53 protein-coding genes, 1 pseudogene and 1 riboswitch (1 of these 55 cut by a window edge) are annotated in these 56151 nt (G+C 72.9%); of the genes and pseudogenes, 22 read left to right on the forward strand and 32 right to left on the reverse strand.

Features of this window, described 5'->3' with window-relative positions; all coding sequences use genetic code 11:
* Positions 1-101: 101 nt before the first annotated feature.
* Complete coding sequence (locus tag ACFYOB_RS03920; RefSeq protein ID WP_388554135.1) at positions 102-377, reverse strand: GlsB/YeaQ/YmgE family stress response membrane protein; 276 nt, start codon at positions 375-377, stop codon at positions 102-104.
* A gap of 240 nt (positions 378-617) precedes the next feature.
* Here ACFYOB_RS03920 and ACFYOB_RS03925 point away from each other — a divergent pair, with 240 nt between their 5' ends.
* On the forward strand, positions 618-896 hold the full coding sequence (locus ACFYOB_RS03925) for a DUF3099 domain-containing protein (RefSeq protein WP_388555534.1): 279 nt from the start codon (positions 618-620) through the stop codon (positions 894-896).
* Positions 897-1029: 133 nt separating this feature from the next.
* Positions 1030-1269 carry a hypothetical protein gene (locus tag ACFYOB_RS03930; protein ID WP_388554137.1) on the forward strand — a complete coding sequence of 80 codons (240 nt, stop codon included), beginning with the start codon at positions 1030-1032 and terminating at the stop codon, positions 1267-1269.
* A 53-nt stretch (positions 1270-1322) separates the two neighbouring features.
* Here ACFYOB_RS03930 and moaA read toward each other — a convergent pair whose 3' ends face one another.
* The 3 genes from moaA to ACFYOB_RS03945 form a co-directional block, all read right to left on the reverse strand.
* Positions 1323-2312, reverse strand: a complete 990-nt coding sequence (moaA, locus tag ACFYOB_RS03935; protein ID WP_388554140.1) for a GTP 3',8-cyclase MoaA — start codon at positions 2310-2312, stop codon at positions 1323-1325.
* Positions 2313-2489: 177 nt separating this feature from the next.
* Complete coding sequence (locus ACFYOB_RS03940; protein WP_388554142.1) at positions 2490-4118, reverse strand: cation acetate symporter; 1629 nt, start codon at positions 4116-4118, stop codon at positions 2490-2492.
* Positions 4115-4480, reverse strand: coding sequence for a DUF485 domain-containing protein (locus ACFYOB_RS03945; RefSeq protein ID WP_388554144.1), 366 nt, complete (start codon positions 4478-4480; stop codon positions 4115-4117). The genes ACFYOB_RS03940 and ACFYOB_RS03945 overlap by 4 nt, the downstream gene beginning before the upstream one ends.
* A 257-nt stretch (positions 4481-4737) precedes the next feature.
* On the opposite strand from ACFYOB_RS03945, the gene ACFYOB_RS03950 reads away from it, so the two are divergent.
* A complete protein-coding gene (locus ACFYOB_RS03950; protein ID WP_388554147.1) occupies positions 4738-6282 on the forward strand; it encodes a S8 family serine peptidase in 1545 nt (514 codons plus the stop codon).
* Between the two features lie 68 nt (positions 6283-6350).
* Here ACFYOB_RS03950 and ACFYOB_RS03955 read toward each other — a convergent pair whose 3' ends face one another.
* The 3 genes from ACFYOB_RS03955 to ACFYOB_RS03965 all read right to left on the reverse strand — a co-directional run bounded on the left by ACFYOB_RS03955 (position 6351) and on the right by ACFYOB_RS03965 (position 9018).
* Positions 6351-7394, reverse strand: coding sequence for a zinc-dependent alcohol dehydrogenase family protein (locus tag ACFYOB_RS03955; protein WP_388554149.1), 1044 nt, complete (start codon positions 7392-7394; stop codon positions 6351-6353).
* A gap of 74 nt (positions 7395-7468) precedes the next feature.
* Complete coding sequence (locus ACFYOB_RS03960) at positions 7469-8140, reverse strand: lysoplasmalogenase (RefSeq protein ID WP_388554152.1); 672 nt, start codon at positions 8138-8140, stop codon at positions 7469-7471.
* Entirely contained in the window at positions 8137-9018 is an 882-nt protein-coding gene (locus ACFYOB_RS03965; protein WP_388554155.1) for a sterol desaturase family protein, read from the reverse strand. The genes ACFYOB_RS03960 and ACFYOB_RS03965 overlap by 4 nt, the downstream gene beginning before the upstream one ends.
* Positions 9019-9132: 114 nt before the next feature.
* Between ACFYOB_RS03965 and ACFYOB_RS03970 the strand changes: the two genes are divergently transcribed.
* Positions 9133-12237 carry an NACHT domain-containing protein gene (locus ACFYOB_RS03970; protein WP_388554158.1) on the forward strand — a complete coding sequence of 1035 codons (3105 nt, stop codon included), beginning with the start codon at positions 9133-9135 and terminating at the stop codon, positions 12235-12237.
* Positions 12238-12262: 25 nt separating this feature from the next.
* Here ACFYOB_RS03970 and ACFYOB_RS03975 read toward each other — a convergent pair whose 3' ends face one another.
* From ACFYOB_RS03975 to ACFYOB_RS03990, 4 genes are read right to left on the reverse strand one after another with little or no spacing between them, the layout of a single operon-like run.
* Entirely contained in the window at positions 12263-13486 is a 1224-nt protein-coding gene (locus tag ACFYOB_RS03975; RefSeq protein ID WP_388554161.1) for an amidohydrolase family protein, read from the reverse strand.
* Positions 13483-14808, reverse strand: coding sequence for an amidohydrolase family protein (locus tag ACFYOB_RS03980; RefSeq protein WP_388554164.1), 1326 nt, complete (start codon positions 14806-14808; stop codon positions 13483-13485). Before ACFYOB_RS03980 ends, ACFYOB_RS03975 begins: the two co-directional genes overlap by 4 nt.
* Positions 14809-14820: 12 nt before the next feature.
* Positions 14821-15705: an SDR family NAD(P)-dependent oxidoreductase gene (locus tag ACFYOB_RS03985; RefSeq protein ID WP_388554166.1), complete on the reverse strand. Its 885-nt coding sequence runs from the start codon at positions 15703-15705 to the stop codon at positions 14821-14823.
* A 1-nt stretch (position 15706) separates the two neighbouring features.
* The gene (locus ACFYOB_RS03990) at positions 15707-16504 is read right to left on the reverse strand and encodes an acetoacetate decarboxylase family protein (protein WP_388554168.1); all 798 of its coding nucleotides are present in this window, start codon (positions 16502-16504) and stop codon (positions 15707-15709) included.
* A gap of 126 nt (positions 16505-16630) precedes the next feature.
* Here ACFYOB_RS03990 and ACFYOB_RS03995 point away from each other — a divergent pair, with 126 nt between their 5' ends.
* The 6 genes from ACFYOB_RS03995 (at position 16631) to ACFYOB_RS04020 (ending at position 23116) form a co-directional block, all read left to right on the forward strand.
* On the forward strand, positions 16631-17254 hold the full coding sequence (locus ACFYOB_RS03995) for a TetR/AcrR family transcriptional regulator (RefSeq protein WP_388554170.1): 624 nt from the start codon (positions 16631-16633) through the stop codon (positions 17252-17254).
* A gap of 145 nt (positions 17255-17399) precedes the next feature.
* Entirely contained in the window at positions 17400-20045 is a 2646-nt protein-coding gene (locus ACFYOB_RS04000) for an MXAN_6230/SCO0854 family RING domain-containing protein (RefSeq protein ID WP_388554172.1), read from the forward strand.
* Between the two features lie 44 nt (positions 20046-20089).
* The gene (locus tag ACFYOB_RS04005) at positions 20090-21067 is read left to right on the forward strand and encodes a DEDDh family exonuclease (RefSeq protein ID WP_388554174.1); all 978 of its coding nucleotides are present in this window, start codon (positions 20090-20092) and stop codon (positions 21065-21067) included.
* Between the two features lie 96 nt (positions 21068-21163).
* Complete coding sequence (locus ACFYOB_RS04010; RefSeq protein WP_328925016.1) at positions 21164-21397, forward strand: hypothetical protein; 234 nt, start codon at positions 21164-21166, stop codon at positions 21395-21397.
* 153 nt (positions 21398-21550) lie between these two features.
* The gene (locus tag ACFYOB_RS04015; protein ID WP_388554176.1) at positions 21551-22351 is read left to right on the forward strand and encodes an SURF1 family protein; all 801 of its coding nucleotides are present in this window, start codon (positions 21551-21553) and stop codon (positions 22349-22351) included.
* Positions 22352-22360: 9 nt separating this feature from the next.
* A complete protein-coding gene (locus ACFYOB_RS04020) occupies positions 22361-23116 on the forward strand; it encodes an SDR family oxidoreductase (RefSeq protein WP_388554178.1) in 756 nt (251 codons plus the stop codon).
* Positions 23117-23136: 20 nt separating this feature from the next.
* Here ACFYOB_RS04020 and amaP read toward each other — a convergent pair whose 3' ends face one another.
* The 8 genes from amaP to ACFYOB_RS04060 all read right to left on the reverse strand — a co-directional run bounded on the left by amaP (position 23137) and on the right by ACFYOB_RS04060 (position 28555).
* Positions 23137-23694, reverse strand: a complete 558-nt coding sequence (gene amaP / locus ACFYOB_RS04025) for an alkaline shock response membrane anchor protein AmaP (RefSeq protein ID WP_388555537.1) — start codon at positions 23692-23694, stop codon at positions 23137-23139.
* A gap of 5 nt (positions 23695-23699) precedes the next feature.
* A complete protein-coding gene (locus ACFYOB_RS04030) occupies positions 23700-24275 on the reverse strand; it encodes a DUF6286 domain-containing protein (RefSeq protein ID WP_388554181.1) in 576 nt (191 codons plus the stop codon).
* The gene (locus ACFYOB_RS04035; protein ID WP_388554184.1) at positions 24272-24673 is read right to left on the reverse strand and encodes an Asp23/Gls24 family envelope stress response protein; all 402 of its coding nucleotides are present in this window, start codon (positions 24671-24673) and stop codon (positions 24272-24274) included. Before ACFYOB_RS04035 ends, ACFYOB_RS04030 begins: the two co-directional genes overlap by 4 nt.
* Positions 24674-24680: 7 nt before the next feature.
* Positions 24681-24866, reverse strand: coding sequence for a hypothetical protein (locus tag ACFYOB_RS04040; RefSeq protein WP_328925022.1), 186 nt, complete (start codon positions 24864-24866; stop codon positions 24681-24683).
* An 18-nt stretch (positions 24867-24884) separates the two neighbouring features.
* Positions 24885-25316, reverse strand: coding sequence for an Asp23/Gls24 family envelope stress response protein (locus ACFYOB_RS04045; protein WP_388554187.1), 432 nt, complete (start codon positions 25314-25316; stop codon positions 24885-24887).
* A 137-nt stretch (positions 25317-25453) separates the two neighbouring features.
* Positions 25454-26233 carry an enoyl-CoA hydratase/isomerase family protein gene (locus ACFYOB_RS04050; RefSeq protein WP_388554190.1) on the reverse strand — a complete coding sequence of 260 codons (780 nt, stop codon included), beginning with the start codon at positions 26231-26233 and terminating at the stop codon, positions 25454-25456.
* Positions 26234-26399: 166 nt separating this feature from the next.
* Positions 26400-26621, reverse strand: a complete 222-nt coding sequence (locus ACFYOB_RS04055; RefSeq protein ID WP_030010789.1) for a helix-turn-helix domain-containing protein — start codon at positions 26619-26621, stop codon at positions 26400-26402.
* Positions 26622-26956: 335 nt separating this feature from the next.
* Complete coding sequence (locus ACFYOB_RS04060; RefSeq protein ID WP_388554193.1) at positions 26957-28555, reverse strand: ABC-F family ATP-binding cassette domain-containing protein; 1599 nt, start codon at positions 28553-28555, stop codon at positions 26957-26959.
* A 259-nt stretch (positions 28556-28814) separates the two neighbouring features.
* On the opposite strand from ACFYOB_RS04060, the pseudogene ACFYOB_RS04065 reads away from it, so the two are divergent.
* Together ACFYOB_RS04065 and ACFYOB_RS04070 are read left to right on the forward strand one after the other, a co-directional pair.
* Positions 28815-29550: pseudogene (locus tag ACFYOB_RS04065) on the forward strand (neutral zinc metallopeptidase).
* A gap of 60 nt (positions 29551-29610) precedes the next feature.
* A complete protein-coding gene (locus ACFYOB_RS04070; RefSeq protein ID WP_388554195.1) occupies positions 29611-30006 on the forward strand; it encodes a VOC family protein in 396 nt (131 codons plus the stop codon).
* A gap of 34 nt (positions 30007-30040) precedes the next feature.
* Here the strand turns inward: ACFYOB_RS04070 and ACFYOB_RS04075 are convergent, their stop codons facing one another.
* Entirely contained in the window at positions 30041-31489 is a 1449-nt protein-coding gene (locus ACFYOB_RS04075) for a hypothetical protein (RefSeq protein ID WP_388554198.1), read from the reverse strand.
* 161 nt (positions 31490-31650) lie between these two features.
* The gene (locus ACFYOB_RS04080) at positions 31651-32781 is read right to left on the reverse strand and encodes an alpha/beta hydrolase family protein (protein ID WP_388554201.1); all 1131 of its coding nucleotides are present in this window, start codon (positions 32779-32781) and stop codon (positions 31651-31653) included.
* 310 nt (positions 32782-33091) lie between these two features.
* Here ACFYOB_RS04080 and ACFYOB_RS04085 point away from each other — a divergent pair, with 310 nt between their 5' ends.
* The 7 genes from ACFYOB_RS04085 (at position 33092) to ACFYOB_RS04115 (ending at position 41578) form a co-directional block, all read left to right on the forward strand.
* Entirely contained in the window at positions 33092-34372 is a 1281-nt protein-coding gene (locus tag ACFYOB_RS04085; RefSeq protein WP_388554203.1) for an anion permease, read from the forward strand.
* Between the two features lie 25 nt (positions 34373-34397).
* Entirely contained in the window at positions 34398-34619 is a 222-nt protein-coding gene (locus tag ACFYOB_RS04090) for a hypothetical protein (RefSeq protein WP_388554206.1), read from the forward strand.
* Between the two features lie 137 nt (positions 34620-34756).
* Positions 34757-34841: riboswitch (cobalamin riboswitch) on the forward strand.
* A gap of 58 nt (positions 34842-34899) precedes the next feature.
* Entirely contained in the window at positions 34900-35859 is a 960-nt protein-coding gene (locus ACFYOB_RS04095) for a cobalamin biosynthesis protein (RefSeq protein WP_388554208.1), read from the forward strand.
* Positions 35856-37376 (forward strand): cobyric acid synthase, encoded by a 1521-nt coding sequence (locus tag ACFYOB_RS04100; RefSeq protein ID WP_388554211.1) that lies wholly within the window; start codon positions 35856-35858, stop codon positions 37374-37376. Before ACFYOB_RS04095 ends, ACFYOB_RS04100 begins: the two co-directional genes overlap by 4 nt.
* An 85-nt stretch (positions 37377-37461) precedes the next feature.
* Positions 37462-39603 carry a putative cobaltochelatase gene (locus ACFYOB_RS04105; protein ID WP_388554213.1) on the forward strand — a complete coding sequence of 714 codons (2142 nt, stop codon included), beginning with the start codon at positions 37462-37464 and terminating at the stop codon, positions 39601-39603.
* Positions 39603-40202, forward strand: a complete 600-nt coding sequence (gene cobO, locus ACFYOB_RS04110; RefSeq protein WP_388554216.1) for a cob(I)yrinic acid a,c-diamide adenosyltransferase — start codon at positions 39603-39605, stop codon at positions 40200-40202. The genes ACFYOB_RS04105 and cobO overlap by 1 nt, the downstream gene beginning before the upstream one ends.
* On the forward strand, positions 40196-41578 hold the full coding sequence (locus ACFYOB_RS04115) for a cobyrinate a,c-diamide synthase (protein ID WP_388554219.1): 1383 nt from the start codon (positions 40196-40198) through the stop codon (positions 41576-41578). The genes cobO and ACFYOB_RS04115 overlap by 7 nt, the downstream gene beginning before the upstream one ends.
* A gap of 2 nt (positions 41579-41580) precedes the next feature.
* On the opposite strand, the gene ACFYOB_RS04120 is transcribed toward ACFYOB_RS04115, so the two are convergent.
* On the reverse strand, positions 41581-42306 hold the full coding sequence (locus tag ACFYOB_RS04120) for a ZIP family metal transporter (RefSeq protein ID WP_388554221.1): 726 nt from the start codon (positions 42304-42306) through the stop codon (positions 41581-41583).
* A gap of 103 nt (positions 42307-42409) precedes the next feature.
* Between ACFYOB_RS04120 and cobC the strand changes: the two genes are divergently transcribed.
* Both cobC and ACFYOB_RS04130 read left to right on the forward strand, forming a co-directional pair.
* Positions 42410-43858 (forward strand): Rv2231c family pyridoxal phosphate-dependent protein CobC, encoded by a 1449-nt coding sequence (cobC, locus tag ACFYOB_RS04125; RefSeq protein ID WP_388554224.1) that lies wholly within the window; start codon positions 42410-42412, stop codon positions 43856-43858.
* A 116-nt stretch (positions 43859-43974) separates the two neighbouring features.
* Positions 43975-45219: a CapA family protein gene (locus ACFYOB_RS04130; RefSeq protein ID WP_388554227.1), complete on the forward strand. Its 1245-nt coding sequence runs from the start codon at positions 43975-43977 to the stop codon at positions 45217-45219.
* A gap of 99 nt (positions 45220-45318) precedes the next feature.
* On the opposite strand, the gene ACFYOB_RS04135 is transcribed toward ACFYOB_RS04130, so the two are convergent.
* From ACFYOB_RS04135 to ACFYOB_RS04180, 10 genes are all read right to left on the reverse strand, one after another.
* Positions 45319-46227 carry an SCO1860 family LAETG-anchored protein gene (locus tag ACFYOB_RS04135; RefSeq protein WP_388554230.1) on the reverse strand — a complete coding sequence of 303 codons (909 nt, stop codon included), beginning with the start codon at positions 46225-46227 and terminating at the stop codon, positions 45319-45321.
* Between the two features lie 272 nt (positions 46228-46499).
* Positions 46500-47585 carry an amidohydrolase family protein gene (locus tag ACFYOB_RS04140; RefSeq protein WP_388554233.1) on the reverse strand — a complete coding sequence of 362 codons (1086 nt, stop codon included), beginning with the start codon at positions 47583-47585 and terminating at the stop codon, positions 46500-46502.
* 133 nt (positions 47586-47718) lie between these two features.
* A complete protein-coding gene (locus ACFYOB_RS04145) occupies positions 47719-48771 on the reverse strand; it encodes an aminotransferase class V-fold PLP-dependent enzyme (RefSeq protein WP_388554236.1) in 1053 nt (350 codons plus the stop codon).
* Positions 48772-48840: 69 nt separating this feature from the next.
* Entirely contained in the window at positions 48841-49548 is a 708-nt protein-coding gene (locus tag ACFYOB_RS04150) for a DsbA family oxidoreductase (protein ID WP_388554238.1), read from the reverse strand.
* An 84-nt stretch (positions 49549-49632) separates the two neighbouring features.
* Positions 49633-50124 carry a GNAT family N-acetyltransferase gene (locus ACFYOB_RS04155; RefSeq protein WP_388554240.1) on the reverse strand — a complete coding sequence of 164 codons (492 nt, stop codon included), beginning with the start codon at positions 50122-50124 and terminating at the stop codon, positions 49633-49635.
* Between the two features lie 63 nt (positions 50125-50187).
* Positions 50188-51636 carry a peptidoglycan D,D-transpeptidase FtsI family protein gene (locus tag ACFYOB_RS04160; protein WP_388554242.1) on the reverse strand — a complete coding sequence of 483 codons (1449 nt, stop codon included), beginning with the start codon at positions 51634-51636 and terminating at the stop codon, positions 50188-50190.
* A gap of 62 nt (positions 51637-51698) precedes the next feature.
* Entirely contained in the window at positions 51699-52466 is a 768-nt protein-coding gene (locus ACFYOB_RS04165; protein WP_388554245.1) for a response regulator, read from the reverse strand.
* The gene (locus ACFYOB_RS04170; RefSeq protein ID WP_388554248.1) at positions 52463-53749 is read right to left on the reverse strand and encodes a sensor histidine kinase; all 1287 of its coding nucleotides are present in this window, start codon (positions 53747-53749) and stop codon (positions 52463-52465) included. The genes ACFYOB_RS04165 and ACFYOB_RS04170 overlap by 4 nt, the downstream gene beginning before the upstream one ends.
* A complete protein-coding gene (locus ACFYOB_RS04175; protein ID WP_388554251.1) occupies positions 53749-54735 on the reverse strand; it encodes a hypothetical protein in 987 nt (328 codons plus the stop codon). Before ACFYOB_RS04175 ends, ACFYOB_RS04170 begins: the two co-directional genes overlap by 1 nt.
* Positions 54736-54842: 107 nt before the next feature.
* Positions 54843-55625, reverse strand: a complete 783-nt coding sequence (locus tag ACFYOB_RS04180; protein WP_388554254.1) for an IclR family transcriptional regulator — start codon at positions 55623-55625, stop codon at positions 54843-54845.
* A gap of 127 nt (positions 55626-55752) precedes the next feature.
* Here ACFYOB_RS04180 and ACFYOB_RS04185 point away from each other — a divergent pair, with 127 nt between their 5' ends.
* Positions 55753-56151 carry the start of an aldehyde dehydrogenase (NADP(+)) gene (locus ACFYOB_RS04185; protein ID WP_388554257.1) on the forward strand. Its footprint extends 1134 nt past the window's final position, so 399 of the gene's 1533 nt are visible here — the first part of the coding sequence; it begins with the start codon at positions 55753-55755; its stop codon lies beyond the right edge, outside the window.

A 56151-nucleotide genomic window follows, 5' to 3' on the forward strand; every position in this document is an offset into this window, starting at 1 on the left:
GGCGGGGGCGGCGGCGGCGGCCCCCGGGGGCCCGGCCCCGCGGGGGGGGGGGGCCGCCTCCGTGGGGGGGGGGGCCCCCCCCGGGGTGCGCCGGGGGCCGGCTAGGTCGTCTGCCGCTTGCCCCGGACCGCCCCGTACGCCATGTCACCTAGACCGACGATCAGGACCGCACCGGCAAGCTGCAGCAAGTGCCGGGTCCAGTCGATGCCCCTGGTTTCCGCGACACCGATCCAGGCGGCGACGGCATTGCCGATGACGGCGCCGATGATGCCGAAGAGGGTGGTCAGCCAGAGGGGCTGGTGCTGCTTGCCCGGCAGGATGGCCCGGGCTATCAGGCCCAGCACGAAACCGACGATGATCGCCCACAACCAAGACATGTCGAGCCTCCTCCCGGCGCGTTGTGCGCACGTGCGCCCAGTCTCGACCCGTGCGGCGTAACACGCATTTCGGACACCCCATTCGAGCGACACCCCCTCTCCTCGCGCTCCGGGCGGCCGCGTACGGTGGGAGGGTCCGGGCCGGGGAGTGTCCGGCGGGTGATCGGGTGGTGGAGTGTGGAGCGGACGAAGCGACAGAAGCGGAACGGGGCCGAGGTCTTCCGGATCACCGGCGCGCGGATGGGGCTCGCCGAGGACGTGCGGGGCCGCCAGCGGCGCTATGTGATCTCGATGGCCATCAGGACCCTGTCGGTCATCGCGACCGTGCTCTTGTGGAACGTGCAGCGCCCGGTGGCGATCGTGACGCTGGTCGCGGGTGCCCTGCTGCCCTACGTCGCCGTGGTCATCGCCAACGCGGGGCGCGAGTCGGCCCCCTCGCTGCCCTCACAGTTCGTCCCGGCGCCCGTGAGGCCTGCTCTGGAGGCGGGAAACCTCAAGAAAAGCTCAGATCAATCATGAAGTTCCAGTGCACCGTACCGGGTCCTGCGTGACATACTGCCTACGCGCTCCGCATCCCCCGTCGGAGCGACGGACCGACGCCGGGCAGCTCCCCCCGTGGCTGCTCGGCGTCGCCTTTCCGTAGGGTTGAGGCGTGACCACCCCTGATACCGAAACCCCCACTTGCTCCGCCAAGGGCTGCCGTGACGCGGCCGTCTGGGTGCTGGCGTGGAACAACCCGAAGCTGCACACGCCGGAGCGGCGCAAGACCTGGCTGGCATGCGAGGAACACCGCGAACACCTCTCCCAGTTCCTGGGGGTCCGCGGTTTCCTCAAGGACGTCGTGAAGCTCGGCGAGTGGGTGCAGCCGGAGGGCTCGGAGCGCGAGCGCTGAAGGCTGGGCGCTGAAGGCTGGGCGCTGGGCGCCGTCCGCCGGAGCGGAGGCCGTTAGCCGCCGATCGCCGACATCGGGCGGTCGGGCTGCAGGAAGGACGGGTCGTCGAGACCGGACCCGGCCTTCTTGCCCCACATCGCCACCTTCCACAGCCGGGCGATCTCCTCGTCCGGGGCGCCCGAGCGCAGGGCGGCGCGCAGGTCCGACTCCTCGGTGGCGAACAGGCACGTACGCACCTGGCCGTCGGCCGTGAGCCGCGTACGGTCGCAGGCGCCGCAGAACGGGCGGGTGACGGAGGCGATGACACCGACGGTGGCCGGGCCGCCGTCGACCATCCAGCGCTCGGCCGGGGCGGAGCCGCGCTCGTCGGCACCCTCCTCGGTGAGCGTGAAGCGGGTGCGCAGGGACTGCAGGATGTCCCCGGCGGTGATCATGCCGTCGCGCTTCCAGCCGTGCTGGGCGTCGAGCGGCATCTGCTCGATGAAACGCAGCTCGTACTCGTTCTCCACGGCCCAGGCGAGCAGGTCGGGGGCCTCGTCGTCGTTGAGTCCCGGCATGAGGACCGCGTTGACCTTGACGGGGGTGAGGCCGGCCTCGCGGGCCGCGGCCATGCCGTCTATGACGTCCTTGTGACGGTCGCGGCGGGTGAGGGTCTTGAAGACCTCGGGCCGCAGGGTGTCCAGGGAAACGTTCACCCTGTCCAGGCCGGCGGCCTTCAGGGCCTGCGCGGTGCGCTTGAGCCCGATGCCGTTGGTGGTCAGGGACATCTTGGGGCGGGGCTCCAGGGCCGCGCACTGCTCGACGATCCCGACCAGGCCGGGGCGGAGCAGCGGCTCGCCGCCGGTGAAGCGGACCTCGGTGATCCCGAGCTGGGTGACCGCGATGCGGATCAGCCGCACGATCTCCTCGTCGCTCAGCAGGTCGGACTTGCCGAGCCACTGCAGGCCCTCCTCGGGCATGCAGTAGGTGCAGCGCAGATTGCACCGGTCGGTGAGCGAGACGCGCAGGTCAGTTGCGACGCGGCCGTACGTGTCGAGAAGCACTGTGGGCCCCCTCCCCTGTCCGGAGCTGTAGAGATTCGATAAATCGAGCCTACGCGACGCCTGTGTCATGGAGGGGTCCCCGAATGAACGAGACGTAACGCGGCCGTGTCGTAGGGAAACACGACACGGCCACGCACGGTGTTCGGTCGAACTCACAGAGCATGCTCGGCGAGCCCCTCAGTGAGCCCCGGTTCCCGTGAGGGAGCGGACCTCCAGCTCGGCGAACTTCTCGGGGTCCGCCTCCTCCTTGGACAGGACGGTTCCGAGCCAGCCCAGCAGGAAGCCGAGCGGGATGGAGATGATGCCCGGGTTCTCCAGCGGGAACCAGTAGAAGTCGGCGTCCTTGAACATGGAGGTGGGCTTCCCGGACACCACCGGGGAGAACAGCACCAGGCCGACGGCGGCGATCAGGCCGCCGTAGATGGACCACAGCGCTCCCTGGGTGGTGAAGCGCTTCCAGAAGAGGCTGTAGAGGATCGTCGGCAGGTTGGCCGAGGCGGCGACCGCGAAGGCGAGGGCGACCAGGCCGGCGACGTTCAGGTCGCGGGCGAGGGCGCCCAGGCCGATGGCGACGGCCCCGATGACCACCGTCGACCAGCGGGCGGCACGTACTTCCTCCTGCTCGGTGGCCTTGCCCTTGCGGATGACGTTGACGTACAGGTCGTGCGCGAAGGAAGAGGAGGAGGCGAGGGTGAGGCCCGCGACCACCGCGAGGATGGTGGCGAAGGCGACCGCGGAGATCACGGCGAGCAGGATGGCGCCGCCCGTGGAGCCCGCGCCGCCGCCGATCTCCTGGGCGAGCAGCGGGGCCGCGGTGTTGCCGGCCTTGTTGGACTTGATGATGTCGGCCCGGTTGAGCAGGGCGGCGGCTCCGAAGCCGAGGGCGATCGTCATCAGGTAGAACCCGCCGATGATGCCGATGGCCCAGTTCACGGACTTGCGGGCGGCCTTGGCGGTGGGGACCGTGTAGAAGCGGATCAGGATGTGCGGCAGGCCGGCGGTGCCCAGGACCAGGGCGAGGCCGAGCGAGATGAAGTCCAGCTTGGTCAGCGAGTCCTTGCCGTACTTCATCCCGGGTTCCAGGAACTTGGCGCCCTGTCCGCTGTTCTCGGCGGCCCTGCCCAGCAGGTCGGAGATGTTGAAGTTGAACTTCAGCAGCACCAGGAAGGTGATCAGCAGGGCGCCCGCGATCAGCAGGACGGCCTTGATCATCTGGACCCAGGTGGTGCCCTTCATGCCACCGATGGTCACGTAGAGGATCATCAGGACGCCGACGAGGGCGACGACGGCGACCTTGCCGCCGTCGCTGGTGATCCCCAGGAGCAGCGAGACGAGCACGCCGGCACCGGCCATCTGGGCGAGCAGGTAGAAGATCGAGACCACGATGGTGGAAGTGCCGGCGGCGGTGCGGACGGGCCGCTGGCGCATCCGGTACGCCAGGACGTCGCCCATCGTGTAGCGGCCGGAGTTGCGCAGCGGCTCGGCGACGAGCAGCAGGGCGACCAGCCAGGCGACGAGGAAGCCGATGGAGTAGAGGAAGCCGTCGTAGCCGAAGAGGGCGATGGCGCCGGCGATGCCGAGGAAGGACGCGGCGGACATGTAGTCGCCGGAGATGGCCAGGCCGTTCTGGAAGCCGGTGAACTGGCGGCCGCCGGCATAGAAGTCGGCGGCGTCCTTGGTCTGACGGCCGGCCCAGATCGTGATGATCAGGGTGGCGACGACGAACAGGCCGAAGAGGGTGATGATCAGCGGGCGGTGCTCGGTGGCACCGGCCGCGACCGTCGTCAGGTGGAGCGAGCCGCTCATTCGCCGGCCTCCATCCTCGCCTTGATGGCGGCCGCCTTGGGGTCGAGCTTGGTGGCGGCGTGCCGCGAGTACAGCCAGGCGATCAGGAAGGTCGTCGCGAACTGGGCGAGGCCGAGCACGAGGGCGACGTTGATGTTGCCGAAGAGCTTGGTCCCCATGAAGTCGCCCGCGTAGCTGGACAGCAGTACGTAGAGCAGGTACCAGGCGATGAAGGCCACGGTCAGCGGGAAGGCGAAGGAGCGGTAGGAGCTGCGCAGTTCGGCGAACTCGGCGCTCTGCTGGACGTGTCCGAAATCTTCGGCCGTGGGGACCGCCGGGGGCGTTCCCGCGCTGCCCGGAGGCGGCGCTGCTTCGGTGGTCACGGGGGGCTCTCCTTGCGGTGCGGGCGCGGTGGGGAAGGCGGACAAAACAACCTCCGTGTGGGGGACGGTGGTGCTGAGCCCCCCTGTCAACGGCACGGCCGGCGCGTCGGGACGGTTCAACACCCGCGGTTTCTTTAGAGACTGATTTCTCGAACTGATGGCGCAGAGGCGAACACCGGCACTAGGTTCCACATGTCATGAACCCGTCCGCCGTGACCACGGCCGGACGGTTTTTTCAAGGATGATGTGGAGAACCCATGGCTCATCTGGGATCCGGCCGCCGGCGTGCTCTCGCCGTTCCGGTCGGCCTGGCGCTCACCGCCTCGCTCGCCTTCCTGCCCTCGGTCGCGGCCTCCGCCGCTCCGCTGGGCAACACGGCGGACGCGGCCACGGCCTCCAAGGCCGAGACCACCGGGCCCAAGCTGTCGTACGTGGCGAACCTGAACACGTACGCCACGGTGACGGCGGCGGAGAAGGCCATCGAGCGTGCCGGTGGCACGGTGGTGACGGCGCATGAGCAGATAGGCGTCATCGTCGCGCACTCCCAGAACCCGGAGTTCGCCAAGCAGCTGCGGGCCCAGCGCGGACTGTTCGTGTCCGTGGGCGCCACCCGTACGGCCCCTCTGAAGACGGTGCAGACCACCGAGGAGGGCACCACGCAGAAGCTCAGCGCGGCGGACGCCGCCAAGGCGGCGGCGGACGCGGCGCCGGGGCAGGAGCCGCTGGAGTCCAACCAGTGGGACCTGCGGGCGATCAAGGCCGACCAGGCTCACAAGATCAACGATGGCAGCCCGGACGTCACGGTGGGCATCATCGACACGGGTGTCGACGACACCCACCCCGATCTCGCCGCGAACTTCTCCAAGGAGCAGTCGGCCAACTGCGTCGGCGGCGTCCCGGACACCTCCGAGGGCGCCTGGCGTCCGTACGTGGACGGCAGCGACCACGGCACGCACGTGGCCGGCACCATCGGCGCACCGCGCAACGGCGTGGGCGTCAGCGGTGTCGCGCCCGGTGTGAAGCTCGCCGCGATCAAGGTGAGCGAGCCCGGGACCAGCCTCTTCTACACCGAGGCGGTCGTCTGCGGCTTCATGTTCGCCGCCGAGAAGGGGATCGAGGTGACCAACAACAGCTACTACGTCGACCCCTGGTACTTCAACTGCAAGACGGACGACGACCAGAAGGCGCTGGTGGAGGCCCTCACCCGGGCGAGCAACTACGCCCAGCGCAAGGGCGTGCTGAACGTCGCCGCGGCCGGCAACGAGAACTTCGACCTGGCGTCCGACTCGATCGTCGACGACACCAGCCCGAACGACACGACCCCGACGCCGCGCACGATCGACCCGCGCGTCTGCCTGGACGTGCCGACCCAGCTGCCGGGTGTGGTCACCGTGACCGCGACCGGTGACAAGGGCTTCAAGTCGTACTACTCCAGCTTCGGCCTGGGCGTGGCGGACGTAGCGGCCCCCGGCGGCGACAAGTGGCAGATCCCGGCCACCCCGGACGCCAACGGCCGCGTGCTGTCCACCCTCCCGGGCGGCGGCTACGGCTACAAGCAGGGCACCTCGATGGCCACCCCGCACGTCGCGGGCGTCGCGGCCCTGCTCAAGAGCGCGCACCCGTCGGCCACCCCGTCGCAGCTCCAGGCGATGCTCAAGGGCCAGGCCACCAAGACGGCCTGCCCGGCCCAGGTCTACGACGCGACCGGCGCTCTGATAAACGCCACCACCTGCGTGAGCAAGTGGGGCCAGACCGGCTACTACGGCTACGGCGTGGTCGACGCGCTCAAGGCCGTGAACTAAGACCTGGTAGGCGTAGTACGCGAGAGGGCCGGGCGGGGGTCATCCCCAGCCCGGCCCTCATCGCTCGTTCAGGGCTTGATCAGCACCTTGAGCGCGCTGCGGTCGTCCATCGCGCGGTAGCCGTCCGGGACCTCTTCGAGGGACACGGCCCGGTCGAAGACCGGCGCCGGGTCGATGGCGCCGCTGAGGATGTCCTCCAGCAGCTCCGGGATGTACGCGCGCACCGGCGCCACGCCGCCGCGCAGGGTGATGTTGCGGTCGAACATCACGCCGAGGTCGAGGCCGGTGCCGCTGCCGTGCGGGACGCCGACGTAGCCGATGGCCCCGCCGTCGCGGGTGATGTTCACGGCGGTGCGCATGGACTGCTCGGTGCCGACCGCCTCGATGACCGCGTGCGCGCCCTGGCCGCCGGTGAGTTCACGGACCGCTGCCTCGGCGGCCTCCCCTCGCTCGGCGACGACGTCGGTGGCCCCGAAGAGCTTGGCCGTGTCCGTACGGACGGTGTGGCGGCCCAGTGCGATGATCCGCTCGGCGCCCAGGCGCTTGGCGGCGAGGACGCCGCACAGGCCGACCGCACCGTCGCCGACGACGGCGACCGTGGAGCCCTTGCGCACGCCCGCGCCCAGCGCCGCGTGGTGGCCGGTGCCCATGACGTCGGAGAGCGCGAGCAGCCCGGTCAGCAGGTGGTCGTCGGAGACGGCCGCGGCGGGCAGCTTCACCAGGGTGCCGTCGGCGTGCGGCACGCGGACGGCCTCGCCCTGGCCGCCGTCGTGGCCGACCGAGCCCCAGAAGCCGCCGTGCACGCAGGAGGTGTACAGGCCCTCGGAGCAGTAGTCGCAGATGCCGTCGGACCACATGAAGGGGGCGACGACGAGGTCCCCGGCGCGCAGGCCGGAGACGGCGGAGCCGGTCTCCTCGACGACGCCGAGGAACTCGTGGCCGATGCGCTGGCCGGGCTGGCGCTCGGCCTCACCGCGGTAGGCCCACAGGTCGCTGCCGCAGATACAGGCGCGCAGGACGCGGACGACGGCGTCCTCGGGTCGCCGTATCGCGGCGTCGGGCACCTCCTCCACGCGTATGTCGTGCGGGGCGTGGATGACGGTGGCGCGCATGGTGGTGCTTCCCTCGTGTCGGCTGACCGGGTCGGTCGGACTTGACTGTGCTGCCCTTGTGGGGCCGGCCTACCCTACGCCTGTTCGCGGGCCGAGCCGCCCGTGGCCAGCAGGTACTGGGCGGCCACGTAGGTGGCCATGATCCAGAAGTCCGGGCGGGGCAGCTGGGGCCATTCGGCGACGCCGGTGGCGATGAGCGTGTCGGACAGCAGGAACAGCGCGCCGCCGATGCCGGCCCGCAGGCCGAGGGCGCTGGAGCGGTAGGCCATGGCGGCGAGGAGCAGGCTGTAGCCGGCCACGGGGATGCGCAGGTCGGCCGGGAGGTCTCCCCAGAGCAGCGCGACGGTCCCCAGGAGCGCGAGCGCGTACCCGCCGCCGAGCAGGGCGTTGGTGCCGCGCCGGCCGAAGAGCACGAGGTAGCAGACGTGCCCGGCGGCGAAGGAGCCCATGCCGATCAGGAAGGCGGGCTCGGCGTCGAAGAGCAGGGCGAGGTCCCCGCCCCAGCCGAAGAGCAGGGCGGCGACCAGCAGGCGGGGGGCGCCGCGGGTGATCACGTACGCCACCAGCAGCGGCATCAGCAGCGGCTTGGCGAGGACGTGCCCGAGGTGCCAGCCGGCGAGCAGCGAGCCGAGGTCGGCGGCGGTGGCCGCGGCGAAGGCGCCGAGCAGCACCCGGCCGGCGAGGCCGCCGCCGGCGGTCGCGGTGCGGGCCGCCCACGTCGGCGTACGGGACTCGGTGGCGCTCACGCGGCGCGCTCCGGGGCGGCGGCCGGCTGGGACGCCTGGGCCGGGACCGGGGCGGGCTGCCAGCCGGGGCCGCCGAAGACCCGTCCGGCGCGCTCGCGCCAGCTCGTGGCGGCCCGGACGTCGCGGGCGATGGCGGCGTACTCGTGGGTGGCCACGCGCAGCGGGTTGTAGGTGTCGATGTTCTTCGTCAGACCGAAGACGGGCTTGTCGGTCTCCCCCACCCAGGAGCCGAACATCCGGTCCCAGATGATCAGGATCCCGGCGAAGTTGCGGTCCAGGTAGCCGCCCTGGGAGGCGTGGTGGACGCGGTGGTGGGAGGGGGTGTTGAAGACGTACTCGACGGGCCGCGGCAGCTTGTCGATCCGCTCGGTGTGGATCCAGAACTGGTAGACGAGGTTGACCGAGTAGCAGAAGGCGACGGCGGCGGGGTGCACGCCGAGGGCGATCATCGGCAGGTAGAACGGCCAGGAGGTGGCGCTGGTCCACGGCTGGCGCAGGGCGGTGGTGAGGTTGAACTTGCGGCTGCTGTGGTGAACGACGTGGCAGGCCCACAGGACGCGGATGACGTGGTGGCCGCGGTGCTGCCAGTAGTAGAGGAAGTCCTGCGCGAGCAGCATCAGCAGGACGGTCCACCACAGGACGGGCACGCGCAGGGGCGTCAGCTCGTAGACGGCGGTGTAGATCGCGACGACGGGGATCTTCCAGAGGAAGTCGAAGACGAGGCTGCCGATTCCCATGCCGAGGCTGGTGACGGCGTCCTTGGTCTCGTACCCGGCGGCGTCCTCGTCGGGATGGATGCGGTAGCTCACCATCTCCAGGACGGTGAGCAGTACGAAGGCCGGTATGGACCACAGCACGACATCGGGCAGGTTCGGCATGCCCGCACCATAGAGGCGGCTCCGGGGGCGCCGCTAGAGGTTGTTACCGATCGGTATCCATCTGGGTTACCGCGGGTTCGCGAGATGATGTCCGGGCCAAGGGGAGGGTGGGGGATGACGGGTTTCGAGACGGTTCTCTTACGGGTGGCGGGCACGGCGGCGGGCGCGCTGGTCAAGTCCCTCCTGGCCCGGGCCCCGGGCGCGGGCCTGGTGTCCGATCCGGCCGGCCCGGCGGGGCGCTGGCGCAAGCCGCCGACGGAGCTGGGCGGGGCGGAGATCCGCCGCCTGGCGGAGGTTCTGGCCGCCCGGCTGGGCCCGGCCTGCGCGGGGCTCCCGGAGCACGAACGCCTGGCGGCGGTGACGGCGGTCGGCGACACCTTCGCGGCGCTCGGTGACCTGGACGCGCAGACCCTGTTCGCCGCGGACCTCGACCCGGCGGCCCTGGCGGCGGCCCTGCCGGCTCCCCCACCGGGGCTGGGCGAGGCCGCCGACGCCCTCTACCGGCGACTGGTCGCCCTGTGCTGCGCGCACGTGATGGAGTACGCGACGACCCTGCCGGGCTTCGGGGCCCGGACGGACGTGGAACTGGTCCGCCGGACGGGGGAGTTGACGCGTTCCCTGGACCGCCTGCACCAAGCGGGAGACGGTTCGGCCCACGCCTTCGAGGAGCGCTACGCCGAGTACATCGCCCGCACCCACGGCCGCCTCCAGCTCTTCGGCCTCACCCTCAGCCGGTCCCGGCCGGAGTGGCCGCTGGACCTGGCCTACATCAGCCTCGCCGTGAGCGGCGCCCGGTCACCGGGGGAAGCACCGGAAGCGCACCGGACCTCGGCCGACGTGAAGCAGGCGCTGCGCGGAACGGACCGGGTGCTGCTGCGCGGCCCGGCGGGGTCGGGCAAGAGCACTTTGATCCAGTGGCTGGCGCTGAACGCGGCCCGGCGCAGCTTCGGTCCGGAGTTGAGCGAGTTGAACGCCTGCGTGCCGTTCGTCCTGCAGCTGCGCTCCCTGCGTTCCAGGGAAGCGGCGCCGATGCCGGAGGAGTTCCTGCGCACGGCGGGTGTTCCCCTGCACGGCGAGGCACCGGCGGGCTGGGCCTCCACCCTCATGCGGAGCGGTCGGGCACTGGTCCTGGTCGACGGGGTGGACGAAGTGCCCCAGCACCTGCGCAACCAGACCGAGGCCTGGCTGTGGTCCCTGCTCGCGGCATACCCGCAGGCCCGGTACATCGTGACGACCCGGCCGTCGGCGGTCCCGGAGGACTGGCTTTCGGGCCACGGATTCTCGCGCACCACGCTGCTTCCGATGGAGCGCAAGGAGGTCCGGACGTTCGTGAGCCACTGGCACGACGCGGCGCGCGCCGACTGCCACTCCCCGGACGAACTGGCCCAGCTGGACCGGTACGAGGAGTCACTCGGCCAGGCGGTGGATTCCCGCCGCGACCTCGGCCGACTGGCCACCAACCCCCTGATGTGCGCGCTGCTGTGCGCACTTAACCGGGACCGGCACACGCACCTGCCCCGCGCACGGAAGGAACTGTACGACGCGGCCCTCGACATGCTGCTGGTCCGACGCGACAACGAGCGTGAGATCAGCGGCGTGGAGGGGGTGGATCTCACCCGGGACGAGCAGACCCTGCTGCTCCAGCGGCTCGCCTACTGGCTGATCCGCAACGAACACCTCGAAGCGGACCGTGACGAAGCCGTGGCGATGGTCGCAGCATGGCTCGACTCGATGCCGCGCGTACGGGCGCAAGGCAGCGCCCAACAGGTGTTCAACCACCTCCTGATCCGCAGCGGCCTGCTGATCGAGCCCGTCCCCGGAGCCGTGCAGTTCGTGCACCGGACCTTCCGGGACTACCTCGGCGCCAAGGCCGCGGTGGAGGCCCGGGACTTCGGCGTCCTGGTCCGCCACGCGCACGAGGACACCTGGGACGACGTGGTCCGCATGGCCGTGGGCCACGCCCGACCCGACGAACGGGCGCGACTGCTGCGCCAGTTGCTGCGTCGTGCCGACAAGGTCACGAGCCGTCGCAATCGGCTGGTGCTACTGGCCGCCGCCTGCCTGGAGCACGCGCCGGAGCTGGACCCGGAGGTCTGGAACGAGGTCCGGGCGCGCACCGCGGAGCTGCTGCCGCCGCGCGGTCCCGACCAGGCCGAGGAGCTGGCCAAGGCGGGCGAGATGGTACTGGAACTGCTGCCCCAACCCGCGGGCCTGAGCGAAGCCCAGGCGCAGGCGACCGTCCGCACGGCCGCACTCGTCGGCGGGGACCGGGCACTCCAGGTCATCGCCGCGTTCCGGGGGGACGACCGGTACGAGGTGGGCCATGAACTGTCCGACGCCTGGGGACGGTTCCCCACGGCCGACTACGCGGACGCGGTGCTGGCCGACGCCCCGATGCGTACGACGCACCTGCACATCCGCACCCCCGGGCAGCTGGCGGCGTTCGCCGGGCTCCCGCACATCCGCCGTGTCTACCTCACCTCGGACAACGGCATCCCCCGGGAGATCACCGAGCGGCGGGACCTGGAGTGGCTGGTCGTGGACCACAATCCAGGCCTGGCCGACCTCTCGGTGCTGTCGGGGCACCGCGCGCTGCGCCACCTCGGAGTCTTCGACTGCCCGGGGGTGACCAGCATCGAGCCGGTCGCCGAGCTCACTCCCGACAGCCTCGCCTTCGGGTACGTACAGGACGGGCTGTCGCTGGCGCCACTGGCCGGCATACCAGGGCTGCGGTCGCTGGTCATCGGCTTCGAGCCGAAGGAGCGGCGCATCGGGGACGTCCCGGCAGCGGAGGGTCTGACCAAGCTGACCCTGTGGCAGGGTGCGCGGGGACTCTCCCTCGACGGGTTGGAGCGCTGGCCCGCGCTGACCTCCCTCGCCATCGCCGGGGACTGGCAGTACGGGCAGTTCGTGGGACGGTGGCCACTCGCCGGACTGACCTCGCTGCAGATCCGGTACACCTCGCCGGTGGAGGTGGCCCACCTGCTCCCGTACCGGCGGCTCACCGAGCTGTTGCTGCTGCGCTGCGGGCTCGGCGGCGGTCTGGAGCGGTTGCGGGAACTGCCGGGACTGACCCGGCTGCGGATCGCCGAATGCGCGGGGACCGTGGACGTCGCTCCCCTGGCAGGGCTGGACCACCTGCGCCTCGAACTCGACCGGCGCACCGCCTTCACCGGGACGGAGCGGATCGCGCCGGAGCGGCTCACCTTCTTCTCGTGAGCCGCTCCGGCGGACGGCCGGGGTGTCACCAGACGCGGACCGAGCCGCCGCGGGCGAAGGCGGGGCTCGTGGCCTGTGGCGGGATCGCCGTCAGGGGCTCGGCGATCTCCGAGACCAGGGGGCCGTGCTTGGAGGCCACCGCGTCCAGGAGCGGGAGGTCGAAGCCGTAGACGCGGGCCGCGTTGCCGCCGACCATCGCGGCGACCTCCTCCCTCGGGAGGCCCGCGTAGGCGATGCGGAGGCCTTCGCGGGAGAAGGGGGTGGTGCCCTCGTCGTGGGGGTAGTCGCTGCCCCACATGATCTTGTCCAGGCCGATCCGCTCCCGCAGCGGGACCTCGTGGGGACGCATGAAGCTCGCTCCCACGAAGCAGTTGTCCCGCCAGACCTCGCTCGGGCCCTTGCCCATGGATTCGGCGAGGCCCGCCCCGAACTTCGACTCGGCCGTGGCCGAGGCCGCGACCAGGCGGCCGTGGTAGTAGTCCAGCATCTCCATCACGCCCGGGATCCAGCCGGAGCCCTGCTCCGTCAGGACCAGCTTGAGGCCCGGGTGGCGGCGGAAGGCGCCGCCGAAGATGAGGTGCCACAGGGCACGGTGCGAGAACCAGGTGGTTTCGACCATGAAGACGGCGCGGGCGGCGGGTTCATCGCCCAGTGGCGGGGACGCGGAGCCGCCGTGGTGGTTGACCGGGACGTCCAGCTCGTCGCACACCGCCCAGATGGGGTCGTAGGCGGCGGAGTACAGCTCCGGGATTCCGGAGCCCGGCGGCGCGCCCGGCAGGAGGATGCCTCCCGTGAGGCCCGCCTCCTTCGTGCGGCGGATCTCCCGCACCGCCTCGTCGACGTCGTTGAGGAGGATCTGGACCACGCCGGCGCGCCGGCCCGGCGCGTCCGCGCAGAAGTCCGCCAGCCAACGGTTGTGCGCCCGCAGACCCGCCCAGCGGAGCTGGAACTCCGCCGCCGTCGGGGCCGGGGCCATCAGGGAGGCGGACGGGAAGAAGGGCGGGATGGTGTTCGGGAAGAGGACTTCCGCGACGATGCCGTCCGCTTCGAGCTCGGCAAGGCGGCGCGCCGAGTTCCAGTTGCGGTCCGCCGTGTCCGCGAGGAGGTCCTCGTACGGGTTCACGTACGAGGCGGCCCAGGCGTCGAACTCCTCGTGGTACCGCTTCTCCAGGTACGGCTTGTAGTCCAGCAGGTCGGCGCCCGCGTGGCAGTCCGCCGAGATGACCGTGTAGCGGTCCTCCGACGTCATGGGTTCACCCCCAGTACGGGGAAGTCGTTGTCCGTCAGCCAGTGCCGGCCCACCTCGCGGGAGCGCGCCCAGGACGCCTCCACCGCCGCCTGGTCCGGGGACTGGCCCAGCTCGGCCGGGGTGGGGCCGATCCGACGGGCGATCGGGGCGAGCTTCTCGGTGTCGAAGCCGAAGACCTCGGCCGCCGCCAGGCCCAGCATCCGGCGGGTCTCGGTGACCGGGATGTCGTGGAAGGTCTTCTTCAGCCAGTCGCGGGTGGCCGGCCAGGTGCCCTCGGGGTGCGGGAAGTCCGAGCCCCAAAGGATGTTGTCGACGCCGATCTCGTAGCGCTGGGCCAGTTCCCGGCGCTTGGTGTTCGTCGCGCAGATGAAGACCTGCCGGTCCAGGTATTCGCTCGGCGGCCGCTTCAGCTCCTCGAACGGGGACAGCTTCTTGCCGCCGTGCGCGCCGAGGTAGAGCCGGTCCATGAACCACAGCTGGTTCGGGAGCCACCAGCAGCCCGATTCCGCCACGCCGAACCTGAGGCCCGGGTGCCGCTCGAAGACCCCGGACCAGAGCAGGAACCACAGCGGGCGGGCCGGCCACCAGGTGACCTCGGAGACGAAGATGCCGAGGTGGTCCCCGTACTCGTGGCGCGGCGAGGAACCGGAGTGGGTGACGATCGGCATCGCGGTCTCGGCCGCCGCCGCCCAGACGGGGTCGTAGCGGCGGTCGTGGTAGGGCGCCTTGTCCACCCACATCGCGGGGATCATCAGGGCGCCCAGCCCGGACTCCTTGGCCCGGTGGATCTCGGCGACCACCTTCGACGGCTCGCCGGTGATGGGGAGCAGGGCGACCCCGCAGTGGCGCGCTGCGTTCTCGGCATTCCCGTCGGCGACGAACTCCGCGAGCCACCGGTTGTGCGCCTGCGCGCCCGCCATGCCGAGCTCGGGGTCCTGGTCGCCGGAGAGGCCGAGGCCCACTCCGAAGGGGGCCGCGGTCTGGCTGTCGACGGCGTCCGCGTCGGGGAAGACGACCTCGGCGGCCACGCCGTCGCCGTCGAGCTCCTTCAGCCGCTGCGCCGTGTCCCAGCCGCCCTTGAGGCCTTCCTCGTGGTCGTGGAACCACTTCTCGGCGAACGCCTCGTTGCGGACGCCCAGTCGGGTGGCCTCCGCGCGCCGGGCGTCGCGCTCCCCGAGGAACTCGTCGAACTGGGGGTGGAACGCGCTGTCCAGGTAGGGACGGTACTGCTCGGTCGGCAGGCCCGCGTGGCAGTCGGAGGAGATGATGAGGTACGGGTCTTCGTAGCGGTCTTCGTACCGGTCTTCGTGCGTGTCGCTCACTGCAGACGCCCCTCAGTCGAGGATGAAGCTTTCCAGGTAGGCGGGGTTGGCCCGGTCGAGCATCGACTGCGACCGGGCGCGGATCTGCCGGTCGCTGTGCTCGCTGGCCGGGAGCATCCAGAAGCGGTCGGCGCGGATGCCGTCGACGACGTGCTCGGCGACCTCCTCGACGGGGGTGAAGTTCACCTCGTGGCCGGCCTGCTTCATGGCTGCTTCGTACTGGTCCAGGCTGCGGTACGGGGACTTGCGCGGCCGCTCCTTCGCGTACCGCTCGGGTCGGTTGCGGTGCGACTCCCACAGGCCGGTGCGCAGCATGTGCGGTCCGGGGAAGAGGACGGAGGCGCCGACGGCCGCGCCCTCCGCCTTGAGGTGCGCGTAGAGGGACTCGGTCATCGTCACCACGGCGGCCTTGGTGACGGCGTACACGGAGGCGGTGGGCAGCGGGGCGATGCCGCCGTCGCCGGAGGAGGTGTTGACGACGTGGCCTGGGGCGCCTGACGCGATCATGCGGGGGACGAAGGCCTGGATGCCGTGGAAGACGCCCCACACGTTGACGGAGAACGCCCATTTCCAGTCGTTGGGCTCGTGCTCCCACATGCGGCCCTCCGCGCCGGAGCCCACGCCCGCGTTGTTGCACAGCACGTGCACGGCGCCGAAGCCCTCGTACGCGGCGTCGGCCAGCGAGAGCACCGAGTCGCGGTCGCTGACGTCCACGGTCCGGGCGAGGACGTCCGCGCCGTCGGCGGCGAGTTCCCCGGCGGCCTTGCGCAGGGCGCCCTCCTCCACGTCGGCGAGGACGACCTTCAGCCCCTCGGCGGCGAAACGGCGGGCCATCGCGAGGCCGATGCCGCTGGCGGCGCCGGTGACGACCGCCACCTGTCCTGGTTCGAGTCGCATGTCACACGCTCCCCTCGGGCGGCCCGTCCAGGATCTGCATCGGGTCGTCGTAGCGCTGGTGGATGTACGGGAGCAGGGCCTGGGCGCTGACCCGCTCGACGACCTTGCCCTTCTGGTCGGTGGTCTTCTCGCCGATGGTGATCTCCACGATCCGGCGTACGGGCAGGTCGGCCACGGGGTCGAACATCGACTCGCGGAGCACCACGTCACCGGTGATGCGCTCCAGCTTGCGGACCTTCTCGTTGCGCGTGCAGTGGACGAGCACCGGGTCGGCGTCGAAGCCCGAACCGTCCACCGCCGGCAGGAATTTGAAGTAGAAGTCGGTTTTCAAGGCGGGCTCCGGCAGCGGCAGTTCGCGGTCCACCGCCCCGCGCACCTCCACGAAGGCGATCCCGTGCCGGGCGAGGGCGGCCCGTACGACGAGGCCCTCGCGCTCGACGGTGATCTCGCCCAGCTTCTTCGGCTCGCCGAACACCTCACGGCCGCCGGTCAGGGCGCGTTCGAGGCTCATCGGCATGACCAGCGGGTACCAGCCCTCGACCCCGCCGTGCTGCGCGGCGACGGCCACCGAACCGGCCCCGAGCGGGTAACCGGGCAGGTCGACCTTGCTGATGTTGGCCCGTACGAGGGGCCGTTCGGCCGGCTTGAGCGGTGGCGGCAGGACCGCCGCCACCACGTCCGGGTCGGTCTCCCAGACGGCCACCACACCGGTGGACCAGATGTCGGGGAGTCTGGAGCTCTTCTCGCGCGACGCCGCGATCTCGGCCTCGGTCCGCGCTCCGTACCGTACGCGTGCCATGTATCGCACCATCCCTCGTCTTGAGCGGAGTCGGTTCTGTAACACAGTTACACCGCCACCGATGAAGGGTAAAGACCCCTGCACGCACGAGAACTGACGAACCAACAGATTGGTGGGCCGGATCAAATGGCCAGAAGCACGCTGACCCGTCCGGAGGTGCTCGCCGCCGCCGCGACCCTGGTCAAGCAGCACGGTCCGGCCGCCCTGACCATGCGCAAGCTCGCCGCCGAGCTGGGCACCGCGGTGACCTCCATCTACTGGCACGTCGGCAACCGCGAGCAGCTGCTCGACGCTCTCGTGGAGCGGACCGTGGAGGAGATGGGTGCGATAGAGCCCGTCGGCCGCACCCCCGGCGACCGGATCCTGTCGGTGGCCCGGACCCTGCGCCGCGAGCTGCGCGAGCGCCCGCACCTGATCGCGATGGTCCACGAACGCGGTCTCACCGACCGGATGTTCCTGCCCGCGCAGCGGGCCCTCGTGCACGAGGTGCACGCCGCGGGACTGCGCGGCACCCGGGCGGCCGACGCGGTGCGCGCGATCCAGTTCCAGATCGTCGGCTTCCTGCTCGTCGAGCGCAACCGCGAACGCTCACCCGCCCAGTCCCCCGCCGAGAGCGACCTCTGGGATCCGGCCGCGGCCCCGAACGACCCGGCGCTCGCCCGCGCGCTGGGCCGGCCGGCGGATCCGGAGCGGCTGTTCCTGCTGTCCGTGCAGGCCCTGACGGCCGCACTGCTGAAACCGCGCAGCTAATCGGATTGCCCCGGCGCGCGGGCCCGTGATGGGATCGGTCGTGCGGGGGCGGCTCCCCGGCGTGCATCCTTCTCAACCTTCCTGAAAAGACACCGCGCGCCCACTCTCCGTCCCCGCTTCGTCGTGTCCGGAGGGGAATCCGCCAGTGTCTGCCATCGAGTCCGTCCTGCTGCGCCGGCTCGGAACCGTCTACGTCGACCTGCCGCCGGCCGCCGCGTCGCCCGGCAGCGAAGGGGTGCGGCCCCTGGAGGGCGAACTCCTCGAACGCGGCCACGCGCTGAGCGCGGAGCTGCACGCTGCCCTGTCGGTGCTCGCGCCGACCGACCTCGCCCAGGAGCGGCTGCGGCTGCTCGCGCTGGTGGACGAGCTGATGGGCGCCGACCGGGTGCACAAGCCGCTCTTCCGCCGCTTCCCCTTCTCCATCCCGCACGACACCGAGCGCTGGTACGTCGGCCGGGTCTTCGCGCTGCTCCTCCAGGAGCCCGAGCAGCCGTGCGTGCTGTGCGGCGCGGCCGGCACGGTCCACCCCGTCGCCCCTTGCGCCCACCTGGTGTGCCGCACCTGCTGGGACGGCGCCGACCACACCGGCTGCCCGGTCTGCCACCGGCGCGTCGACCCCGCCGACCCCTTCCTGCGCCGGGACCGCGACGAGCGGGCCGGCCGCGCGGCCCGGGCCAACCGGGCGGCCCGCAAGGGCAAGGGTCTGCCGTCGGGCCCGCTGCGGCTGCTCCGGCTCGGCACCGGTCTGCCGCAGGACTGCGCCCGGGTGGTCGCCTCGCTGCTCGCCCGGCAGACCCCGCTGTCCCCCCAGGACCGCGACGACCTGGCCTGCCTGCTCCCCACCGCCCCGGCGGACCTCGGCTGGCTCCCCGGGGCGATCCCCGTACGGGAGACCAAGGCGCTGGTCCTCGGCCGGCTGCTGGGCGATCGGCGGACCGAGGCTGCGGCGCGGCCGCTGCTCGCCGAGCGGCTCACCACCGCCACCGACGTACTGCGGCTGCTCGCGGTGCTCTCCGGCGGGGATGCGGGCCTGCTGCCGCTGCCCCGGTTCGCCAACCCCGGCCGGCCGCTGCGCCGGGAGCTCCTCTCCGTGCTCGACGCGTTGAACCCGGAGTACCTGGTCGAGGACCTGCTGCGGCATCCCACTGCCTGGAAGCGGGCCGCCGAGCGCCTGCACCCCTTCGAGCAGCACGCCCGGCACCCGCGCGCCGCGCTGGCCTTCGCCGTGCTGCGGGGCACCACCGCGTCCGCCGCCACACCGCTCGGTGCGGCGCTGCTGGAGACCGCCGCCGCGCACCCGGACGCCGTCCGCGTGGACGGGGACCGGATCCGGCCCGCCACCTGGGCCGGCCGGGTCGAGGAGGCCCTCGCCCAGGGGGACACGGGGGCGGCCGCCGCGCTGGCCGGGCAGCGGCCGGGTGAACTCGTCCGCCGTCTCGACCATCTGCTGCGCCTGCATCCCGGCGAGGAGCTCGTTCCCGAGCTGGAGAAGGCACTCGCGCGAGGGCTGCCCTCCGTCGGCGCCGGCCCGCTGCTGTCCGCGCTGGGCGCGCTGCGGGTACGCGCCGAGGACCGCACCGGCGGCCGGCGGGTGTTCTTCCCGCGCGGACAGGTGGCCTCCGCGCAGTCCGCGACCGATTGGCGGCTGCCGCTGCCCGCGCCGCTCGTCGCGGCGGTGGTGTCCCGGCTGGAGGAGGAGGTGCTGCGGCGGTTCGCCGCCGCCGGGGACGAGCCGTACGAACTGTCCGTCCTCGACTCCGGGCTGGCCGACCTGACCGTGCCCTTCGGCGAGCGCACGGCCGCCAAGGCACTGGTGGCCGTCCCCCGGGGCAGTACGCAGACCCTGCCCGAGGGCGAGGTGCTGCGGCTGTTCCTGCACTGGACGGAGCCCGCGGGCGACCGCACCGACCTGGACCTGTCCGTCGCGTTCTTCGACGCCGACTGGAAGTTCACCGGTCTGTGCGACTACACCAACCTGCGGCACGGGCCGCGCGGGGCCGCCACCCACTCGGGCGACCTCACCTCGGCGCCCGCGCCGGACGGGGCCACCGAGTACGTGGACCTGGACCTGGCCGCTCTCGCATCGAGCGGCGACGTGTACGCGGTCCCGCTGGTCTTCAGCTTCAACAACGTGCCCTTCGACGAGCTGCCGGACGCCTTCGCGGGCTTCATGGCCCTGCCGGCCAAGGGCCCGCGCGACTCCTCGTACGATCCGCGCACCGTGCGCCAGCGCTTCGACCTGGCGGGCGCGTCGCGGGTCTGCATGCCGATGGTCGTGGACCTGGCCGCCCGCAGGACCCTGTGGGCGGACGTCCACCTGCCGCCGTCGGGCGGCTACCAGAGCGTGGCCTCGCACGGGGACCGGCTGGCCGCCGTGGCCCGCGACGTGTGGGAGCACTTCGGCTCCGGCGTCCGTACGACCCTGTGGGACCTGGCGGTGTGGCGGGCCGCGGCACGCTCCCACGAGGTGACCGTCGTACGCCGGGCCGCGCATCCGGCGCTGCCGGACGAGCTGTGGCTGTACCGGGCCGGGGACGGCGAGCCGGTGGCCGCCTTCGCCGCCCGGATCTCGGCCATGGAGGCGCCGCAGGAGCGGCGCGAGGCGGCTGACGCCGACGCGGCCGCCGCCGAAGTGGCAGCGGGCAAGCGGGTGTTCCTGGCCCTGGTACACGCGAGCGTGGCCCCGCCCGGGGCTTCGGGGACGGCGTACCGGCTGTTTCCGGGGCCGGCCGAACTGCCCGGGGCCTTCGACCGGGTGAGTGCCGGGGACCTCGTGGCGGAGCTGGGCTGATCGGGCATCGCGGCCACGGCTGTCAGTCGGGGCCGATATCCTCTGTGACCATGCTCGACGACCGTACGACCGCAGAGACGACGTGGCCGACCGCGTACCCACAGGGGTACGCGGTCGTCGACGTGGAGACCACCGGGCTCGCTCGCGACGACCGGATAGTCTCCGCCGCCGTCTACCGGCTCGACGCGCAGGGCAATGTGGAGGACCACTGGTACACCCTGGTCAACCCGCAGCGGGATCCGGGGCCGGTGTGGATCCACGGTCTGACGAGTGAGGTGCTCGCCGGCGCGCCGCTGTTCAAGGACATCGCCGAGGAGTTCGCCGGCCGGCTCGCGGACCGGGTGCTGGTCGCGCACAACGCCATCTTCGACTGGCAGATGATCGCCCGCGAGTACGCGCGGGCCGCCGAGACCGCGCCGGTCCGTCAGCGGCTGTGCACCATCGCCCTGTCGAAGGAACTGAACCTCCCGCTGCCCAACCACAAGCTGGAGTCGCTCGCCGCGCACTTCGGCGTGGTCCAGCAGCGCGCGCACCACGCGCTCGACGACGCCCGGGTGCTGGCGGAGGCGTTCCGCCCGTCCCTGCACGCGGCCGCGCAGGGGGGCGTACGGCTGCCGCTGCTGGAGTGCCGGCCCCTGACGGAGTGGTCGGACTCCCCCGTCACCCCGCGCGTCGGCTACCAGGCCTCGTACGGGAGCGGCAGCTGGCGGCCCTCGCGCAAGCGGCCGCCGTGCCCGCACCCGAACCCGGGCCGGTTCGAGGACGGCAAGCCGCTGAAGCAGGGGATGCGGATCGCCTTCTCCGGCGACACCTCGGTGGACCGGGAGCTGCTGGAGGACCGCGCGGTGGAGGCGGGCCTGCACGTCGCGACGAGCGTGTCGCGCCTCACCAGCCTGCTGGTGACGAACGATCCCGACTCGGCGACCTCGAAGACTCTCAAGGCGAAGTCCTTCGGCACGCCCGTCGTCGACGAGGCGGCCTTCACCCAGCTGCTGCGGGACGTGGCGGCGGCCGAGGACTGAGCGGACGGCCCGGACGTTGCGCCGGGTGGGTGCCGGCGCCGCGACTCACCCCGGTGGATCTTGTTCCGGTCCGCCGCCGTGCGGAGCATGCGGCCCATGGCACGTTGTGAGGTCTGCGGAAACGATTACGGCATGTCGTTCGAGGTGCACGCGCAGGGCGCCGTGCACGTCTTCGACTGCTTCTCCTGCGCCATTCACCGCATGGCGCCCATCTGCGAGCACTGCCGGGTCCAGATCATCGGGCAGGGCGTCGAGGTCGAGGGGCAGTGGTTCTGCGGGGCGCACTGCGCCCGCGCGGAAGGGAAGGTGGGCATCAAGGACCACGCCTGACGACCACGCCCGACCACACGCCCGACGACCACGTCCGACCACACGTCCGACACCGAGTCCGACGTCACGTCCGACACCCCGTCCCGTACCCCGTGACCCCGGACGGCCACCCGGCCGTCCGGGGCCGACCCCGCTGGGGGTACCGTCGTGGGCGTGTACCGCTTTGTGCTGACCCGGCAGTGGGTGTGCCTCACCCTCATCGCCCTCGTCCTCATCCCCGCGATGATCAAGCTGGGGTTCTGGCAGTTCCACCGCCATGAGCACCGGGTAGCCCAGAACGAGCTGATCGCCGCGAACCTGACGGCGAAGCCGGCACCCGTGACCGAGGTCACCTCCCCGGGCCATCAGGTGCCCCGCTCGGACTTCTGGCGGACGGTCACCGCGACCGGCACGTACGACACCGCGCACGAGGTCGTCGTGCGGATGCGGACCTCGGCCGACGACAAGGTCGGCTTCCACGTCGTGACCCCGCTCGTCCTGGCCGACGGCCGGGTGGTGCTGGTGAACCGCGGCTGGGTGCCGGGCGGCGACGACCCCCGCGCGTACCCGCCGGTGCCGGCCGCGCCATCGGGCGAGGTCACCGTGACCGGCCGGCTGAAGGCCGACGAGACCAGCGGCGGCAGCGGCATCAAGGACCGCAAGGGTCTGCCGGACCGTCAGGTGATGCTGATCAACAGCGCGCAGCAGGCGGAGTACCTGGGCAGGCCCGTCCTCGGCGGCTACCTGGAACTGGACGGCCCGGCTCCCTCCGGCGGCAGCCCGGAGGCCATCCCCGATCCCGACCACGACTCGATCGGCCCCCACATGGCGTACGCCGTCCAGTGGTGGCTGTTCGCGGCCGCGGTGCCGGTGGGCTGGCTGGTCCTCGTACGGCGTGAGAAGCGCGAGCGCGAGGAGGAGGCCGCGGCCGGTGAACCTGGATCCGGCGCGGAGCGGGAGCCGGCGACGGCGTAGCGTGTCGGCATGGATCTTGGACTGAAGGACCGTGTCTACATCGTCACCGGGGCCACGCGCGGCCTCGGCCTCGCCTCCGCCCGGGAACTGACCGCCGACGGCGCGAAGGTCGTCCTGACGGGCCGGGACGAGAAGCGGGCGGCCGACGCCGCCGCCTCGCTCGGCCCGAACGCGGTCGGTGTGGCGGCCGACAACTCCGACCCGGAAGCGGCCGGACGCCTCGTCGAGACCGCGCGCGAGCGCTTCGGACGCTTCGACGGCGTCCTCATCAGCGTCGGCGGCCCGGCCCCGGGCCTCGCGGCGGACAACACGGACGAGCAGTGGTCGGCCGCCTTCGAGTCGGTCTTCCTCGGCGCGGTCCGCCTCGCGCGGGCGGCCGCCGCCGAGCTGGGCGAGGGCGGGGTCATCGGCTTCGTCCTGTCGGGCTCGGTCCACGAGCCGATCCCCGGCCTGACCATCTCCAACGGCCTGCGCCCGGGCCTGGCCGGCTTCGCCAAGTCCCTCTCGGTGGACCTCGGCCCGCGCGGGATCCGGGTCGTGGGCCTGCTCCCGGCACGGATCGACACCGACCGCGTACGCGAGCTGGACTCGCTGTCCGGCGACGCGGCGGCGGCGCGGGCCGGGAACGAGTCCCGCATCCCGCTGCGGCGTTACGGCACCCCGGAGGAGTTCGGCCGCACGGCGGCGTTCCTGCTCTCCCCCGCGGCCTCGTACCTGACGGGCGTCATGGTGCCGGTCGACGGCGGCTCGCGGCACGGTTTCTGAGCCACCGTCTGCGACAGGGCCTACGTCACCCGCTGGGCCCGGTGCGACGTCACCTTGAGGCGGGCCTCCGTCGGCAGTCCGGCGAGGCCCGCCGAGGTGCGGGCGTGGGTCAGGACCGGGCCCGCGAGGGCGGCCAGGGCGTCGGCCGGGACCGCGTGGGGTTCGAGTTCCAGTGCGACCCGCAGCGAAGGCGCCCCCCGCCTGCCGCGCAGCGCGACCCGGCAGCGGGCGACCCCGTCCAGGGCGCCGGCCTCCGCGGCCACCGCCTCCTCCAGGGCCGGCCCCCGCAGCATGGCGAACGCCCCGTCCCCGGTGTCGACGACCACGGCCCGCAGCCGTGAGCGCCTCAGCTGGGACAGCAGCCACCACAGCGCCAGCAGCACGCCCAGCACGAGGCCCGCGAGCACCACCCACCACCACCAGCCCTCGGCGTGCCCGTACCGGCGCCGGGCCTCCTGCGTCAGCAGTGGGGCGTGCCGGCCGCCCAGGGGCCAGGACGCCGTGAGCACCACGGCCCCGGCCGCCAGCAGGGCCAGGCCGGCCACCGCCAGCAGGATCCGGTTCACCACCCCGAGCATCCCGCTCACCGCCTGACCCGTACGCGCGGCTGCGGCGGATGTGCGAGGCCCAGTTCCCCGATGCCGACGGCCAGCACCGCGTCCAGGTCGGCCCGTACGTCGTCCAGCTCGCGGAAGTGCGAGGTGGCGCGCACCCCGATGTGGGAGCGGCCCACCTTGACCCGGACCGACCGCACCCCCGGCACCTCCATCGCCCGGTCCCGCAGTACCTGCGCGGCGTCCTTGCGGCCGAGCCCGGCGCGTACCCCGGCGGCCGGATCCGGGGTGCGCATCGGGAGGATCCCGCGCCGCCCGGGAGTGAGCGCCAGCAGCAGGAGCACCGCCCCGGCGACGGCGAGGACTCCGCCGACCAGCAGTACGCCCAGGTCGGCCGGGGTGTGCCGGTCCAGCTGGTCGCCGAGCTCGCGGCGCCACTCCATCCCTGGCCGGCCGGCCCGTACGGCGGCCAGGTCGTACAGGAACAGCCCCGCCACTGCCAGTACGGCGAGGGCGGTGAGCGCGGCCGGGACGCGGCGGGCGGAGCGGAACCGGTGCGCCCGGGGAGCGCGGGCGGCTTCGGGGGCCTCGTCGGAGTCCGTCACCGCAGCCGCCGGTCCCGCCCGGCGCCGGGCCGGGTGTGCGTGGAGTGCAGGTGCTCGATGTCGATGTCCACCTCGGGTACGGACATCGCCGCGTACTCCTCGACCCGCAGGGCGACCTGACGGCGTACGGCCGCGCACTGGGCGGCCAGGTCGGCGGGGTAGTCGAGCTCCAGGCTCACCCGTACCCGGGCGATGTCGTGGTGCACGGTGACGATGGCGTGCGGGGGCGCCGACTGTCCGGGCCGCGCGACGAGCGCCTCCCGGGCCGCCTGGGCGGCGATCTTGGCGACGACCCGGTCGGCGATCCGGGTCGCCCCCCGGTCGGCGGGCGCCACCCGGGGCGGGGTGGCCCGGGGCGGGGTGGCCCGGGGCGGGGTGGCCCGGGGCGGGATGCTCATCGGCGCCTCACCCGCGCCGGTCGTCGCGGCGGCGGAACAGGTCTCCGGGTTCCAGGTCCCCGTCGAGGAACCGGCCGGCGACGAAGCCGATGGCGCCGAGCGCCGCCACCAGCAGGAAGGCTCCGAAGCCGCCGAAATACCCGGCGAACGCCAGGGCCATGCCGGCGAACAGGCCGGCGACCGCCATGCTCATTGCGGGGCCTCCTTTTCGCTAGTGGAGCCGCGGCTCCGGCTCCTCGTCGGGCTCATCGGGCAGTTTGACGTCGCTGACCGCGATGTTGACCTCGACGACCTCCAGGCTGGTCATCCGCTCGACCGCCGAGATGACGTTCTCACGGACCGCCCGTGCCACGTCCCGGATCGACACGCCGTAGTCGACGACGATCTCCAGGTCGAGGGCCGTCTGGACCTCGCCGACCTCCGCCTTCACGCCGCGGCTGACGGAGGCCTTCGCGCCGCCGGGGACCCGTTCGCGGACGGCGCCGAAGGTACGGGAGAGACCGCTGCCGCTGCCCATGGCGTGGACGCCGACCACCTCGCGGGCGGCCAGCCCGGCGATCTTCTCGACCACTCCGTCGGCGATGCTCGTGCGCCCCCGGTCGGCGGGCGCCTTGCCGGGGCTGCCCGATGCGGATTCGGTCATCGCATGTCCCTTCGCGCGTGCGGACTCCACTCCACACCACGGTAAGCGCGCGAAGCCGCCGCCGCCCCGGGACTACGCCGGTCGGCCTGAACCGGTGCCCGGGCTCCGCCCGGGCACCTTTCCGCGGTGGTGGGGAGTCAGTCGGACAGGCCCGCCAGGTCGCGCAGGCGACGGGCCTGGGCGGCGCGTTCGGCGGCGCGCTGGTCGTCGTACGGGCGCGACTGCGCGTCGCGCAGCAGCGCCTTGGTCTCGACGACGGCGTCCCGCGGCGGGGCGAGCAGCGCGGTGGTGAGGTCCTGGACGGCGGCGTCGAGCTCGTCCGCGGGCACCACGAGGTTGGCGAGGCCGACCCGCTCCGCCTCCTCGGCATGCACGAAGCGGCCCGTGGCGCAGATCTCCAGCGCGCGGGCGTAGCCGACCAGCGAGGTGAGGGGCTGGGTGCCCGCCAGGTCCGGGACCAGGCCCAGGCTGGTCTCGCGCATGGCGAACTGCACGTCGTCCGCGACCACGCGCAGGTCGCACGCGAGCGCGAGCTGGAAGCCGGCGCCGATCGCGTGCCCCTGCACGGCGGCGACGGAGATGATGTCGTTACGCCGCCACCAGGTGAATGCCTCCTGGTACTCGGCGATGGTGGAATCGAGCAGTTCGTCCGAACCGCGTGCCAGATCGAGGAAGGACGGCTCGCCCTCGAAACCCTCGGGGGTGAACGCCTGCCGGTCGAGCCCGGCGGAGAAGGACTTGCCCTCACCGCGCAGCACGACGACCCGGACGGTGCCCGGCAACGACCTTCCGGCCTCCGCCAAAGCCCGCCAGAGCGCGGGGGATTGGGCGTTTCGCTTGGCCGGATTGGTCAGCGTCACCGTGGCGAGCGAGCCGTCGACGGTGAGTCGTACGCCGTCCTTGTCGAGCAGAGTCATCTGTATGCCTCCGGTGTGCAGTCGGCCGCGATCCGGCCTAAGTGACTGCACAGTAACCACCCAGTCGACCGGAAAGCCGACCGGGGGTCACCGAAGGATCCGTTTGACCATACTGAAACCTTTGAAGCCTTGAAGCATTCAAACGTCGGAACCGATGCGCCCAGGGTCAGGCCGTAGCCGCCTTCTTGCCGCGCGTCGCGCCACCGCGACCGCGCAGCGAGACCCCGGACTCACTGAGCATCCGGTGGACGAATCCGTAGGACCGGCCGGTCTCTTCGGCCAGTGCCCGGATACTCGCACCGGAGTCGTACTTCTTCTTCAGGTCTGCCGCGAGCTTGTCGCGCGCGGCGCCGGTTACCCGGCTGCCCTTCTTCAGAGTCTCGGCCACCCGTGCCTCCTCATGGGAAGTGCGCTCTGGACTTCTCATGATCACCCCTCCCACGCTTCCTGGCCACCCATTCAGCAAGGTCGGTACGGCCGCATTTCCCGAAGGGTGGACACCCACACAGAACGGAATCTCCCCTTCCGCCACATGACCTCCGTCACACTTCGCTGCCCTCACCGGGAATCGCCAGGTCAGGGGCGGGACGACGGAAGACGGACGGCCCCGGTCGCGCACCCTCGCGGGCGCGGCCGGGGCCGTCGTACGACGCTGCGCGGTACGAGACCGTCTCACTCAGATGATGGATCACCCCTGAGCCGAATGATCCATAAGGAATTGGATCAGGCGAGGGCGACCAGGTCGCGGTAGTCCGGGCCCCACAGATCCTCGACGCCGTCCGGGAGCAGGATGATCCGCTCCGGCTCCAGCGCCTCGACCGCGCCCTCGTCGTGCGTGACGAGGATGACCGCGCCCTTGTACGTGCGCAGGGCGCCCAGGATCTCCTCGCGGCTGGCCGGGTCCAGGTTGTTCGTGGGCTCGTCGAGCAGCAGCACGTTCGCCGAGGAGACGACCAGCGTGGCCAGGGCCAGGCGGGTCTTCTCGCCGCCGGACAGCACCCCGGCGGGCTTGTCCACGTCGTCCCCGGAGAAGAGGAAGGAGCCCAGCGTCTTGCGTACGGCGACCAGGTCCAGGTCGGGCGCGGAGGACCGCATGTTCTCCAGGACCGTGCGGTCCGGGTCCAGGGTCTCGTGCTCCTGGGCGTAGTAGCCGAGCTTGAGGCCGTGGCCGGCCGTCACGACGCCGGTGTCCGGCTTCTCGGTGCCCGACAGCAGGCGCAGCAGAGTGGTCTTGCCCGCGCCGTTGAGGCCGAGGATGACGACCCGGGAGCCCTTGTCGATGGCCAGGTCGACGTCGGTGAAGATCTCCAGCGAGCCGTAGGACTTCGAGAGGCCCTCGGCGGTCAGCGGCGTCTTGCCGCAGGGCGCCGGGTCCGGGAAGCGCAGCTTGGCGACCTTGTCGGAGACGCGGACGGCCTCCAGGCCGGACAGCAGCCGCTCGGCGCGCTTGGCCATGTTCTGCGCGGCGACGGTCTTGGTGGCCTTGGCGCGCATCTTGTCGGCCTGCGAGTTCAGGGCCGCGGCCTTCTTCTCCGCGTTCTGGCGCTCGCGCTTGCGGCGCTTCTCGTCGGCCTCGCGTTGCTGCTGGTAGAGCTTCCAGCCCATGTTGTAGACGTCGATCTGGGAGCGGTTGGCGTCCAGGTAGAAGACCTTGTTGACGACGGTCTCGACGAGGTCGACGTCGTGGGAGATCACGACGAAGCCGCCGCGGTAGTTCTTCAGGTAGTCCCGCAGCCAGACGATCGAGTCGGCGTCGAGGTGGTTCGTCGGCTCGTCGAGGAGCAGGGTGTCCGCGTCCGAGAACAGGATCCGGGCGAGCTCGACGCGGCGGCGCTGACCGCCGGAGAGGGTGTGCAGCGGCTGGCCGAGCACCCGGTCGGGCAGGCTGAGGGCGGCCGAGATCGTCGCGGCCTCCGACTCGGCGGCGTATCCGCCCTTGGTGAGGAACTCGGTCTCCTGGCGCTCGTACTGCTTGAGCGCCTTCTCGCGGGTGGCGCCGGAGCCGGTGGCGATGCGCTCCTCGTTCATCCGCATCTTCTTGATCAGGACGTCCAGACCGCGGGCGGACAGGATCCGGTCGCGGGCCAGGACCTCCAGGTCACCGGTGCGGGGGTCCTGCGGGAGGTAGCCGACTTCACCCGAGCGGGTGATGGAGCCGGCGGCGGGCTGGCCCTCGCCGGCGAGGCACTTGGTGAGGGTGGTCTTGCCGGCTCCGTTACGGCCGACCAGGCCGATGCGGTCGCCCTTGGCGATGCGGAAGGAGGCGGACTCGATGAGGACGCGGGCGCCGGCGCGCAGCTCTACGCCGGTGGCGGTGATCACGGAAATACTCCAGGGCGGGGGGACGGCGGAAGGGGGGCAGGACGCGATGCTTCGACGCCGCTAATCCGCGAGGAGATTTGCCATGGGAGTCATTCTACCGGGGGTGCGCAACTACTTATCGGGCCGCCGGTCGGCCGGGGCGCCCTGCACCCTGTCCCCCGTTCGGCTCATGGACCGCACCGGCGGGTGCGGCTGCGCATCAGGATGAACGGGTCGATGCTCGCCGCAGGACGGACACGGGAGTCAAGGACGGTGCGGGATGCGGTTCGACGACGACGCCGTCGGGCTGATCGCGCTCGTCCCGGCCCTTCTGTTCGGTGTGTGACCGGAGCAGCTGGGGCTGCCCTCCGGGGGCCAGGAGTCGGCGCCGGTCCCGTCCTGCCGTCGACGAGGTGAAGCGGGTCTGCGCGAAGGGGCGGTCCGCGAACGCCCCGGAGGACTGCCGGCTGGTCGCGGTGGTCAACAGCACCCAGGACTTCTGGAGGCAGGAGTTCACCCGGCGCGCGGGCCGGTACGCCCCGGCGCGGACGGTCTTCTTCGAGGGTCGCGTGAACACCGCCCGCGGGGCGGCCACCTCCGCGGTGGGCCCCTTCTACTGTCCCGCCGACCAGAAGGTCCATCTGGACCTGGGCTTCTTCGACGACCTGCGGACGAGGTTCGGCGCGAGCGGCGGCCCCTTCGCCCGGCAGGGCGCGAACAGCAACGCCGTCAAGGTCGAGCTGCAGGCCGACTGCTACGCCGGGGTGTGGGCGCGAGGCGCGACGCAGCCCCCGGACGAGTCCTCCGGCCGGCCGCTGATCACCCGCCTCACCGACGAGGACATCAGGGACGGGCTGGACGCGGCGGCGGCGGTCGGCGACGACCGGATCCAGGAGAGGTTCCAGGGCCGGGTCACCGCGGAGTCCTGGACCCACGGGTCGGCCGAGCAGCGGCAGCAGTGGTTCTACCAGGGCTACCGCACCGGTGACATGGCCCAGTGCAACACCTTCCGCTGACTGTCAGTGGCGCCTGCCATGCTGTGACGTGGGTCACCGTCACGAGAGGGAGTGATCGTCATGGCAGGCGTTCCGTCCATCTGTCCCACGCTGGTCTACGGCGACGCGAAGGCGGCCATCAAGCTGCTGACCGAGGCCTTCGGCTTCAGCCAGGTCGCGGTGTACGAGGGTGAGAACGGCTCGGTGATGCACGCGGAGCTGGCCTACGGCAACGGTCTGGTCATGCTGGGCAGCAAGGGCACCGGCGGGGTCTTCGACAAGGCCATGGGCGACGCGGGGCCGGCGGGGGTCTATGTCGTGGTCGAGGATGTCGATGCCCACCACCGGCGGGCCGCCGAGCACGGTGCGGAGATCCTGATGGAACCCACTGACCAGGACTACGGCTCCCGCGACTACATGGCCCGGGACGGCGAGGGCAACATCTGGAGCTTCGGGACGTACGCGCCGCAGGTCTGAGACCCGCAGCGGATACGTCCTCGCCCGTACGCGGCTACGCGCCGCCGGTGTGGACCTGGAAGGCGGCCCGGCGGACCGCCTTGGCCAGGGCCGGGTCGGGGTGGGCAGCCGCCAGCGCCACTAGGACCTGCACGGTGCGCGGGTGGCCGACCGCGCGGACCTCGTCCAGCAGGCGCGGGACGGTGGTGCGGACGGCAGAGTCGAGGTGGCGGGCGAGCAGGTCGGCCTCGCCGTGGTCGGCGATCGCCGCCGCGGTGTCCACCCAGAGCCAGGTCGACTCCTCGGCGGTGAGGACGTCCTGTGCATCGTCGGGGTCGACCCCGTCGTGCTCGGCGAGCCAGAGCAGGGCGTAGGGGCGCAGGGCGGGCTCGCGCACGGCGGCGCGCACCTCGGGTTCGGCGGGGGCACCGACCACGCGCAGCGCCTCGAAGGCGAGGCCGCGCAGCAGGGCGTCCTCACCGCGGGCGGCGTGCAGGAGCTCGGCCACGGCGTGGCGGACGGGCCGGGCGGCGAGCCAGGCCTGGTACTCGGCGCGGGCCGGGCCGGGGGTGAGCCGGGCGCAGCCGTGCAGCATGGCGGCGGCGGACTGCTCGATGTTCCCGGCGGGGCTCTGCGCGGCGACGCAGATCTGCTCCAGCTTGACCCAGACCGCCCAGCTGCCGAGCGGCGTGAGCGCGGCCTGGGCGGGGCCGAGGGTGACGGCGTCCACGGCTGCGAGTCCGCCGAGCGCCCAGCGCAGCAGCCGGGCGAGCGGGACGGGCGGCGCGGGGACCGGGGGCTGCGCATCGGTGATCTGCGCGTCGGTGGTCTGCGCCTCCGCCGTGTCCTGCGGGGCGTCGTAGGGGACCTCGCACCGCTCGTCGCGCAGTTCGGTGACGCGCTGCCCGAGCAGGTCGAGGAGATCGGGGACGGTCACCGGGCCGGCGGACAGCTGGAGGAGGGAGAGGAGTTGGGGCATCGCCTCGACGACCTCGGCGACGGCCGCGGGGGCGATGTCGGCGGGGGCGGGATGGACGAGGGACCACGCGTCGAAGAGGGCGACCCAGCCGCGCAGTACGGCGGTGTCGTCGCGGTCCCAGGCGCGCAGCCGCCAGCCGGGCCGGGCGTGGCCGCCGTGGACCTCGACGAGGCCGGCGAGCCTGGCGCGGTCCCAGCCGACTCTGATCTGGCCGTGCGTCAGGTTCAGCTCCGCCGCGGCGCGTTCGACGTCGGCGGCGGGCAGCGCGCCCGCGGGGGCGGGCCGACCCCCGTCCCCTGCGCCGAGGTGGAGTTCGGCCCAGCGGGTCAGGCGTACGGCGTCGGCGAGCGAGGCCCGGGCCCGGTTGGCGAGGTCGGTCGTGGCGGGCGTACCCGCCGGAGGCCTCGTGGCGGGCCTGGTGCGCCGGTCCGTCACCGCTTTGCGGGCCGTGGCCACGGAACGCTGGGAGACGAGTCGGAGTCTGGAGTCGCGAGCCAACTGCTCATCAGGCTTTCGGGACGTCACGGAAGCAGTCTCGCCCGTCACTGGCCGAAAGCCCAAACGGAACCCTCCGTTACTACGGCGCGCCGGGGTGCAGACCAGGGCAAGTCACCCGGAGGGCACTCGCCGTCACATCCCTTTCACATGACAGGACCTCACCTCGGGCCACTTCAGGGCGTCTCCGCTCACATGAGGGGGGTGAGGAAGCGGCGCAGGGCCTCCTCGTATCCGGCCGGGTCCGCGTTCCACATCGCCCCGTGGCCGGCCCGGCGCACGGTGTGCAGGGTGACGAGGTCGGGGCGGGCTGCGGCGAGCCGGGTGGAGGGCGCCCAGGGGGCGAGCGTGTCGTCCGGGCCGTGGAAGATCAGTACGGGAACGCGCAGGGAGCCGGGGTCCGAGCCGGGCGCCCGGTGGTCGGCGCGCAGTCCCGTGCGGCCCTCGGCGGCCCGGACCGCGAGCGGGAGCACCGCGGCCGGGGTGCCGCGCGCGGCGGCGAGCGCGCGCAGGGTGGTGTGCCAGTCGAGTACGGGCGAATCCAGCACCAGCCCGGAGATCCGGTCGGCGAGCGCCGAGCGCTCGGCGGCGCGCAGGGCCATGGTGGCGCCGGTGGACCAGCCGTGCAGGACCACGCGCCGGGCGCCGTAGCGCAGGGCGTAGCGGATGGCGGCGTCCAGGTCGCGCCACTCCGATTCGCCGAGGTGGCCCAGGCCGTCCGGGGAGGCGGGGGCGCCCAGGTCGCCGCGGTAGGCGAGGTCCAGGACGGGCAGCTGGTGCCGGTGCAGGAAGGGCATGACGGCCATCGGGTGCTCCCGGCTGCCCCCGAGCCCGTGCACGGTGATCACCCAGGTGTCGCGGACCCCGGGCACGAACCAGGCGGGCAGGGGGCCGAGCTCGCCGGGGACGTTCACGTCGGCGTGGTCGAGCCCGAGGGCGGTGCGCGGGTTCCCGAGGTGGACCTGGGGGGTGAGGGTGACCCGGGTCCCGGGGCGGAGGCTGCCGTGGGTAACGGCGAGCAGCCGGCGTACGACCGCGTCCGGGTCGTGCGCGGCGTCCGGGAGGAGGGGGCCGACGACGGCGTGCACCCCCGGGGCGTCGAGTCCGTACGTACCGGGGCGCAGGGAACCCAGCGAGCGGGTCAGCGTGACCCGGTCGTCGGCGACGGAGTGGACACTCAGGCGCGGTCCGCCGGGCAGCGGACGTCCGGGCTCGGGCCGCAGGGCCGCGTCGGCGGCATACCGGCCGGCCGCCACCGCGGCCGCGCCGACTCCCAGGAGGGTCGTGGTGACGGCCACTGCCGTCGCTGTCGCGGTACGCACCGCTCCAGTGTCGAGGCGCGGGCTCCGGCGGGCCACCGGAGCAGATCGTTCCGACCGCCGCCCCGGCAGGGTGATCTAGGTCTCTTTCCGCGGCCCGGCGGGGTGGGCCACCGCGCCGGAAGCCCCCGGCGGAGCGGTCCGTTCACCCCGCTTTGACGTGCATTAATCGATATATCTACGACAGAATCGGGGCGAATGACCTGATCGCACACCGCGCCAGGACACCCATCCGCCCGAGTCAGTTCACCTTCCGTTCATCCAGGTTGCCTACGGTCGCCGAACCACTGACGTCAAACAGAAGCCTGGGTAAATGGAGCACATAACGCTTCTCCTCGGGATCGTGATCATCACCGCTCTCGTGTTCGACTTCACGAACGGTTTCCACGACACGGCCAACGCGATGGCCACCACCATCTCGACCGGCGCCCTCAAGCCCAAGACGGCGGTGGCCATGTCCGCCGTGCTCAACCTCGTCGGCGCGTTCATGTCCGTGGAGGTCGCCAAGACGATCTCCAAGGGCCTGATCAACGAGGAGGGCATCCAGCCGGAAGTGATCTTCGCCGCCCTGGTCGGCGCGATCCTCTGGAACCTCGTCACCTGGCTGGTCGGACTCCCCTCCAGCTCCTCCCACGCCCTGATGGGCGGCCTGATCGGTGCCGCGGTCGCCTCCGCCGGCATCGGCGCGGTCAACGGCAGCGTCGTCGTCACCAAGGTGCTGATCCCCGCGATCGCCGCGCCGATCGTGGCCGGTGTGGCCGCGATGCTGGCCGCCAAGGTCACGTACAAGCTCGGCAACAAGGTCGGCGAGAAGACCTCCTCCAAGGGGTACCGCGCCGGGCAGATCGCCTCGGCGAGCCTCGTCTCCCTCGCGCACGGCACCAACGACGCGCAGAAGACGATGGGCATCATCACCCTGGCGCTCATCGCGGGCGGTGCGCTGGAGTCCGGCGCGAACCCGCCGGTCTGGGTCATCGTCTCCGCCGGCATGGCCATCGCGATGGGCACCTACCTGGGCGGCTGGCGCATCATCCGCACCATGGGCAGCGGCCTGACCGACCTGCACCCGCAGCAGGGCTTCGCCGCCCAGACCTCGGCCGCCAGCGTCATCCTGGCCTCCTCCTCCCTCGGCTTCTCCCTCTCCACCACCCACGCGTGCTCCGGCGCCGTCATGGGTGCGGGTCTGGGACGCAAGGGCGGCGTGGTCCGCTGGTCCACCGCCACCCGCATGTTCATCGCCTGGGGCCTGACCCTGCCGGCCGCGGCCCTGGTCTCCGCCGGTGCCGAGCTGGTCATGCGCTCCGGTGACGTCGGCGTCGCCGCCGTCGCGCTCTTCCTGGTCGCCTCGTGCGTCGCCATCTGGCTCATCTCCCGCCGCCAGGTCGTCGACCACCACAACGTCAACGACGTGCAGCCGGCCGGCGCCGAGGAGCCGGGTGTCGTCACCACGGCCATGGCCGCCGTCACCGTCCCGCCGACGGCCTCCATCGCGGCCGGTACGACCGCCGCCGTGACGGACGAGGACCTCAAGGCCACCATCCCGGCCGGGACGACAGCCCCGGCAACCGCGCCGTCTCCGGCCGCCGCGGTCTGACCGAGACACACAGAGGAACGGCAGTATGAAGATCGACTGGGAAGCACTCGGCTCCGTCTTCGGGGTCAGCCTCTCCGCCACCGTCGCCCTCGTGGCCCTGTTCACCCTGGGCCTGGTGGGCCTGTCCAAGCACGAGGCGGCCACCGAGCAGGGCGGCACCGCCACCCTGGCCCGCAGCGGTGCGTACGCCTGCTTCGCGCTCGTCACGGCGGCCGTGGGGTACGGGATCTACCTGATCGTCTCCTGAGGCGCGGACACCACGTGTGAAGGCTCCCTCCGGGTTTTCCCCGGGGGGAGCTTTCGTATGCCCCGGCGCAGGTCAACGGCGAGTTGACGGGCGTTCTCGGCGCGTGGTGGACTGCCCGGGCCAATACGGCGGCATGGAGAGGAAGTCCGGTGCGAATCCGGCGCGGTCCCGCCACTGTCACCGGGGGCACTCGACCGAGTGCGACCCGGGAGCCAGGAACTCTCGCCGCCGGACACGTCGAACCAGGGCGCGGACCCTGAGTGAGGACATACCTGTCACCATGCGTGCCGATCGCGTCTTCGCGTACGGCGCCACGGCGGGCCTGATCGGCGACCGGATCCTCGGTGATCCGCGCCGAGGGCACCCCGTGGCCGCCTTCGGACGAGCCGCCGCCGCTGTCGAGCGCGCCCTGTGGCGCGACGACCGCGCCCGGGGCATCCTGCACAGCTTCGTGTGCGCCGGGGGCGCGGCCGCCGTCGGCGCGCTGGGCGCCCGCGCCGTGCGCTCCCGGCCCGCGGCCGCCCGTATCGCCCTGACCGCCGCCGCCACCTGGGCCGTCGTCGGCGGCACCTCGCTGGGCCGCGAGGCCCGCGCCATCGGCGGCGCCCTCGCCGCCGGGGACGCCGAGGTGGCCCGCGAGCGGCTGCCGCACCTGTGCGGGCGCGACCCGCACTCCCTGGACGAGCAGCAGATGGCCCGCGCAGTCGTGGAGTCGGTCGCGGAGAACACCTCCGACGCGGTGGTCGGCGCCCTGGTCTGGGGCGCGGTCGCCGGGGTCCCCGGGCTGCTGGCCTTCCGCGCCGTGAACACCCTGGACGCGATGGTCGGCCACAAGTCGCCCCGCTACCTGCGCTACGGCTGGGCGTCCGCCCGGCTCGACGACGTGGCGGGCTGGCCCGGGGCCCGGCTGACCGCGCTGGCGGCCGTCCTCGCGGGCCCGGACCGCCGGGGGGCGGCCCGGGCCTGGCGAGCGGACGCCGCCAAGCACCCGAGCCCGAACGCCGGTCCCGTGGAGGCCTCCTTCGCGGGGGCGCTCGGGGTACGGCTGGGCGGGACCCTCGCGTACGGCGGGCGGGTCGAGCACCGGGCGGTCCTGAACGGCGAGGCGGGGCGGCCGGTGGAGGTCGCGGACATCGAGCGGGCGGTCCGGCTGTCGCGGCAGGTGACCTGGCTGACGCTGGGCGCGTGCGTCGCGGCCCGGCTGCTGGTCTCTCGTACATCACGGAGGGGGCGCGCATGAGCGGCGCGAAGCGCGGCGGCGGACTGCTCGTCGCGGGCACCACGTCGGACGCGGGCAAGAGCGTGGTCACGGCGGGCATCTGCCGCTGGCTGGCCCGCCAGGGCGTGACGGTGGCGCCCTTCAAGGCGCAGAACATGTCGCTGAACTCCTTCGTCACGCGGGAGGGCGCCGAGATCGGGCGCGCCCAGGCCATGCAGGCCCAGGCGGCCCGCGTGGAGCCGACCGCGCTGATGAACCCGGTGCTCCTCAAGCCGGGCGGCGACCGCAGCAGCCAGGTCGTGCTGCTGGGCAAGCCCGTGGGCGAGATGAGCGCACGCGGCTACCACGGCGGGCGGCAGGAGCAGCTTCTGGGCATCGTCACGGACTGCCTGGAGCAGCTGCGGGGCACGTATGACGCCGTGATCTGTGAGGGGGCGGGGAGTCCGGCCGAGATCAATCTGCGCCGGACCGACATCGTGAACATGGGCATCGCGCGGGCCGCGCGGTTCCCGGTGGTCGTGGTCGGGGACATCGACCGGGGCGGGGTCTTCGCGTCCTTCTTCGGCACGACGGCGCTGCTGTCGCCCGAGGACCAGTCGCTGATCGCCGGGTACCTGGTCAACAAGTTCCGCGGGGACGTCTCGCTGCTGGAGCCCGGCATGGAGATGCTGCGCGGTCTGACCGGCCGCGCCACGTACGGGGTGCTGCCCTTCCGGCACGGGCTCGGCATCGACGAGGAGGACGGCCTGCGCGTCTCGCTGCGGGGCGCGGTACGGGAGTCCGTGGTGGCCCCGCCGGTCGGCGAGGACGTGCTGCGGGTCGCCGTGTGCGCGGTGCCGCTGATGTCGAACTTCACGGACGTCGACGCGCTCGCGGCGGAGCCGGGGGTCGTGGTCCGGTTCGTGGACCGGGCCGAGGAACTGGCCGACGCGGACCTGGTCGTCGTACCCGGGACGCGCGGGACGGTGAAGGCCCTCGCCTGGCTGCGCGAGCGCGGGCTGGCCGACGCCCTGGTCCGGCGGGCTGCCGAGGGCAGGCCGGTGCTCGGCATCTGCGGCGGCTTCCAGGTGCTCGGCGAGCACATCGAGGACGAGGTCGAATCGCGGGCGGGAGCGGTCGACGGCCTCGGGCTGCTGCCCGTGCGCATCCGCTTCGAGCGGGAGAAGACCCTGGCGCGGCCGGTGGGTTCGGCGCTCGGCGAGCCGGTCGAGGGGTACGAGATCCACCACGGGGTCGCGGAAGTCCTGGGCGGGGAGCCCTTCCTGGACGGCTGCCGGGTCGGAGCCGTCTGGGGCACGCACTGGCACGGCTCGCTGGAGTCGGACGGCTTCCGCCGGGCGTTCCTGCGGGAGGTGGCTTCGGCCGCGGGGCGCCGGTTCGTACCGGCCGCGGACACCTCGTTCTCCGCCCTGCGGGAGGAGCAGCTGGACCTGCTGGGCGACTTGATAGCGGAGCACGCCGACACGGATGCCCTGCTGCGGCTGATCGAGGCCGGCGCCCCGACGGGCCTGCCCTTCCTCCCCCCGGGCGCGCCGTGACGGGCCGGTCCCTGCGGGGCGGAGCCCCGGCGACGGCGCCGCACACGGCAACGGTCCGCACCATCCTCGAAGGAGTGAGCAACGCATGAGCACGCCCTATCCGTTCACCGCAGTGGTCGGCCAGACCGACCTGCGGCTGGCGCTCCTGCTCAACGCCGTGAGCCCGGCGGTCGGTGGTGTGCTGGTGCGCGGCGAGAAGGGCACCGCCAAGTCCACCGCCGTGCGCGCGCTGTCCGCGCTGCTGCCGCAGGTGGACGTGGTCCCCGGCTGCCGGTTCTCGTGCGCGCCGGCCGCGCCCGACCCGGCCTGCCCGGACGGCCCGCACGAGCCCGGCCCGGGCGGTGCCCGGCCCGCCCGCATGGTGGAGCTGCCCGTCGGCGCCTCCGAGGACCGCCTCGTCGGCGCGCTCGACATCGAACGGGCCCTGGCGGAAGGCGTGAAGGCCTTCGAGCCCGGCCTGCTCGCCGACGCGCACCGCGGGATCCTGTACGTCGACGAGGTCAACCTCCTCCACGACCACCTGATCGACCTGCTGCTGGACGCCGCCGCGATGGGTGCCTCGTACGTCGAGCGCGAGGGCGTGTCCGTCCGCCACGCCGCCCGCTTCCTGCTCGTCGGCACGATGAACCCCGAGGAGGGCGAGCTGCGGCCGCAGCTCCTCGACCGGTTCGGGCTGACCGTCGAGGTCGCCGCCTCGCGCGAGCCCGCCCAGCGGGTGGAGGTCGTACGCCGCCGGCTCGCCTACGAGGACGATCCGGCCGGCTTCGCGACCCGCTGGGCCGGTGACGAACACGAGGTCCGCGCCCGGGTGGTGGCGGCGCGGGCGCTGCTCCCGCAGGTGGTGCTCGGCGACAACGCGCTGCTCCAGATCGCCGCGACCTGCGCCGGGTTCGAGGTCGACGGCATGCGGGCCGACATCGTGATGGCCCGGACCGCGACGGCGCTGGCCGCCTGGGCGGGCCGGACCACCGTGCTGAAGGAGGACGTGCGGCAGGCCGCGCTGCTGGCCCTCCCCCACCGGCGGCGGCGCAACCCGTTCGACGCGCCGGGCCTGGACGAGGACAAGCTGGACGAGATCCTGGACCGGTTCGAGGACGAGGAGCCCGACCCGGAGCCGGACACCGAGCCCGAGGGCCCGGACGACGACGGCGGCGGCCCCGACGGGGGCGGCGGGGTGCCCCCGCAGGGCAATGGCCCCCAGGCGTCCGACGCCCCGCCGGAGCCGGAGTCGGAGCCGGAGCCGGAGCCGCAGCCGCAGCCGGAGTCCACGCAGAACGCGCCCTCGGACGCCCCCGAGGCCCCGCAGCCCTCCGCCCGGGAATCCGGCGGGCCCGAACAGGCCGCCGTACGGGCCGCCGAGCCGTTCCGGACCAAGATGCTGAGCGTGCCGGGGCTCGGTGAGGGCGCTGCCGGGCGGCGTTCGCGCGCCCGCACCGCCCACGGCCGGACCACCGGGGCCCAGCGCCCCCGGGGCCAGCTGACCAAGCTGCACCTGGCGGCCACCGTGCACGCGGCCGCCCCGCACCAGAAGGCGCGCGGGCGCAGCGGGCCCGGCCTGGTGATCCGCAAGGACGACCTGCGCCAGGCCACGCGGGAGGGCCGCGAGGGCAACCTCGTGCTCTTCGTCGTCGACGCCTCCGGCTCGATGGCCGCCCGGCAGCGCATGAGCGCGGTCAAGGGCGCCGTGCTGTCGCTGCTCCTGGACGCCTACCAGCGCCGGGACAAGGTCGGCCTGATCACCTTCCGGGGGGCGGGCGCCGAGCTGGCGCTGCCGCCCACCTCCTCGGTGGACGCGGCCGCTGCCCGGCTGGAACAGCTGCCGACCGGTGGCCGCACCCCGCTGGCCGCCGGCCTGCTGAAGGCCCACGAGGTGCTGCGGATCGAACGGTTGCGGGATCCGAGCAGGCGCCCGCTGCTGGTCGTCGTCACCGACGGGCGGGCCACCTCGGCCGGCGGGGCGGCCGGCGACCCGCGGGAGCTCGCCGGGCGCAGCGCCCGGCTGCTGCAGGCCGGGGGCGTCGCGTCCGTGGTCGTCGACTGCGAGTCGGGGCCGGTCCGGCTGGGGCTGGCCGGAGTACTGGCCACCGATCTCGGCGGGCCCGCCGTCACGCTCGACGGGCTGCGGGCCGACTCGCTGGCCGGGCTCGTGAAGAACGTACGTACCGCGGTGTCGTCTCCCGCATCTCCCGCATCTTCCGCACCGCACACCAACAGGAGGGCCGCGTAATGCCGCAGGGACAGCCGACCGTCGTTCCGGACGACGGGCTCACGACGCGCCAGCGCCGCAACCGCCCGCTCGTCTTCGTCCACACCGGCCCCGGCAAGGGCAAGTCGACGGCGGCCTTCGGGCTGGCTCTGCGCGCCTGGAACCAGGGCTGGCCGATCGGGGTGTTCCAGTTCGTCAAGTCGGCGAAGTGGAAGGTCGGCGAGGAGAACGCGCTGAAGGTGCTCGGCGCCTCCGGCGAGGGCGGCTCCGTCGTCTGGCACAAGATGGGCGAGGGCTGGTCCTGGGTCCAGCGGGACGCGCAGCTCGACAACGAGCAGGCGGCCAAGGAGGGCTGGGAGCAGGTCAAGCGCGATCTGGCCGCCGAGACGCACAAGCTGTACGTTCTCGACGAGTTCGCGTACCCGATGCACTGGGGCTGGATCGACGTCGACGAGGTCATCGAGGTGCTGCGCACCCGTCCCGGCACCCAGCACGTGGTGATCACGGGACGCAACGCACCGGAGAAGCTGCTGGAGTTCGCGGATCTCGTCACCGAGATGACCAAGGTCAAGCACCCGATGGACGCCGGCCAGAAGGGCCAGAAGGGCATCGAGTGGTGACTTCGTCCAACGTTCCCCGCCTGGTCATCGCCGCGCCGTCGTCCGGCAGCGGCAAGACCACCGTCGCCACGGGCCTGATGGCGGCCTTCTCGGAGCGCGGCCTCGCCGTGTCCCCGCACAAGGCCGGGCCGGACTACATCGACCCCGGCTACCACGCGCTGGCCACCGGCCGCCCGGGGCGCAACCTCGACGCCTTCATGTGCGGGCCGGAGCTGGTCGCTCCGCTGTTCGCGCACGGGGCGGCCGGGTGCGACCTCGCCGTGGTCGAGGGCGTGATGGGGCTGTACGACGGGGCCGCGGGGCGGGGTGAGCTGGCGTCGACGGCGCAGGTCGCGAAGTTGCTGCGGGCGCCGGTGGTACTGGTCGTCGACGCCTCGTCGCAGTCGCGGTCGGTGGCGGCGCTGGTGCACGGATTCGCCTCCTTCGACCCGCAGGTGCGGCTCGGCGGCGTGATCTTGAACAAGGTCGGCTCCGACCGGCACGAGGTGATGCTGCGGGAGGCGCTGGAGGAGGCGGGGATGCCGGTGCTCGGCGTCCTGCGCCGGGCTCCGCAGGTGGCCGCGCCGTCGCGGCACCTGGGGCTGGTCCCGGTCGCGGAGCGGCGCGCGGATGCGCTGGCCGCCGTGGCGGCGTTGGCGGACCAGGTGCGCCAGGGCTGCGACCTGGACGCCCTGATGGCCCTGGCCCGCACGGCCCCGCCGTTGTCCGCCGACGCGTGGTCTGCGTCGCAGGCAGACGAGGCGCGGGGTCCGCAGCTGAGCCCCGGTCCACGGCCGGTGGTCGCCGTCGCGGGCGGGGCCGCGTTCACGTTCTCGTACGCCGAGCACGCGGAGCTGCTCACCGCCGCGGGAGCGGAGGTCGTCACCTTCGACCCGCTCCGGGACGAGGCGCTGCCCGAAGGAACCACCGGCCTGGTGATCGGCGGCGGCTTCCCCGAGGTGTACGCGCCGGAGCTGTCGGCCAACGAGCCGCTCCGCGAGGCCGTGGCCCACTTCGCCGCACAAGGCGGCCCCGTGGCCGCCGAGTGCGCCGGGCTGCTGTACCTCGCGCGGTCCCTGGACGGGAAGCCCATGTGCGGGGTGCTCGACGCCGACGCCCGGATGTCGGAGCGCCTCACCCTGGGCTACCGCGAGGCGGTGGCGGTGTCCGACAGCGCCCTCGCGCCCACCGGTACCCGGCTGCGCGGCCACGAGTTCCACCGGACGGTGATCGAGCCGGGCGCGGGAGCCGCGCCGGCGTGGGGGTTCACGCACCCGGAACGCCGCGTCGAGGGCTTCGTACAGCAGGGCGTGCACGCCAGCTACCTGCACACGCACTGGGCGGCTGAGCCGTCCGTGGCCTTCCGGTTCGCACGAGCCGCGGCAGCCGGACGGTGAACTCAGTTCGCGATCCCCACCACGAGCCAGATCCCGGCCACCCCGCCCAGCGTGCACATCAGCGTGGACAGGGCGGGGTGTTCGTGGTGCGCCTCGGGCAGGATCTCGGCGGCCGCCAGGTACAGCAGGACGCCGCCGAAGAAGCCGAGGTAGGCGCCGAGCGGTTCCTCCGGAAGAGTGAACAGCAAAGTGGACGCCGCACCCACGACGGGGGCCGCGGCGTCCGCGAAGAGCATCATCAGGGCCTTGCGGCGGTCGTTGCCGTAGAGACTGGTGAGCGTGTACGTGTTGAACCCGTCGGCGAAATCGTGGGTGATGACGGCCAGTGCCACGGCCAACCCCATCCCCCCGCCGACCTGGAAGGCCGCGCCCAGGGCGACGCCGTCGGCGAGGCTGTGTCCGACCATCGCGGCGGCCGCGGTGAGCCCGACCTGAGGGGCGCGGGCCCCGTCGTCCCCGCCGTGCGCGGCCTGGCGTACGGCGAGGAGCCGTTCCACGACGTGCGCCACCAGGAATCCGCCCACGAAGAGCAGCAGGGCGAGCGGGACGCCGAACACCTCCGTGCCCGCCGCGTGCAGGGCCTCCGGGAGCAGGTCGAGGCCGACGACACCGAGCATCAGACCGCCCGCCAGGCCCAGTACGAGGTGACGGCGGTCGGTGACGCGCTGCGCCGTCCATCCGCCCGCCAGGGTCATCAGGAACGCGCCCAGTGCCACGATCACGGCCATGTGCCCCTGCATACCGATTCCCCGGCCCGCGCGCACTTCCGCCCGCGCGTCGCGGGTGGCGGACTGTTGACGACTGACCGGTGGCGGTGAGGTACCGGTGACGGTGACTACGGACGGAGGACACCCGGTGGGCGAGTACGCGACGCAGCTGGTGGTCGGGGTCGGCGGACGCGCGGGGGTTTCCGTGGCGGAGGTCTGCGCCCTGGTCGAGGAGACGCTTCGGGGGGCCGGTCTGGCCACGGCGGCGGTGACGGCGCTGGCCACGGTGGACGCGAAGGCGGGCGAGGCGGGGATAACCGGCGCGGCGGAACGTTTCGGCGTGCCCCTCATCGCCTACCCCGCCGAACGGCTGGCCGAGATCCCCGTACCGCACCCCTCGGACGCGGCGCGCACCGCCGCCGGGACGCCCTCGGTGGCGGAGGCCGCGGCGCTCGCGAGCGGCGGTGAACTCCTCGTGCCCAAGCGGCGGTCGGTGGCGGCGACCTGCGCGGTTGCCACGGCGCACGCGCACGACCTGCGCCACCACGGCGACGCGGAGGTGATGGACGCGGGCTCCGCCCTGGTGGACCTCGCGGTCAACGTACGGGCGGACACGCCCCCGGACTGGCTCAAGCAGCGCATCGCCGCCTCCCTCGGGGATCTCGCCGCCTACCCCGACGGCCGGGCCGCCCGCGCGGCGGTGGCGGCCCGGCACGGGCTGCCGGTCGAGCGGGTGCTCCTGACGGCCGGGGCCGCGGAGGCCTTCGTACTGATCGCCCGGGCCCTGGGCGCCGTACGGCCGGTCGTGGTGCATCCGCAGTTCACCGAGCCGGAGGCGGCGCTGCGGGACGCGGGGCACCGGGTGGAGCGGGTGGTGCTGCGGGCGGCGGACGGGTTCCGGCTGGACCCGGAGGCGGTGCCCGAGGACGCGGACCTGGTGGTGGTCGGCAACCCGACCAACCCGACGTCGGTCCTGCACCCGGCGGCGACGCTGGCCGCGCTGGCCCGGCCGGGCCGGATCCTGGTGGTGGACGAGGCCTTCATGGACGCCGTACCGGGCGAACGGGAGGCCCTGGCCGGGCGGATGGACGTCCCCGGGCTGGTGGTGCTGCGGAGCCTGACGAAGACGTGGGGGCTGGCGGGGCTGCGGATCGGCTACGTACTGGCCGAGCCGCAGGTGATCGCGAAGCTGGCGGCCGCCCAGCCGCTGTGGCCGGTGTCCACCCCGGCGCTGGTGGCGGCCGAGGCCTGCGTGACTGCGGCGGCGCTGGCCGAGGCGGAGGAGGCGGCGCGGCGGATCGCGGTGGACCGGGCCCATCTGCTGGCCGGGCTCGCGGAGTTCGACGAGGTCACGGTGGCGGGGGTGGCGCAGGGGCCGTTCGTCCTGATCCAGGTCGCGGACGGGGCGGAGGTACGCACGAGGCTGCGCGCCCTCGGCTTCGCCGTCCGCCGCGGGGACACCTTCCCGGGGCTGGACCGCTCCTGGCTCCGGCTGGCGGTCCGCGACCGGGCGACGACGGGCCGGCTCCTCCAGGCCCTGGACCACGCCCTGACGCTGGCCGCCACCAACTGACCTGCGCGTCCGCCGGGCGCTGCGGTCGCCGTCCACCGGATGGCCTGCCTACGATGACAACGGGGGCGGGGCCGGGCAAGGATCCCCGCAGCGGTTGCGACAACGGGGGTTGGGACATGAGGACATCGGCCAGGATAGGCGCGGCCCTCGCCGGGCTGGCGGTCGTGGGCGGCGGGATCTACGGCGTGCCCCGGCTGCTCGACGGCGTCGGCCATGGCGACGGCGGCGGCGCGTCCACCGCGCAGCAGCGGCTCCAGGGCAAGCCCGGCACCGGGCCCGCCGAGCCGAGCGGCACGGCCCCGGCCGGGCGGCCGTTCACGCTGGTGGCGACGGGCGACATCATCCCGTACCCGTCGATCGTCCAGCAGGCCGCGAACGACGCCGGCAAGGCCGGGGAGCACGACTTCCGGAAGATACTCGCCGGGGTCAAACCCCTGGTGTCCGCCGCCGACCTGGCGATATGCCATCACGAGATACCGTACGGCCGGCACGGCGGCCCCTACACCGGGTACCCGACCTTCAAGGCCCCGCACCAGCTGGCCGACGCCCTCAAGGACGCCGGGTACGACAGCTGTTCCACCGCCTCGAACCACACCCTGGACGACGGGTACGAGGGCCTCGCCCGCACGCTCGAACACCTCGACCGGGTCGGCATCCCGCACGTCGGCTCGGCCCGCAGCCCGGAGGAGTCCAAGGCCCCGGCCCTGCTCTCGGCCGGCGGCGCGAAGGTCGCCCAGCTGGACTACACCTACGGCACGAACGGCATCCCGCTCCCCGAGGGCAAGCCGTGGGCCGTGAACCTGATCGACAAGGACCGGATGATCGCCGACGCCCGCGCGGCCCGGGCCGGCGGCGCGAACGTGGTCGTGCTCAGTGTCCACTGGGGCACCGAGTGGCAGACGGCGCCCGACGCGCAGCAGCGCGAGCTGGCGCAGGCCCTGACCGCCTCGCGCGCGGCCGACGGCCTCGCCGACATCGACCTGATCATCGGCACGCACAACCACGTGCCGCAGCCCTACGAGAAGATCAACGGCACCTGGGTGGTCTTCGGCACGGGTGACCAGGTCGCCAGCTTCGTACCGGCCGACAAGCTGCGGGGAAACCAGTCGTCGGTCCCCCGCTTCACCTTCGCCCCGGCGGCGGCCCACGCGGGCCGCTGGGAGGTGGTGAAGGCCGAATTCCTCACGCAGTACTCGGACATGGGGCCGCCGTTCCGCGTCGTCTGCGCCTCGTGCGCGGCCTCCGACAGCACGCTCCCGGCCGCCAAGCGGAGCGAGTACGCCCGGATCGACCAGCAGGTCACCGAGGCCGTGCTGTCACGCGGCGCGGGCGGGCAGGGCCTGGAGCACGCCGCCCGCTGAGCACTCCCCTCCGTGTGCTCCTCGGGCGGCGCGGCGCTCGCGGCCCCCACCGCGATACGCGCCCTGCGCCACCGCGTTACCAGGCCCTGCCCCGCCGGGTTACGAGGCCCTGCCCCGCCGGGTCACCACGAGCGCGACCCCGCCGGTCCCGAGCAGGGCCAGCGCGCCGCCCGCGACGTAGGGGGTCAGCGAACCGCCGCCGGTCTCGGCCAGGTTGGCGTCCTTGGTGACGGCGGACCCGGTGCCGGTGGCGGTCTGGGGCTTGACGTCCGGCTGCGCGGACGGGGTCGGCGCGGGAGCCGCCGGGGACTCGCAGTGGGCCTCGGCGAGCACGACCTCGCCCTCCACCTGCGCGACGTTCAGGTTCAGCGGGTTGACCGACACCTTCAGGCGGAGCGCGGCAGCGGCCGCCGTGGTCGAGGTGGTCTCCGTACCGGACAGCTCCATGCTGACCAGGCCCACGCCCGGCACCTCCACCTTGGTGGGGCCGCCCGCCGACGGGGTGATCCGCTTGCCGAGCGCGGTCACCGTCCCGAGCACGTTCGCGGTGGCCGTCGGCTGCTTGCCCGCCTCGCAGACGGCCTTGGAGGTGACCTTCTCCACCTCGATGAGCGAGAGCTCCGGCAGGCCGGGCACGTGCACGCGGGCCTTGGCGAGGTTGGCCTGCGCCTCGGCCCGGGTCTTGTCCGCGGTCGCCCTGGAGGTGGCCACGTCGGCTTTGAGCACGCTGACCGGCGCACCGCCCTCGACGCCGTCCAGGGTGACCGTCAGCGCCGTCTTCTCGGCCGTCGCCGGGGCGCTGACCTCGTTGAGGGAGGTCTTCAGCGGGAGGTGCACGGTCTTGTTGAGCAGGCCCACGTCCAAGGTGGTGCGCAGGACGACGGCGTCTGCCTTGCCCTCGCCCCCGGCGCCGCCGCCCGTGGCGAAGGCGGGCGGGGCGGCGAGCAGGGCCACCGCTCCCGTGGCGAGCAGGACGGCCGCGGGCACGCGGAAGGTATTGCTGTTCAAGGTGGTGGAACCCCCGGGGAGATGGGTGCCGCCGCGCCGCCAATGGGGGACATCGCGCGCGCCGACGGCCTCGACCCCGGAATCTTTACGCACTGTGAGTGAACGTTCAGGCACCTGACGTGAGTTCACCCCAAAGGGTGGTTTCCACGCACACATTCGAATAATGGCGCCTCAGGAAGAACGCGAGTTCTCTCCTTTCGCGGACATACGGCGAGCGCGGCCGTCTCTAACGACCGCCGGGCCCGCGATGTCACGCGGTGTCAACACGTCGCTCAGGCACGGACCTTGCCGTCCACGACGACCCGGAGGGGTTGCGCGAGGGCCCGTACGTCGGCCCGCGGATCGGCGGCGTAGACCACGAGGTCAGCCGGCGCCCCCTCGGTCAGACCTGGCCTGCCGAGCCACTCGCGGGCCGCCCAGGCCGTCGCGGACAGCGCGTCCAGCGGCGGGATCCCGGCCTTCACCAGCTCCTCGACCTCCGCCGCGACCAGGCCGTGCGGCAGGGAACCCCCCGCGTCGGTGCCGACGTACACCGCGATGCCCGCGTCGTAGGCGGCCCGCACGGTGTCGTAACGCCGCTCGTGGAGCCGCCGCATGTGCGCCGACCACCGCGGGAACTTCGCCTCGCCGCCGGCCGCCATCTTCGGGAACGTCGCGATGTTCACGAGGGTCGGGACGATCGCGACCCCCCGCTCCGCGAACAGCGGGATGGTGTCCTCGGTCAGGCCGGTGGCGTGTTCGATGCAGTCGATGCCCGCCTCGACCAGGTCGCGCAGCGAGTCCTCGGCGAAGCAGTGCGCCGTCACCCGGGCGCCCAGCCGGTGCGCCTCGGCGATGGCGGCCTCGACCTCGGCGCGCGGCCAGCAGGACGTCAGGTCCCCGACCTCGCGGTCGATCCAGTCGCCTACCAGTTTCACCCAGCCGTCGCCGCGCACCGCCTCGCGGGCCACGTACTCGACCAGGTCGACCGGCTCGATCTCATGGGCGTAGTTGCGGATGTAACGGCGGGTGCGCGCGATGTGCCGGCCCGCCCGGATGATCTTCGGCAGGTCCTCGCGGTCGTCGATCCAGCGGGTGTCGGAGGGCGACCCGGCGTCGCGGATCAGGAGGGTGCCGGCGTCGCGGTCGGTGAGCGCCTGCCGCTCGGCCGTCGCGGCGTCGACCGGACCGTGGGAGTCCAGCCCCACGTGGCAGTGCGCGTCGACCAGCCCCGGCAGGGCCCAGCCGGTCACCGTGGTGACCTCCCGGGCCCCGCTCGGGCGCTCGTAGGAGACCCGGCCCCCGACCACCCAGAGCTCGTCGCGGACCTCATGGGGGCCGACGAGCACACGGCCCTTCACATGCAGCACGTCAGTCATGTCGGCACTGTACGTGCGTGCGCGGCCCGCACCGCGGGTACCCCCGCGGCACCACCGCGACCCGGCCGTTCCCGCGGCGGACCCGGCGGCGCCACTGCGCGCCGGCGTCAGGCGGGGGCGTCAGGCGGGGGCCTCAGGCCAGGGCGTCCAGCAGCCGGTCCACGTCCGACTCGGTGGCGTAGAGGTGGAACGAGGCGCGCAGGGCGCCCGCGCGGGCGGAGGTGGCGATGCCGGCGGCCAGGAGCGCGGGCTGCCGGTCGGCGAGGCCCGGCACCGAGACGATGGCCGACTCGCCCGGGACCGGCTCGTGGCCGAGGCGGGCCAGACCGGCCCGGTAGCGGGCGGCGAGTGCGGTGTCGTGGGCGTGGACGGCCTCGATGCCGATCCGCTCCAGCAGGGCCAGCGAGGCCTCGGCCGCGTGATAGGCGAGGAACGTGGGGGATTCGTCGAAGCGGCGGGCTCCGTAGGCCAGTTGCGGCATCGGCCCGTAGGTGGCGTCCCACTTGGATTCGGCCGCCACCCAGCCGGCGTGCAGCGGGGTCAGGGTGTGCTGGGCCTCCTCCGACACGGTCAGGTACGAGGCTCCGCGGGAACCGAGCAGCCACTTGTAGCCGGCGGTGACCGTGTACTCGTACGGTGACGCGTCGAAGGGCAGCCAGCCCGCCGCCTGGGTCGCGTCCACGAGCATGCGGGCGCCGTGCGCGGTCGTCGCAGCGCGCACCGCGGCCAGGTCGGCCGTCCGCCCGTCCGCGGACTGTACGGCGCTCAGCGAGACGAGCGCGGTGTCCGGGCCGACGGCTTCGGCGAGGGATTCCAGCGGCGCGAAGCGGACCTTGAGATCGCCGCGCACCACGAAGGGGTTGATCACGGAGGCGAAGTCGCCCTCCGGGCAGAGGACTTCGGCCCCGGACGGGAGGGAGGCCGAGACCAGGCCGACATGGGTGGCCACGCCCGAACCGATGGCGACCCGGTCGACACCGACGCCGACCAGCCGGGCGAAGGCGGCCCGGGCCCGGTCCACCCGGTCGAAGTCGCCGAACCCGGCGGGGAGCCCGGCCCCGGCCGCCTCGGCGAGCTCCCGTACGGCGGCGACGGCGGAACGCGGGAGCACCCCGCAGTTGGCGGTGTTGAGGTAGGTGGTGGAATGGGCGAACTCGGCACGGGCGGCTTCGACGAGAAGATCCATGCGTCCACTCTGCGCCGAGTCCGACCCAAAGTCCATTACCTGGTTTTGCGCGCCAACCTAAAGGAAGTCTTATGCCTGCGGGGCCGCGCACGCGCCGTCGGGCTCGCACGCCTCGGCCCCGGCGGCCGGCTCCTCGACCTCGCGCCCGGCCCAGGCCTGCTCCAGGGCGCGGGTGAACACCTCGGCCGGCTGGCCGCCGGAGATCCCGTAGCGGCGGTCGAGAACGAAGAACGGCACGGCGTTGGCGCCCAGCTCGGCGGCCTCGCGCTCGTCGGCGCGCACCTGCTCGGCGTAGGCGGAGTCGTCGGCGAGGACGGCGCGGACCTCGGCCTCCTCCAGCCCGGCTTCGACGGCGAGCGCGACCAGCACCTCGGGGTCGAAGACGGACCTCTCCTCGCCGAAGTTGGCCCGGTAGGCGAGGTCGAGCAGCTCCTCCTGGCGGCCGCGGGCGGCGGCCAGGTGCAGCAGGCGGTGGATGTCGAAGGTGTTGCCGTGGTCGCGCCCGTCGGTGCGGTACGTCAGCCCCTCGGCGCGGGCGCTGGCCGCGACGTGCTCCTCCATGGCGCGCGCCTCGTCGAGGGTCCGGCCGTACTTCTTGGCGAGCATCTCCACCACGGGCGCGGTGACGCCCTTGGCGCCGTTCGGGTCGAGCTCGAAGGACCGGAAGACGACCTCCACCTCGTCACGGTGCGCGAACTCGGCCAGCCCCTTGGTGAAGCGGGCCTTGCCGATGTAGCACCAGGGGCAGGCGATGTCGCTCCAGATCTCGACGCGCATGATCCTTCTTCTCTCCGGGTCCGTGGATGAACGTGACTGAACGCGAACGGAACAGTTCTGGCTTCAACGAACTGGGGTCGCGTCTCATTCCCCGGACTGCGGGGCCACCGTGAGCCAGAGGACGAGGTGGGAGCCGGAGCCGGTGGGCTGCGGTTCCGGGAGCCAGCCGTGGGTGGCGTAGAAGGCCTGGGCGCGGAGGTTGTGCTCGTAGACCTCCAGGCGGACCCGGCGGACGCCGGTGCGGCGCCAGGCGTCGAGGCAGGCCGCGTGGAGGGCGGCACCGGTGCCGCGCCGCCAGTGCACCGGGTCGACGTGGAGCTGGGTGAGGGTGGTCTCGCCGTCCGCGGTACGGAAGGCCGCGACCCCGGTGAGCTCGCCGTCCTGTTCGGCGCACAGCACCCCGCCGTCGGTGGCGGCGCGGGCGACGGCCCGGGACCAGCCCTCGCGGGTGCGGGCGAGCTCGGCCTCGCCGCCGTAGGCCTCCTCGGGGATCCGGCCCCGGTAGTAGGTGGCGCGGGCCCGGGTGTGGAGGGCGGCAATGGCGTCGAGGTCGGCGGCGCGCGCGATTCTGATCATGGATGGGGAAACGTGCCGGGAACCGTGGCGGTTCCCGGCGCGCCGCGCGCGCCGCCGGCGTGGCTACTTCTTCAGCCACGCCTCCATCATCTTCTGGGCGATGGGCGCGGCCAGCTTGCCGCCGCCGATCTCGGAGCGGTCGGTGTCCGAGTTCTCGATCACCACGGCCACGGCGATCTGCTTGCCGTTCGCCTTGCCGTACGAGGTGAACCAGGCCAGCGGCGCGAGGCTGTTGTTGACGCCGCGCTGGGCGGTGCCCGTCTTGCCACCCACCTCGGCGCCCGCCACCTGGGCCGGCTTGCCGCCGCCCTCGGTGGCGACCGTCCGCATCGCGTCCCGGATCATCGAGGCCGTCTTCTCGCTCATGACCTGCTGGGACTTGGGGTCCTTGAAGCTCTCCAGCACGTTGCCGTTGGCATCGGTGACCTCGGAAACCATGTGGGGGGCGACGAGCTGGCCGCCGTTCTCGATCGCGGACGTGACCATCGCCATCTGGAGCGGGGTGGCCTGGACGTCGAACTGGCCGATACCGGTCTGCGCCACCTGGTCGACCGACATCTTCTTCGTCGGGTACTTGCTCGCCGGGTTGGTGCGGACCGGGGTGTCGATCTGCACGTTGAAGCCGAGCTTCTCGGCCGTCGCGCGCATCTTGTCCTGGCCCAGCTTGGAGGCGAGTTCCGCGAAGACGTTGTTGCAGGACAGCCGCAGGGCGGTGCGCACCGAAGCGTTGTTGCAGGCCGCGGAGCCGGCCTCGCTCGGCAGCAGGGTGCGGGTGCCGGGGATGGTGTACGGGTCGGGGATGCCGGTCGGCTGGTCGATGTTGGTGACGAGGCCGTTCTCGATCGCCGCGGCGAGGGTGACGAGCTTGAAGGTGGAGCCGGGCGCCTGGGGCTTGCGCAGGGCCACGTTCTCCATGGCCTTGCCCTTGTCGGCGGAGAGCTCCGTCCAGGCCTGCTCGTCGTTGGCGCCGGTGATGCGGCCCGGGTCGAAGGAGGGGTTGTTCACCACGCCGAGGATCTGGCCGGTCGCGGGGTCGATGGCCACGGCGGCGCCCTGCTTGCCCTGGAGCGCGTCGTAGGCGGCCTTCTGTACGTCCTTGTCGATGGTGGTCAGGACGTTGCCCGGGGCGGCACGCTTGTTCGTGAGCGTGTCCATCACGGTCTTCAGCCGGCTGTCGGAGCCGTTGAGGACGTTCTTGTAGATGCCCTCCAGCATGCTCGTGCCGTAGGCCTGGGAGCTGTAGCCGGTGATCGGCGCGTAGAGGGGACCATCGGTATACGTCCGCTTGTAGCCGAAGTCCTTGCCGCCCGTCTTCGCCGAACCGGTGATCGCCTCCCCGCCCACGATGATGTTGCCCAGCGGGTTCTCGTACTGCCCGATGAGGTTCCGTCGGTTGTGCTGGTCGTCTGCGAGGGCCTGGCCTTGGTATGCCTGCACCCAGGTGACACGGACCAGCAGGGCCAGCACCAGAAGCAGACAGAAGACCGACGCGCGCCTGATCGTCTTGTTCATCCCCCAGAAGGACGTACCTGTGGTCCCAGGCGTTCCGCTCTGACCCGATTGTGGCGGGGTTCTCAGCTTTTCTTCATGAAGCCGCCCTCGTAGGCCGCGATGACCGCCTGGGTACGGTCGCGGGCCCCGGTCTTGGCGAGAACGGACGCGACGTGGGTCTTGACCGTCTGCGGGCCGACCCCGAGGCGCTCGCTCATCTCGTGGTTGGACAGGCCGGTGGCCATCAGCCGAAGTACGTCGGCCTCGCGGTCGGTGAGCCGGGCAACCCAGGGCGCGGCGGGCGGGACGGCGGCCGTGTGCGCCGCGGCGAGCGAACGGACGGCGGCCGGGAAGAGCAGCGAGTCGCCGCGGGCGACGAGGCGGACGGCGCCGATCAGCTCGTCGGGATCGGCCCGCTTGAGGAGGAACCCGGCGGCTCCCGCGCGCAGTGCACCGTAGACGTAGGAGTCGTTCTCGAAGGTGGTGACGACCATGATGCGGGGCGGCTCGGCCATCGTGGCGAGGATCTGCTCGGTGGCCCGGATCCCGTCGATCTCGGGCATCCGGACATCCATCAGCACCACGTCGGGGGCGAGGGAGCGGACCAGCGGCACGGCCTCCGCCCCGGTCGCCGCCTCGCCGACGACCTCCAGGTCGGGTTCGGCTTCGAGGATGGCCCGCAAGGCGGTGCGGACCATCCGCTCGTCGTCGCAGAGCACGATGCGCAGCGGTGGGCGGCCCGTCGATGGCGAGGTCTCGGGCACGGTCGCGGCCGGGGCCAGGGCCGGGGCCGTAATCGGGGTCGGGGCCGTGATCGGGGTCGGGGCCGGGGCCGTGATCGGCTCGGTCATCGGCCGTCTCCGGCGAGCGGCAGGACGGCCCGAAGCCGCCACAGGTCCTCATACGGGCCGGCCTCGACCCGGCCGCCGAGCAGCGCGGCCCGTTCGGCGGCGCCGCGCAGGCCGCGGCCGCCGGTGGTACGGGGCTCCAGGCCCTCGGGTGCGGCGGGCGGATTGGTCATGGTGATCTCCAGTTCACGGTGTCCGGTCTCTGCCCCGCCCTGTACGCGTATCCGCAGTTCCACGGGGCCCGAGCCGTGGCGCAGCGCGTTGCTGAGGCCCTCCTGCACGATCCGGTACGCCTCCCGCGAGGCGATCGCCGGCAGCCGAGCCCAGTCCGCGACAGGGCCGGGGTCCTGGCGGGCGGTGACGGTGGTGCCCGCGGCCCGGGTGCGGGCCAGCAGTCCTTCGAGGTCGGCGGCCAGGGTCGGCGCGGGCGCGGCGTCCGGCCGGGCCGCGTCCCCGTCACGCAGCAGGCCCAGTACCGCGTCCAGTTCCCCCACCGTCCGCCGTGTGGTGTCCTCGATCGCGGCCAGCGCTTCGCGTACGAACTCGGGGTCGCGCTCCAGGACCCGCCGGGCGGCGCTCGCCTGGAGGGTGACGGCGCTCAGCGCGTGCCCGACCGCATCGTGCAGCTCCCGGGCGAGCCGGTTGCGCACGGCCAGGTCGGCGGCCCGCTCCTCGGCGGCGGCCAGCCGGTCCGCCCCGGTCGGCCCGAGTAGTACGGGCGCCATCCGGGCCAGCAGCGCCCCGGCCCCGGCGGCACACAGGGCGAGCCCGGCCAGCAGGCCCACCCCGAGCAGGGAGGCCACGTACGGACCGACCCCCATGGAGAACCAGCCCAGTCCGATCCTGGCAGCCTCCTGTCCGCTCACGAGCGGCAGCGTGATCAGCACCACCGCCATGGGCGGGACGGCGAGGCTCATCCCGCTGATCAGCGCGCCGACCCCCAGGTGGAGGGTCCACCAGGCGGAGGTCCGCCTCCGGGCGGACCAGGACCGCGCGGGCCCCTCGGCGAGCCGCTCCCCCGGCACCCCGCACATGGCCCGGACTGCGGTCACCGACAGCGGCCGGACCAGTCCGAACACGGCGGTGACCGCGGCCAGCGGGAGGGCCGCCGCGTAGGCGGCGAGGGTCAGCGGGAGGGACCTGAAGGCGTTCTGCCCGCCGGCCGCCACACCGACCCCCACCTGGGCGAGGAGGAAGTACGGCATGAGCAGGGCCCCGCCGAGTACCAGGTGGACCCAGCGCAGCCGCGCCCGTGCCCCCAGGAGCCGGCCCAGACCGTCGCGCATCACCCCTCGCGGCGGGATATGAGGAATCGCGTGAGGACAGTGGCGGCGAGCGACCCGGTGATCATCTGGCCAGCGTAGGCCAACAGGATCTCGGCCGCAGGCCCTTCGCTGCCGTCCAACTGCGGTCCCAGCGAGGTGACCAGCATCCATGTCCCCCAGCTCAGCGTCGCCCCCGCGCCGATCCAGGCGAGGCCGAGCGGCCACCGCGCCGGCACGTGCCCACCGCGGGCCAGGAGCAGTGCCCCGGCTCCGGCCGCGAGCGCGCACATCCCGTGGGCCACGGACACCACGGCCGTCTCCGCGGAGTACGCGGCGGCCCGCTCCGCGCCCAGCCAGGCCGTACCGCCGAAGGCCCAGTACGCGTACACGGCCGCGACCGCCAGGCCTGCCGCCGCAGCGGCGCCCGCCACCACCCCCGTGGATGACGGGAGCCTCTGCCCCAGCACGCCCTGCCAGCGCCGGCCCCAGCGCTCCCGCGCATAGGGCACGAACAGCCCGGCCAGGGCGAGTCCTTGGATCGTGAAACCGGCGTAGACGACGTTGAACACCCACGGGTCCAGGAACGGCTCCTGGGCCGCCTTCGCGGCCTCGTCCACTCCGAATCCGAGCCCCCGTACGAGCAGTTGGCCCGGGAACCCGAGGAGGATCGGAGTCAGCAGCCCGGAGGCGACGAAGACCGGGACGGTCAGCAGCCAGGCCGGGAACCGTATGCCCGAGGGCCGGGTGAGCACCAGTACGAGCAGGATCACGCAGGCGTCCATGGCCAGCGTGACGGAGTTGGCCGCGATGAAGAACAGCCCGGGCTCGCGGAGCACACTGCCGTCCGGTATCCCGACCTGGCTCCCGGCCAGCCAAGCGCTCTTGAGCGTCAGATACGGCACGGTGGCGGCCAGGGCCACCGCCCGCAGGATGCGCCGCCCGGTCCCCAGCAAGGGGGCCTGCGGCTGCGTCGTCGCATACGTCGTGGGAACGGCTCGTGTGGTCATGACCCAACGGTCCCGCGCGCACCGCCCCGCCACCTCCCCCTCGATGGGGAACCGCCTCCCCCGGGCGGGGGAGGAACCACCTCCTCCACCGCGCGACTTGCCCCGCCTCACATGCGCCGCGTCACCACCGACAGCCGGTCCCGCGCCTCGAACAGCGCCGCCTTGATGGTCTGCTCGTGCCCGTCCGTCAGCCGGGCGACCGGCACCGAGCAGCTCACCGCGTCCCGTGCCGGCGTCCGGTACGGCACCGCCACCCCGAAGCAGCGCAGCCCGAGCGTGTTCTCCTCCCGGTCCACCGCGTACCCCTGCTCCCGCACCAGCGCCAGCTCCTCGATGAGCCGCTCCCGGTCGGTGACGGTGTGCTCGGTGACGGCCTCCAGCCGCCGCGGCAGGAGGGCGCGCACCTCGTCGTCGGTGTGCGTGGCCAGCAGCGCCTTGCCGAGCGCGGTCGAGTGGACGGGCAGCCGTCGCCCGACCCGCGTGAAGGGCCGCAGGTAGTGCTGGGACTGGCGGGTCGCGAGGTAGACCACGCTCGTCCCGTCCATCCGGGCCAGGTGAATGGTCTCCGTCGTGTCGTCGGAGAGCCGGTCCAGCGTGGGCCTGGCGGCCGCGACCACCTCGTCACCGTCGATGTACGAGCTGCCGACCAGCAGCGCCCGGACGCCGATGCCGTACCGCGTGCCCGTCGCGTCCGTCTCCACCCACCCGAGGTTCACCAGGGTGCGCAGCAGCATGTACAGGCTGGACTTGGGCAAGGAGAGGTCGTTCTGGATGTCGGCGAGGCTGTGCAGGCCGGGCCGCGCCGCGAAGTGCTCCAGCAACAGGACCGTCCGCACCGCCGATTTGACCGGCGATGCCGGGGCCGCACTTCCCGACTCGGTCGTCGTCATACGCCTGCTTCCCCTCGGGTCGCCTCTTGTCACGCGGAGGACGCGGAAATAGAGTCCGCAGCAGATGTGATCATTCATCCACCGGAACGGCGTTCAGAATACTGAACGATCCAGGAGGCAGTGGGCCATGACAACGACACCAGTCTGGAGTGTGGACCCCCGCACCGGGAAGCAGCGCGAGCAGGTTGCGGTGGAGGCCACATCCCGCGAGGTGGACGAAGCCGTACAGGCCGCCCACGCGGCCCGTGGCGCGCTCGCCGACGCCACCGCCCGCGCCGCCTTCCTGCGCACCGCCGCCACGCTGCTCGACGAGGCCGCCGCGCACGTCATCGAGGCCGCGGACGCCGAGACCGCGCTCGGTCCGGGCCGGCTCACCGGCGAACTCGCCCGCACCACCGGCCAGCTGCGCGCCTTCGCCGACGCCGTGGACGAGGGGGCCTACCTCGACATCCGGATCGACCGCGCCGACCCCTCCCTCAGTCCCCCGCGCCCCGAACTGCGCCGCTACAAGGTGCCGCTGGGCGTG

It is taken from the genome of Streptomyces sp. NPDC006463 (assembly GCF_042870715.1).
Taxonomy (GTDB): Bacteria; Actinomycetota; Actinomycetes; order Streptomycetales; family Streptomycetaceae; genus Streptomyces.

Bases quoted from the DNA above. Each gene is read 5' to 3' on its own strand.
- ACFYOB_RS04035 (WP_388554184.1), bottom strand. From the start codon at position 24,673: ATGAGCATCCCGCCCCGGGCCACCCCGCCCCGGGCCACCCCGCCCCGG.
- ACFYOB_RS03965 (WP_388554155.1), bottom strand. From the start codon at position 9,018: ATGCCGAACCTGCCCGATGTCGTGCTGTGGTCCATACCGGCCTTCGTA.
- ACFYOB_RS04120 (WP_388554221.1), bottom strand. From the start codon at position 42,306: ATGGCCGTGATCGTGGCACTGGGCGCGTTCCTGATGACCCTGGCGGGC.
- ACFYOB_RS03940 (WP_388554142.1), bottom strand. From the start codon at position 4,118: ATGAGCGGCTCGCTCCACCTGACGACGGTCGCGGCCGGTGCCACCGAG.
- ACFYOB_RS04050 (WP_388554190.1), bottom strand. From the start codon at position 26,233: ATGACTCTGCTCGACAAGGACGGCGTACGACTCACCGTCGACGGCTCG.
- ACFYOB_RS04150 (WP_388554238.1), bottom strand. From the start codon at position 49,548: ATGCGCGTCGAGATCTGGAGCGACATCGCCTGCCCCTGGTGCTACATC.
- ACFYOB_RS04020 (WP_388554178.1), top strand. From the start codon at position 22,361: ATGGATCTTGGACTGAAGGACCGTGTCTACATCGTCACCGGGGCCACG.
- ACFYOB_RS03970 (WP_388554158.1), top strand. From the start codon at position 9,133: ATGACGGGTTTCGAGACGGTTCTCTTACGGGTGGCGGGCACGGCGGCG.
- ACFYOB_RS04095 (WP_388554208.1), top strand. From the start codon at position 34,900: ATGCGTGCCGATCGCGTCTTCGCGTACGGCGCCACGGCGGGCCTGATC.
- ACFYOB_RS04070 (WP_388554195.1), top strand. From the start codon at position 29,611: ATGGCAGGCGTTCCGTCCATCTGTCCCACGCTGGTCTACGGCGACGCG.
- ACFYOB_RS04145 (WP_388554236.1), bottom strand. From the start codon at position 48,771: ATGGATCTTCTCGTCGAAGCCGCCCGTGCCGAGTTCGCCCATTCCACC.
- ACFYOB_RS04180 (WP_388554254.1), bottom strand. From the start codon at position 55,625: ATGACGACGACCGAGTCGGGAAGTGCGGCCCCGGCATCGCCGGTCAAA.
- ACFYOB_RS04170 (WP_388554248.1), bottom strand. From the start codon at position 53,749: ATGCGCGACGGTCTGGGCCGGCTCCTGGGGGCACGGGCGCGGCTGCGC.
- ACFYOB_RS04090 (WP_388554206.1), top strand. From the start codon at position 34,398: ATGAAGATCGACTGGGAAGCACTCGGCTCCGTCTTCGGGGTCAGCCTC.
- ACFYOB_RS04045 (WP_388554187.1), bottom strand. From the start codon at position 25,316: ATGACCGAATCCGCATCGGGCAGCCCCGGCAAGGCGCCCGCCGACCGG.
- ACFYOB_RS04140 (WP_388554233.1), bottom strand. From the start codon at position 47,585: ATGACTGACGTGCTGCATGTGAAGGGCCGTGTGCTCGTCGGCCCCCAT.
- ACFYOB_RS04175 (WP_388554251.1), bottom strand. From the start codon at position 54,735: ATGACCACACGAGCCGTTCCCACGACGTATGCGACGACGCAGCCGCAG.
- ACFYOB_RS03955 (WP_388554149.1), bottom strand. From the start codon at position 7,394: ATGCGCGCCACCGTCATCCACGCCCCGCACGACATACGCGTGGAGGAG.
- ACFYOB_RS04165 (WP_388554245.1), bottom strand. From the start codon at position 52,466: ATGACCGAGCCGATCACGGCCCCGGCCCCGACCCCGATCACGGCCCCG.
- ACFYOB_RS04100 (WP_388554211.1), top strand. From the start codon at position 35,856: ATGAGCGGCGCGAAGCGCGGCGGCGGACTGCTCGTCGCGGGCACCACG.
- ACFYOB_RS03985 (WP_388554166.1), bottom strand. From the start codon at position 15,705: ATGCGACTCGAACCAGGACAGGTGGCGGTCGTCACCGGCGCCGCCAGC.
- ACFYOB_RS04010 (WP_328925016.1), top strand. From the start codon at position 21,164: ATGGCACGTTGTGAGGTCTGCGGAAACGATTACGGCATGTCGTTCGAG.
- cobO (WP_388554216.1), top strand. From the start codon at position 39,603: ATGCCGCAGGGACAGCCGACCGTCGTTCCGGACGACGGGCTCACGACG.
- ACFYOB_RS03920 (WP_388554135.1), bottom strand. From the start codon at position 377: ATGTCTTGGTTGTGGGCGATCATCGTCGGTTTCGTGCTGGGCCTGATA.
- ACFYOB_RS03975 (WP_388554161.1), bottom strand. From the start codon at position 13,486: ATGACGTCGGAGGACCGCTACACGGTCATCTCGGCGGACTGCCACGCG.
- ACFYOB_RS04160 (WP_388554242.1), bottom strand. From the start codon at position 51,636: ATGAACAAGACGATCAGGCGCGCGTCGGTCTTCTGTCTGCTTCTGGTG.
- ACFYOB_RS04130 (WP_388554227.1), top strand. From the start codon at position 43,975: ATGAGGACATCGGCCAGGATAGGCGCGGCCCTCGCCGGGCTGGCGGTC.
- ACFYOB_RS04040 (WP_328925022.1), bottom strand. From the start codon at position 24,866: ATGAGCATGGCGGTCGCCGGCCTGTTCGCCGGCATGGCCCTGGCGTTC.
- ACFYOB_RS03995 (WP_388554170.1), top strand. From the start codon at position 16,631: ATGGCCAGAAGCACGCTGACCCGTCCGGAGGTGCTCGCCGCCGCCGCG.
- ACFYOB_RS03990 (WP_388554168.1), bottom strand. From the start codon at position 16,504: ATGGCACGCGTACGGTACGGAGCGCGGACCGAGGCCGAGATCGCGGCG.
- ACFYOB_RS04105 (WP_388554213.1), top strand. From the start codon at position 37,462: ATGAGCACGCCCTATCCGTTCACCGCAGTGGTCGGCCAGACCGACCTG.
- ACFYOB_RS04155 (WP_388554240.1), bottom strand. From the start codon at position 50,124: ATGATCAGAATCGCGCGCGCCGCCGACCTCGACGCCATTGCCGCCCTC.
- ACFYOB_RS03925 (WP_388555534.1), top strand. From the start codon at position 618: ATGGGGCTCGCCGAGGACGTGCGGGGCCGCCAGCGGCGCTATGTGATC.
- amaP (WP_388555537.1), bottom strand. From the start codon at position 23,694: ATGCTCGGGGTGGTGAACCGGATCCTGCTGGCGGTGGCCGGCCTGGCC.
- ACFYOB_RS04085 (WP_388554203.1), top strand. From the start codon at position 33,092: ATGGAGCACATAACGCTTCTCCTCGGGATCGTGATCATCACCGCTCTC.
- ACFYOB_RS03950 (WP_388554147.1), top strand. From the start codon at position 4,738: ATGGCTCATCTGGGATCCGGCCGCCGGCGTGCTCTCGCCGTTCCGGTC.